Annotated in this window: 53 protein-coding genes, 1 tRNA gene and 2 pseudogenes (1 of these 56 only partly in view); 24 read left to right on the forward strand and 32 right to left on the reverse strand. The window is 71.2% G+C overall.

What is annotated here, in order from left to right; genetic code table 11:
- Positions 1 to 970, reverse strand: a 970-nt coding sequence (gene gatB, locus DJ70_RS14640) for an Asp-tRNA(Asn)/Glu-tRNA(Gln) amidotransferase subunit GatB (RefSeq protein WP_094534270.1), incomplete at its 3' end; no start/stop codon positions are given.
- Between the two features lie 164 nt (positions 971 to 1,134).
- Here gatB and DJ70_RS14645 point away from each other — a divergent pair.
- From DJ70_RS14645 to mtnP, 6 genes are all read left to right on the forward strand, one after another.
- Positions 1,135 to 1,830, forward strand: a complete 696-nt coding sequence (locus DJ70_RS14645; protein WP_094534272.1) for a phosphoribosyltransferase — start codon at positions 1,135 to 1,137, stop codon at positions 1,828 to 1,830.
- 3 nt (positions 1,831 to 1,833) lie between these two features.
- Positions 1,834 to 2,517 carry an HD domain-containing protein gene (locus tag DJ70_RS14650; RefSeq protein WP_094534273.1) on the forward strand — a complete coding sequence of 228 codons (684 nt, stop codon included), beginning with the start codon at positions 1,834 to 1,836 and terminating at the stop codon, positions 2,515 to 2,517.
- Between the two features lie 51 nt (positions 2,518 to 2,568).
- Positions 2,569 to 3,966, forward strand: a complete 1,398-nt coding sequence (locus tag DJ70_RS14655) for an FAD-dependent oxidoreductase (RefSeq protein WP_094534275.1) — start codon at positions 2,569 to 2,571, stop codon at positions 3,964 to 3,966.
- A 96-nt stretch (positions 3,967 to 4,062) separates the two neighbouring features.
- Positions 4,063 to 4,206 carry a hypothetical protein gene (locus tag DJ70_RS17530; RefSeq protein WP_179234072.1) on the forward strand — a complete coding sequence of 48 codons (144 nt, stop codon included), beginning with the start codon at positions 4,063 to 4,065 and terminating at the stop codon, positions 4,204 to 4,206.
- Entirely contained in the window at positions 4,206 to 5,201 is a 996-nt protein-coding gene (locus tag DJ70_RS14660; RefSeq protein ID WP_094534277.1) for a YeiH family protein, read from the forward strand. Before DJ70_RS17530 ends, DJ70_RS14660 begins: the two co-directional genes overlap by 1 nt.
- Positions 5,202 to 5,298: 97 nt before the next feature.
- Positions 5,299 to 6,177 (forward strand): S-methyl-5'-thioadenosine phosphorylase, encoded by an 879-nt coding sequence (mtnP, locus tag DJ70_RS14665; protein ID WP_094534279.1) that lies wholly within the window; start codon positions 5,299 to 5,301, stop codon positions 6,175 to 6,177.
- A 93-nt stretch (positions 6,178 to 6,270) separates the two neighbouring features.
- Here the strand turns inward: mtnP and DJ70_RS14670 are convergent.
- From DJ70_RS14670 to DJ70_RS14685, 4 genes and pseudogenes are all read right to left on the reverse strand, one after another.
- Positions 6,271 to 7,514, reverse strand: a pseudogene (locus tag DJ70_RS14670) (glycosyltransferase).
- A gap of 82 nt (positions 7,515 to 7,596) precedes the next feature.
- A complete protein-coding gene (locus DJ70_RS14675) occupies positions 7,597 to 8,595 on the reverse strand; it encodes a segregation and condensation protein A (RefSeq protein ID WP_094534281.1) in 999 nt (332 codons plus the stop codon).
- Positions 8,588 to 12,175 (reverse strand): chromosome segregation protein SMC, encoded by a 3,588-nt coding sequence (gene smc, locus DJ70_RS14680; protein WP_094534283.1) that lies wholly within the window; start codon positions 12,173 to 12,175, stop codon positions 8,588 to 8,590. Before smc ends, DJ70_RS14675 begins: the two co-directional genes overlap by 8 nt.
- Positions 12,176 to 12,195: 20 nt before the next feature.
- The gene (locus tag DJ70_RS14685; protein ID WP_094534285.1) at positions 12,196 to 12,651 is read right to left on the reverse strand and encodes a DUF7518 family protein; all 456 of its coding nucleotides are present in this window, start codon (positions 12,649 to 12,651) and stop codon (positions 12,196 to 12,198) included.
- Positions 12,652 to 12,897: 246 nt separating this feature from the next.
- Between DJ70_RS14685 and DJ70_RS14690 the strand changes: the two genes are divergently transcribed.
- The 3 genes from DJ70_RS14690 (at position 12,898) to ftsZ (ending at position 15,088) form a co-directional block, all read left to right on the forward strand.
- Positions 12,898 to 13,476, forward strand: a complete 579-nt coding sequence (locus DJ70_RS14690) for a double zinc ribbon domain-containing protein (RefSeq protein WP_094534287.1) — start codon at positions 12,898 to 12,900, stop codon at positions 13,474 to 13,476.
- 219 nt (positions 13,477 to 13,695) lie between these two features.
- Entirely contained in the window at positions 13,696 to 13,875 is a 180-nt protein-coding gene (locus DJ70_RS14695; RefSeq protein ID WP_066411425.1) for a ribbon-helix-helix domain-containing protein, read from the forward strand.
- Positions 13,876 to 13,879: 4 nt separating this feature from the next.
- Positions 13,880 to 15,088: a cell division protein FtsZ gene (gene ftsZ / locus DJ70_RS14700; RefSeq protein WP_094534289.1), complete on the forward strand. Its 1,209-nt coding sequence runs from the start codon at positions 13,880 to 13,882 to the stop codon at positions 15,086 to 15,088.
- A 55-nt stretch (positions 15,089 to 15,143) separates the two neighbouring features.
- Here ftsZ and ncsA read toward each other — a convergent pair whose 3' ends face one another.
- Positions 15,144 to 16,139, reverse strand: a complete 996-nt coding sequence (gene ncsA / locus DJ70_RS14705; RefSeq protein WP_094534291.1) for a tRNA 2-thiolation protein NcsA — start codon at positions 16,137 to 16,139, stop codon at positions 15,144 to 15,146.
- A 67-nt stretch (positions 16,140 to 16,206) separates the two neighbouring features.
- Positions 16,207 to 16,917, reverse strand: a complete 711-nt coding sequence (locus tag DJ70_RS14710) for an alpha/beta hydrolase (protein ID WP_094534293.1) — start codon at positions 16,915 to 16,917, stop codon at positions 16,207 to 16,209.
- Positions 16,918 to 17,037: 120 nt separating this feature from the next.
- On the opposite strand from DJ70_RS14710, the gene DJ70_RS14715 reads away from it, so the two are divergent.
- The gene (locus DJ70_RS14715) at positions 17,038 to 17,556 is read left to right on the forward strand and encodes a DUF4442 domain-containing protein (protein WP_094534295.1); all 519 of its coding nucleotides are present in this window, start codon (positions 17,038 to 17,040) and stop codon (positions 17,554 to 17,556) included.
- A gap of 24 nt (positions 17,557 to 17,580) precedes the next feature.
- Here the strand turns inward: DJ70_RS14715 and DJ70_RS14720 are convergent, their stop codons facing one another.
- From DJ70_RS14720 to DJ70_RS14735, 4 genes are all read right to left on the reverse strand, one after another.
- A complete protein-coding gene (locus tag DJ70_RS14720; RefSeq protein WP_094534297.1) occupies positions 17,581 to 18,363 on the reverse strand; it encodes a response regulator in 783 nt (260 codons plus the stop codon).
- A gap of 97 nt (positions 18,364 to 18,460) precedes the next feature.
- Positions 18,461 to 19,414, reverse strand: coding sequence for an alpha/beta fold hydrolase (locus DJ70_RS14725; protein WP_094534299.1), 954 nt, complete (start codon positions 19,412 to 19,414; stop codon positions 18,461 to 18,463).
- A 31-nt stretch (positions 19,415 to 19,445) separates the two neighbouring features.
- Complete coding sequence (gene meaB / locus DJ70_RS14730) at positions 19,446 to 20,669, reverse strand: methylmalonyl Co-A mutase-associated GTPase MeaB (RefSeq protein WP_094534301.1); 1,224 nt, start codon at positions 20,667 to 20,669, stop codon at positions 19,446 to 19,448.
- On the reverse strand, positions 20,670 to 21,089 hold the full coding sequence (locus DJ70_RS14735; protein ID WP_094534303.1) for a cobalamin B12-binding domain-containing protein: 420 nt from the start codon (positions 21,087 to 21,089) through the stop codon (positions 20,670 to 20,672).
- Between the two features lie 142 nt (positions 21,090 to 21,231).
- Here DJ70_RS14735 and DJ70_RS14740 point away from each other — a divergent pair, with 142 nt between their 5' ends.
- Positions 21,232 to 22,005: a 23S rRNA (uridine(2552)-2'-O)-methyltransferase gene (locus tag DJ70_RS14740; RefSeq protein ID WP_094534305.1), complete on the forward strand. Its 774-nt coding sequence runs from the start codon at positions 21,232 to 21,234 to the stop codon at positions 22,003 to 22,005.
- A gap of 4 nt (positions 22,006 to 22,009) precedes the next feature.
- Here DJ70_RS14740 and DJ70_RS14745 read toward each other — a convergent pair whose 3' ends face one another.
- From DJ70_RS14745 to thsB, 4 genes are all read right to left on the reverse strand, one after another.
- Positions 22,010 to 22,516, reverse strand: coding sequence for a dihydrofolate reductase (locus DJ70_RS14745; RefSeq protein WP_094534307.1), 507 nt, complete (start codon positions 22,514 to 22,516; stop codon positions 22,010 to 22,012).
- Positions 22,517 to 22,612: 96 nt separating this feature from the next.
- Positions 22,613 to 23,629, reverse strand: a complete 1,017-nt coding sequence (locus DJ70_RS14750) for an ornithine cyclodeaminase family protein (protein WP_094534309.1) — start codon at positions 23,627 to 23,629, stop codon at positions 22,613 to 22,615.
- Between the two features lie 107 nt (positions 23,630 to 23,736).
- The gene (locus DJ70_RS14755) at positions 23,737 to 25,197 is read right to left on the reverse strand and encodes an ATP-binding response regulator (RefSeq protein ID WP_094534311.1); all 1,461 of its coding nucleotides are present in this window, start codon (positions 25,195 to 25,197) and stop codon (positions 23,737 to 23,739) included.
- A gap of 243 nt (positions 25,198 to 25,440) precedes the next feature.
- A complete protein-coding gene (thsB, locus tag DJ70_RS14760; protein WP_094534387.1) occupies positions 25,441 to 27,090 on the reverse strand; it encodes a thermosome subunit beta in 1,650 nt (549 codons plus the stop codon).
- Positions 27,091 to 27,348: 258 nt separating this feature from the next.
- Here thsB and DJ70_RS14765 point away from each other — a divergent pair, with 258 nt between their 5' ends.
- Positions 27,349 to 29,877 carry an extracellular solute-binding protein gene (locus tag DJ70_RS14765; RefSeq protein WP_094534313.1) on the forward strand — a complete coding sequence of 843 codons (2,529 nt, stop codon included), beginning with the start codon at positions 27,349 to 27,351 and terminating at the stop codon, positions 29,875 to 29,877.
- 29 nt (positions 29,878 to 29,906) lie between these two features.
- Here the strand turns inward: DJ70_RS14765 and DJ70_RS17535 are convergent, their stop codons facing one another.
- The 4 genes from DJ70_RS17535 to DJ70_RS14780 all read right to left on the reverse strand — a co-directional run bounded on the left by DJ70_RS17535 (position 29,907) and on the right by DJ70_RS14780 (position 31,043).
- Positions 29,907 to 30,077 carry a hypothetical protein gene (locus DJ70_RS17535; protein WP_179234073.1) on the reverse strand — a complete coding sequence of 57 codons (171 nt, stop codon included), beginning with the start codon at positions 30,075 to 30,077 and terminating at the stop codon, positions 29,907 to 29,909.
- Positions 30,078 to 30,263: 186 nt separating this feature from the next.
- Positions 30,264 to 30,345: transfer RNA gene (locus DJ70_RS14770), tRNA-Ser, on the reverse strand.
- A gap of 27 nt (positions 30,346 to 30,372) precedes the next feature.
- Positions 30,373 to 30,660: a hypothetical protein gene (locus DJ70_RS14775; RefSeq protein ID WP_094534315.1), complete on the reverse strand. Its 288-nt coding sequence runs from the start codon at positions 30,658 to 30,660 to the stop codon at positions 30,373 to 30,375.
- Between the two features lie 2 nt (positions 30,661 to 30,662).
- A complete protein-coding gene (locus DJ70_RS14780) occupies positions 30,663 to 31,043 on the reverse strand; it encodes a Rid family detoxifying hydrolase (RefSeq protein ID WP_094534317.1) in 381 nt (126 codons plus the stop codon).
- Positions 31,044 to 31,136: 93 nt separating this feature from the next.
- Here DJ70_RS14780 and DJ70_RS14785 point away from each other — a divergent pair, with 93 nt between their 5' ends.
- A complete protein-coding gene (locus DJ70_RS14785; protein ID WP_094534319.1) occupies positions 31,137 to 31,541 on the forward strand; it encodes a DUF7577 domain-containing protein in 405 nt (134 codons plus the stop codon).
- A 29-nt stretch (positions 31,542 to 31,570) separates the two neighbouring features.
- On the opposite strand, the gene DJ70_RS14790 is transcribed toward DJ70_RS14785, so the two are convergent.
- The 3 genes from DJ70_RS14790 to DJ70_RS14800 all read right to left on the reverse strand — a co-directional run bounded on the left by DJ70_RS14790 (position 31,571) and on the right by DJ70_RS14800 (position 33,299).
- Complete coding sequence (locus DJ70_RS14790; RefSeq protein ID WP_094534321.1) at positions 31,571 to 31,882, reverse strand: MTH1187 family thiamine-binding protein; 312 nt, start codon at positions 31,880 to 31,882, stop codon at positions 31,571 to 31,573.
- Between the two features lie 77 nt (positions 31,883 to 31,959).
- Positions 31,960 to 32,895, reverse strand: coding sequence for an alpha/beta hydrolase (locus tag DJ70_RS14795; protein ID WP_094534323.1), 936 nt, complete (start codon positions 32,893 to 32,895; stop codon positions 31,960 to 31,962).
- Complete coding sequence (locus DJ70_RS14800; RefSeq protein ID WP_094534325.1) at positions 32,892 to 33,299, reverse strand: hypothetical protein; 408 nt, start codon at positions 33,297 to 33,299, stop codon at positions 32,892 to 32,894. The genes DJ70_RS14795 and DJ70_RS14800 overlap by 4 nt, the downstream gene beginning before the upstream one ends.
- A gap of 334 nt (positions 33,300 to 33,633) precedes the next feature.
- On the opposite strand from DJ70_RS14800, the gene DJ70_RS14805 reads away from it, so the two are divergent.
- Both DJ70_RS14805 and DJ70_RS14810 read left to right on the forward strand, forming a co-directional pair.
- Positions 33,634 to 34,767 carry a DUF4013 domain-containing protein gene (locus tag DJ70_RS14805; protein WP_094534327.1) on the forward strand — a complete coding sequence of 378 codons (1,134 nt, stop codon included), beginning with the start codon at positions 33,634 to 33,636 and terminating at the stop codon, positions 34,765 to 34,767.
- A gap of 100 nt (positions 34,768 to 34,867) precedes the next feature.
- The gene (locus DJ70_RS14810) at positions 34,868 to 35,935 is read left to right on the forward strand and encodes an mRNA surveillance protein pelota (protein ID WP_094534329.1); all 1,068 of its coding nucleotides are present in this window, start codon (positions 34,868 to 34,870) and stop codon (positions 35,933 to 35,935) included.
- A 22-nt stretch (positions 35,936 to 35,957) separates the two neighbouring features.
- Here the strand turns inward: DJ70_RS14810 and DJ70_RS14815 are convergent, their stop codons facing one another.
- The 3 genes from DJ70_RS14815 to DJ70_RS14825 all read right to left on the reverse strand — a co-directional run bounded on the left by DJ70_RS14815 (position 35,958) and on the right by DJ70_RS14825 (position 37,833).
- Positions 35,958 to 36,956, reverse strand: a complete 999-nt coding sequence (locus DJ70_RS14815; protein WP_094534331.1) for an ornithine cyclodeaminase family protein — start codon at positions 36,954 to 36,956, stop codon at positions 35,958 to 35,960.
- Between the two features lie 47 nt (positions 36,957 to 37,003).
- Positions 37,004 to 37,255, reverse strand: a complete 252-nt coding sequence (locus DJ70_RS14820) for a hypothetical protein (RefSeq protein ID WP_094534333.1) — start codon at positions 37,253 to 37,255, stop codon at positions 37,004 to 37,006.
- A 215-nt stretch (positions 37,256 to 37,470) separates the two neighbouring features.
- Positions 37,471 to 37,833: a DUF5518 domain-containing protein gene (locus DJ70_RS14825; RefSeq protein WP_094534335.1), complete on the reverse strand. Its 363-nt coding sequence runs from the start codon at positions 37,831 to 37,833 to the stop codon at positions 37,471 to 37,473.
- Positions 37,834 to 37,981: 148 nt separating this feature from the next.
- Between DJ70_RS14825 and DJ70_RS14830 the strand changes: the two genes are divergently transcribed.
- From DJ70_RS14830 to DJ70_RS14850, 5 genes are all read left to right on the forward strand, one after another.
- Entirely contained in the window at positions 37,982 to 40,435 is a 2,454-nt protein-coding gene (locus DJ70_RS14830; protein ID WP_094534337.1) for a heavy metal translocating P-type ATPase, read from the forward strand.
- Positions 40,436 to 40,496: 61 nt separating this feature from the next.
- Positions 40,497 to 41,492 carry a hypothetical protein gene (locus tag DJ70_RS14835; RefSeq protein ID WP_094534339.1) on the forward strand — a complete coding sequence of 332 codons (996 nt, stop codon included), beginning with the start codon at positions 40,497 to 40,499 and terminating at the stop codon, positions 41,490 to 41,492.
- 67 nt (positions 41,493 to 41,559) lie between these two features.
- Complete coding sequence (locus tag DJ70_RS14840; RefSeq protein WP_094534341.1) at positions 41,560 to 41,859, forward strand: hypothetical protein; 300 nt, start codon at positions 41,560 to 41,562, stop codon at positions 41,857 to 41,859.
- Positions 41,860 to 41,925: 66 nt separating this feature from the next.
- A complete protein-coding gene (locus DJ70_RS14845) occupies positions 41,926 to 43,434 on the forward strand; it encodes an amidase (protein WP_094534343.1) in 1,509 nt (502 codons plus the stop codon).
- Positions 43,435 to 43,546: 112 nt separating this feature from the next.
- Positions 43,547 to 43,744 (forward strand): hypothetical protein, encoded by a 198-nt coding sequence (locus tag DJ70_RS14850; RefSeq protein WP_094534344.1) that lies wholly within the window; start codon positions 43,547 to 43,549, stop codon positions 43,742 to 43,744.
- 43 nt (positions 43,745 to 43,787) lie between these two features.
- Here the strand turns inward: DJ70_RS14850 and DJ70_RS14855 are convergent, their stop codons facing one another.
- On the reverse strand, positions 43,788 to 44,855 hold the full coding sequence (locus DJ70_RS14855; protein WP_094534346.1) for a type II glyceraldehyde-3-phosphate dehydrogenase: 1,068 nt from the start codon (positions 44,853 to 44,855) through the stop codon (positions 43,788 to 43,790).
- 263 nt (positions 44,856 to 45,118) lie between these two features.
- On the opposite strand from DJ70_RS14855, the gene DJ70_RS14860 reads away from it, so the two are divergent.
- Complete coding sequence (locus tag DJ70_RS14860; RefSeq protein ID WP_094534348.1) at positions 45,119 to 46,069, forward strand: aminopeptidase; 951 nt, start codon at positions 45,119 to 45,121, stop codon at positions 46,067 to 46,069.
- A 14-nt stretch (positions 46,070 to 46,083) separates the two neighbouring features.
- Here the strand turns inward: DJ70_RS14860 and DJ70_RS14865 are convergent, their stop codons facing one another.
- Positions 46,084 to 47,040 carry an HVO_0234 family beta-propeller protein gene (locus DJ70_RS14865; protein ID WP_094534350.1) on the reverse strand — a complete coding sequence of 319 codons (957 nt, stop codon included), beginning with the start codon at positions 47,038 to 47,040 and terminating at the stop codon, positions 46,084 to 46,086.
- Positions 47,041 to 47,172: 132 nt separating this feature from the next.
- On the opposite strand from DJ70_RS14865, the gene DJ70_RS14870 reads away from it, so the two are divergent.
- Positions 47,173 to 48,156 carry a nucleoside recognition protein gene (locus DJ70_RS14870; protein WP_094534352.1) on the forward strand — a complete coding sequence of 328 codons (984 nt, stop codon included), beginning with the start codon at positions 47,173 to 47,175 and terminating at the stop codon, positions 48,154 to 48,156.
- Between the two features lie 57 nt (positions 48,157 to 48,213).
- Here the strand turns inward: DJ70_RS14870 and DJ70_RS14875 are convergent, their stop codons facing one another.
- Together DJ70_RS14875 and katG are read right to left on the reverse strand one after the other, a co-directional pair.
- Complete coding sequence (locus DJ70_RS14875; protein ID WP_094534354.1) at positions 48,214 to 49,500, reverse strand: MFS transporter; 1,287 nt, start codon at positions 49,498 to 49,500, stop codon at positions 48,214 to 48,216.
- An 83-nt stretch (positions 49,501 to 49,583) separates the two neighbouring features.
- Positions 49,584 to 51,725 carry a catalase/peroxidase HPI gene (gene katG, locus DJ70_RS14880; protein WP_094534356.1) on the reverse strand — a complete coding sequence of 714 codons (2,142 nt, stop codon included), beginning with the start codon at positions 51,723 to 51,725 and terminating at the stop codon, positions 49,584 to 49,586.
- A 357-nt stretch (positions 51,726 to 52,082) separates the two neighbouring features.
- Here katG and DJ70_RS14885 point away from each other — a divergent pair, with 357 nt between their 5' ends.
- A complete protein-coding gene (locus tag DJ70_RS14885; protein ID WP_094534357.1) occupies positions 52,083 to 53,393 on the forward strand; it encodes a phosphoribosylamine--glycine ligase in 1,311 nt (436 codons plus the stop codon).
- A gap of 50 nt (positions 53,394 to 53,443) precedes the next feature.
- On the opposite strand, the pseudogene DJ70_RS17975 reads toward DJ70_RS14885, so the two are convergent.
- Positions 53,444 to 53,605: pseudogene (locus DJ70_RS17975) on the reverse strand (cupin domain-containing protein); the annotation flags it as partial.
- A 319-nt stretch (positions 53,606 to 53,924) separates the two neighbouring features.
- Here DJ70_RS17975 and DJ70_RS14895 point away from each other — a divergent pair.
- Positions 53,925 to 54,158, forward strand: a complete 234-nt coding sequence (locus DJ70_RS14895) for a DUF2249 domain-containing protein (RefSeq protein WP_094534359.1) — start codon at positions 53,925 to 53,927, stop codon at positions 54,156 to 54,158.
- Between the two features lie 62 nt (positions 54,159 to 54,220).
- Here DJ70_RS14895 and DJ70_RS14900 read toward each other — a convergent pair whose 3' ends face one another.
- Positions 54,221 to 54,484: a hypothetical protein gene (locus tag DJ70_RS14900; RefSeq protein WP_094534361.1), complete on the reverse strand. Its 264-nt coding sequence runs from the start codon at positions 54,482 to 54,484 to the stop codon at positions 54,221 to 54,223.
- Positions 54,477 to 54,618 carry the 3' portion of a DUF2249 domain-containing protein gene (locus DJ70_RS14905; protein WP_094534363.1) on the reverse strand. 131 nt of this gene lie beyond the right edge of the window, so the window shows 142 of its 273 coding nt (coding positions 132-273); its start codon lies beyond the right edge, outside the window; it ends in the stop codon at positions 54,477 to 54,479. The genes DJ70_RS14900 and DJ70_RS14905 overlap by 8 nt, the downstream gene beginning before the upstream one ends.

A 54,618-nucleotide genomic window follows, 5' to 3' on the forward strand; every position in this document is an offset into this window, starting at 1 on the left:
GCTCGCGGCGGGCGTCGGGGAGTTCGGGGATCGGGATCGACTCCTTCCAGTCGGCCACCTCCAGCGCGGGGAGGTCCGCCTCCCGGAAGTAGCGGTAGTCCTTCTCGGCCTCCTTCGAGCGCATCGAGACGGTGACGCCGCGCGCCTCGTCCCAGTGGCGCGTCTCCTGTTCGATCTCGCGGCCGCGACGGAGGACGTTGCGCTGGCGGGTGATCTCGTAGGCGAGCGCCCGCTCCGCGCCCTTGTGGCTCGAGATGTTCTTCACCTCGGCGCGGTTGGCGTCGGCGAGGACCTCCTCGGGGACGGCGCCGTCCTCCTCCAGTTCGTCCGCGTCGACGAGCGAGACGTTGGCGTCGACGCGGAGGCTCCCGTCCCGCGTCGCGTCGAAGACGCCGAGGTACTCGAGGACCTCCTCGAGCTTCGCGAGGAACGCGCGCGTCTCGGCGGGTGACCGGAAGTCGGGCTCGGTGACGACCTCCATCAAGGGGGTCCCCGCGCGGTTGTAGTTCACGAGGGTGTGGGTCGCCGACTCGATCGAGCCGCCGGCGTGCTGGATGCTGCCCGGATCCTCCTCGAGGTGCGCGCGGGTGATCCCGATGGTGCGGCGCTCGCCGTCGACGGACACCTCCAGTTCGCCGTCGGCGCAGATCGGCGCGTCGTACTGGGTGAGCTGGAAGTTCTTCGGCAGGTCGGGGTAGTAGTAGTTCTTCCGGTGGAACGTGGTCGTCTCGGGGATGTCGGCGTCGAGCGCCTTCCCGATCTTCACCGCGCTCTCGACGGCGGCCTCGTTGAGGACCGGCAGCGCGCCCGGCAGCCCGAGACAGGTCGGGCAGGTGCGCGTGTTCGGCTCCTCGTCGTCGGCCGGCTCCGTCGAACAGCCACAGAAGACCTTGGTGTCGGTCTCGAGCTGGACGTGGACCTCCAGCCCGATCACGACCGCCCGCTCCTCGGTTGCGGCCCGTGTGCTCATTAGCGGGTCGTTGCGGGCGGGCCACCTAAATCGTGTCGGCACGGGCGGACGCGAGGGTTCGGCGGGATCGAGGGTTCTGCGGGAGCGAGACGTCGGGGTCGGCCGCGGCCGACCCCGGCGACGGTTCCGCAAACCCTTATGCTCGCGCGGGCGACTCCCGAGGTATGGGCGAGCTCCCGGACGACTTCGACTGTACCGTGACCAACTGGGAGTACATCTACGGGCTCTGTCGGAACGTCTCGAACGCGGTGAAGCGAGCCGACTTCGAGCCGGACGTCGTCGTCGCGCTCGCCCGAGGGGGCTGGTTCGCCGGCCGCTGTATCTGTGACTTCCTCGGACTCGACGACCTCACGAGCCTCAAGATGGAACACTACGTCGGCGCGGCCGACAAGTCGGACGAGCCGCAGATCCGCTACCCGATGCCGGAGGGCAGCGTCGAGGACAAGGACGTGTTGATCATCGACGACATCGCCGACACCGGCGGGTCGATCCGCCGCGCCGAGGAGTATGTCGAGGAGCGCGACGCCGGCACGGTCCGCACCGCGACGCTCCAGCTTCTCGGCACCTCCGAGTTCGACCCCGACTTCGTCGGCGAGCGGCTCGAGACGTGGACGTGGGTCGTCTACCCGTGGAACTTCATCGAGGACATGATCGACATCATCGCGGGCGCGATGGAGCGCGCCGACGCGACGACGTTCGACCGGGAGGCGGTCCGACACCATCTCGAGGCCGACCACGGGGTCGGCCGGATCGAGATGGAGGTCGCCCAACCCGGCCGGCTCGACGAGGTGCTCGCGGAGATGGAGCGCCGAGAGGTGATCGAGACGGTCGGCGAGGAGACCTGGACGCTCGCGGAGTGATCGATGGACGCGACCGACGACGGCGGCGACGCTCCCGACCCTGACGCCCTCGACGTCCTCCTCGACGCGTACGCGCTGAAAGACGAGGGGCGGACCGGCTGGCAGCTCCGCGGCGTCGACGACCCGGAGTCGGTCGCCGCACACTCCTGGGGCGTGGCGTATCTCGTATTGGCGCTCGGCGACCGCTTTCGCGACGACCTGCCCGGCGTCGACCTCGACCGGGCGCTCCGGCTCGCCGTCGTCCACGACGTCGCCGAGGCGGAGACGGGCGACGTGGCGACGCGGGCGGACTCGACGGCGGACCGGGTCGACCGCGAGGAGAAGGCGGCGACCGAGCGCGCCGCGATGGCCGACCTCGCCGGGCCGCTCCCCGACCGCGTCCGCGAGGCGTGGGAGGCGTACGAGGCGCGCGAGACGCCGGAGGCGGTGCTCGTCAAGGAGTGTGACCTCCTCGACACCTGCCTCCAGGCGATCGTCTACGAGCGCGACGGCCGGTACGACCCCGCGGACGGCGAGCCGGACGCGTTCGCGGAGTACGACGCCCTCGAGGAGTTCTTCGCGACGACGGCGCCGCGACTGCGGACGGCGACCGGCCGGACGCTGTTCGAACGGCTCAGGGAGCGATACCGGACGGTTCGGCGTCGCTCCGACGGGTCGGGCCCGGACGGTCCCCCCGGAGCGGAATAGCAAGTCAGTTAACGTCGAACCCGGTACTCTCCGTGAGACGGAGCCTCACGCATGTCCGACCACACCGACCTCATCGTCATCGGCGGGGGAATAAGCGGTGCATCGCTTCTGTACACGGTCTCGAAGTTCACCGACGTCGAGGACGTCACGCTGATCGAGAAGGAGCCCGAGATCGCGGCGGTGAACTCCCACCACACGAACAACTCCCAGACGCTCCACTTCGGCGACATCGAGACGAACTACACGCTCGAGAAGGCCGAGGAGGTCAAGGAGGGCGCGGAGCTGCTCGCCGGGTACCTCGAGAACGTCGACCCCGACCGCGAGATGCACAGCAAGCGCAGCAAGATGGTGCTCGCGGTCGGGAGCGAGGAGGTCGCGGAGCTCGAGGCCCGCTACCACGACGAGGGGTTCGGCGAGCTCTTCCCCAAGCTCGAGCCGATCGGCCGCGAGGAGATCGCGGAGATCGAGCCGAAGGTCGTCGAGGGGCGCGACCCCGACACCGAGCTCATGGCGCTCCAGACGCCCGACGGCTACGTCCTCGATTACGGCATGATCGCGGAGTCGTTCGTGGAGGCCGCCCGCGCCGAGGAGGGCGTCTCGGTCCACCTCGGAACCACGGTGACGACCGTCGACGAGGGCGGCGACGGCTTCACGGTCGAGACCGACGACGGCGACTTCGCGGCCGACGCGGTCGCCGTCGCCGCCGGGTCACACAGCCTCCAGTTCGCCCAGGAGATGGGGTACGGCGAGGACATGTCGCTGCTTCCCGTCGCGGGGAGCTTCTTCCTCGCCGACGACCTGCTGAACGGGAAGGTGTACACCCTCCAGATGAAGAAGCTGCCCTTCGCGGCGGTCCACGGCGACGCCGACGTCCACGACGGGAGCGTCACGCGCTTCGGCCCGACCGCGAAGCTCGTCCCGGCGCTCGAGCGCGGGGAGCTCTCGACGGTGGGTGACTTCGCCGACGTCTTCGGCTTCACCCCGTCCTCGTTCCTGAGCTACGCGAACATCCTCGCCGATAAGATCCTGTTCCCGTACGTGGTCCGGAACCTGGTGTACGACCTGCCGGTCGTGGGGAAACGGCAGTTCCTCCCGCACGTCCGGAAGGTCGTCCCGAGCGTCGACGTCGAGGACATCGACCGCGCGAAGGGGTACGGCGGGGTCCGCCCGCAGATCGTCGACACCGACGCCAAGACGCTCGACATGGGCGAAGCGAAGATCCACGGCGACGGGATCCTGTTCAACATCACGCCCTCGCCGGGGGCGTCGACGGCGCTGAAGAACGCGATGGTCGACACGCGAACCGTCCTCGAGTTCCTCGATACGGACTACTCCTTCGACGAGGAGGCCTTCCGCGCGGAGACGATCGACAACTTCCCGCGGCTCGACGAGGGGGCCGACGCGGCCGCCTCGGGCGAGGGTTCGACCGCCGTCGAGGCGGACGACTGAACGGGACCGCCCGACCGAGTTCGTCGCGGAGCGATCTCCCGGCGAACGCGTCGCGGAGCGACACGCGTAAGGCACCGCCGCGTGGATCCGGGTCACATGACCGACGATGACGACGCGGAGCGAGACGCCGTCGCCGGCACCCGTCTCGCCCGTCGCTGGCGGGCTCTCGACCGCGGCTGGCAGGCGCTGTGTCTGGGGCTCGCGATCGTTTTCGTCCATCTCGTGATCTATCCGGTCTAATGACGATCCTCGACGACCTTCGGCCGTACGTTCCCGGACTGGCGCTGCTCGGCGGCGGCGCGCTGTTCGCGACGCTGCTCGGCGGGGCGGTGTCGGGGCTCCAGCCGCTCGTCGTCGCGGTCGCCGCCGGCGTCGTCGCCGCGAACACCGTCGGCACGCCGGCCGCCGCCGAACCGGGCGTCGCCCTCCACAAGCTCGCCCTGGAGACCGGGATCGTCCTGCTCGGCGCGGCGATCGCGATCGAGGAGCTGGCCGCGGCCGGGCCCACGGTCCTCGGCCTCGTGGTCGTCGCCGTCGCCGGCGGACTCCTGCTCTCGGAGGCGGTCGCGCGCGGCCTCTTCCGGATCGGGGGAACGACCCCGTCGCTTCTGGCGGCCGGCGCGAGCGTCTGCGGCGTCTCCGCCGTCGTCGCCGTCGGCCGGGTGCTCGAGGCGCGCGGGGCGGCGCTCACCTTCGCGGCCGCGACGGTGCTCCTCTTCGACGCGGTCACGCTCGTGGCGTTTCCCCTCGCGGGCGAGTGGCTCGGGCTCACCGCCCGCCAGTTCGGCGTGTGGGCGGGGGTGAGCATGTTCTCCACCGGGCCGGTCGCGGCCGCGGGGTTCGCCCACTCGACCGAGGCGGGCCAGTGGGCGACGGTGACGAAGCTCGCGCGCAACTCGCTTCTGGGCGGCGTCGCCGTCGCCTACTCGGTCGCGTACGCGGCGCGCTCCGCGACGGACCCGGAGGCCCGCGAGCTGTGGGCGGAGTTCCCGAAGTTCCTGCTCGGCTTCCTGCTCGTCGCCGCGATCGCCAACGGCGGGCTGCTCTCGTCCGCCGCGATCGACTCGATCACCGCCGTCTCCGACGGGCTCTTTCTCGTCGCGTTCGTCGGGCTCGGGCTGTCGATCCGGGTCCGCGAGCTCCGGTCGGTCGGCCTCGCGCCGGTCGGCGTCGTCCTCGTCCACCTGCTCGTCGTGAGCGCGCTGGCGCTCGTGGCGGTGCGGACGCTCCTCTGAGCGGCACGGCCGCGGACCGTGGGTCGGTGGCCGGACCGCGGGCCGCGCGGTCGGTCCGTTTCAGGTCCTATAAGTGGCGAGCGGGCCGATCCCGGATATGAGCACGATCGGCTTCATCGGCGGCAGCGGGATCTACGAGGCGCTTCCCCTGAACGACGTGCGTGAGGTCGAGTACGACACGCCGTACGGCGAGCCGAGCGACGCGGTCACGATCGGCGAGTTCGCCGACACGGGCCGGGAGGTCGCGTTCCTCCCGCGGCACGGCTCGAACCACGGCGTCTCGCCCACCGACCTCCCGTACCGCGCGAACATGTACGCCCTGAAGCGGGCGGGCGTGACCCACGTCTTCGCGTCGAACGCGGTCGGCAGCCTCAAGGAGGAACTCGAGCCCGGCACGCTCGTCGTCCCCGACCAGATCTACGACCGGACCAAGCGACGCGACCTCTCCTTTTACGGCGACGGCGTCGTCGTCCACCAGCCGTTCGCGGACCCGTACAGCCCCGAACTCGTCGACCACCTGACCGCGGCCGCCGAGTCGGCCGTCGGCGGCGACGGCGACGACGCCCCGCCCGTCGTGAAGGGCGGCACCTACGTCTGTATCGAGGGGCCGCAGTACTCCACGCGCGCGGAGTCGGAGTTCTACAAGAGCCAAGGCTGGGACCTCGTCGGCATGACCGCGATCCCGGAGGCGAAGCTGGCCCGCGAGGCCGAGATCGCGTACGCGACGATCGCGGGCGTCACCGACTACGACGTCTGGAAGGCGGACAGCGAGGTGACGCTCGAGGAGGTGCTCGAGAACGCCGAGCGGAACCAGGCGGCGATCAAGGCCGCCGTCGAGGAGGCGGTCCGGACGCTCCCGGAGGACCACACGTGCGAGGCACACACCGCGCTCGAGGGCACGGTCAACACGCCGACGGAGGCGATCCCCGAGGCGACCAGAGACCGCGTCGAGCCGCTGCTCGGCGAGTACCTGTAACCCGTCCACGCGACACCCTCCGGTCGGCACGCGGTGCGGTGCCGTGCGGTCGGCGACGGGAGCGTGCGTCGCCGGGGCTGACGTCCCTCCCGGTCAGTCGTCGAACACGTTGAACGTGAACTCCTCGTCGGAGTCGCGGGTCAGCCGCTCGGCGCCGTCGTGGCCGCTCAACGCGCCCTCGTCCATCGTCTCGTGGACGGACTCGACCGTCTCGGGCGTCACCTTCTCCGTCACCTCGAACGTCGTCACCGGGGAGACGAGCCCCCACAGCGCGCCGACCGAGTGCGCGAGGAAGGCGACGGGCGTCAAGAGGAGATACAGCGGCCACGTGAGCGGGTGTTTGTCGTACGCCGCCGCGCCGACGAGCGTGTAGACGAAGAGGACCCCGAACAGCGCGATCGACGCCGTCCGGTACCACTCCATCCCCGGCGCCGTGCCGGGGAAGACGGCGGCGGCGAACACGAGAACCGGGACCAGCGGGGAGAGCGACCACGCGATGACTCGGGTGTAGTAGACGGGGCGGTACCTGAGCGGGAGCAACCCGCCGTCCGCGCGCGTGCCCGAGATCCACCGGCGGCGCTGCTTGGCCATCGCCCGCAGCGACGGGGCGCCTGGTTGCGGAACCGCACGTCGAGCACGGCGAAGGAGACGCCCACCTCGTCCGCGGCCCGCCAGATGAAGTTCGTGTCCTCGGTGATCGTCGCGGCGTCCCACGTGATCGACTGCTCGAGCGAGCGGCGGACCGCCACGCCGCCGCCCCACGCGTACAGCGGGTAGCGAAGCCGGTGGAACGCGAACTGCTCGTACTGGTAGCCGACGCGGAAGATCTCGCTCAGGTACGCGATCCGCGAGCCCGTGTACAGCGGCTTCTCCGTGAACTGGACCACGTCGGCGTCGGGCAGCCCCTCGAAGCCGGCCATGATCGTGTCCTCGTCGAGGTAGAGCACGTACTCGCGCTCGCAGGGGACGTTCCGGCGCGCCCACTCGACCGCCCGTCCCTTGTTCGTCGCCACACACTCGAACTCCTCGGGGACGACGTGGACCGCGGCGCCGTCGACGTCGATCGGCGCCTCGGCGATCACCCGCACGTCGTCGAGCCCGTCCGGGACCGCGTTCACGTTCGCCTGGACCACCGGCTCCGCGTCGATCGTCAGTATCCGGACCTGGACGTCCTCGTACCCCCACGCCACCTCCTCGGGGTCGACGCGGCCGCCTCGGGCGAGTACCGTCGCCTCGAGGATCCACCAGACCGCCGACAGCCCGTACAACGCCAGGGCGATCCACAGCGCGACGACCACGGCGGCGAGCGCGGGATCGGTCGCGACGAACTCCCTCACGACGTCACCTGTATTCGGGTCGATAATGAGCGTGTCGGCGGGAACCCGCGATCGGGCCGACGGGATCCGGGGCGACGCCGGTTCAGTCCGCGAGCGCCTCGCTCTCGCCCGCGGCCGCCGCGGGGTCGCCGATCCAGAGGTCGCCGAACAGGTCGTCCTGGCGGAGTCGGACGCTTCCCCGGTGGGCCATGAACAACAGCGCGAGGAACGTCATGAACGGCCGGCCGCCCGCCGACTCCACCTCGGCGAACAACACCTCCGCGCGCCCGCCCTCGAAGTGCGGGCGGAGGGCGGCCTCCACCTCCCCTATCACCTCCTCGATGTCCTCGTCGTGGGTGCGGTCGGTCGCCTCCCCGGCGGTCGGCTCGCCGTCACGGCGGAACTCGTCGCCGGCGTGGTAATCCAGCGTCTGGGTCCCCCGGCCGTAGCCGCTCGGCGACTCCGAGGTGTCGTACTCGCGGGACTCCTTCCACCAGGAGTCGCGCTCGGCCTCGCGCAGCTCGCGGACCAGCTCGTCGAGCGTCTCCGGCGACCCGCGGGTGTTCTTGCGGTCGAGCCGGCGGTCCATCTCCGCCTCCAGCCGATCGACGGGGTCGAACTCCGGGTCCGCGGGGTCGGCGGCGCCGCCCTGCATCGCCAGCTCCCACGGCTCCGGCTCCTCCCCGTCGTCCTCGTCGTCCTCGGCGAGCATTCCGTCGCTCTTCATCCGCAGCAGGACGCTCGCGTAGAACAGCGCGCGGCCCGTCGTCCGGAGGTCCGTCTCGTCGAGCCTCTCGAGGAAGGCGTCGGTCACCCGGACGATGTCGATGTCCCACGGCTCGATCTCGCCCTCCTCCGCGAGCTGGACGAGCAGCTCGACGGGTTCGACCTCGTCCTCGTCCTCGTCCGTGTCGGCGGAGGCCGCGGAAGCGACGTCGGCGGCCGCGGCGGAACCGGCGTCGGCCGCACCGTCGGCCGAGGGGACGTCGCCCTCGTCGCCCTCGTCGCCGAACGTCGGCGTCGCGCCGTCGCGGTCGCTCGTCAGGTCCAGATCGGGGACGCCGCCGCCCGCCCCGGCGTCGGCCGAGCCGTCGTCAGTCATCCGCGCTCACCTCCGTCTCCTCGTCGCCGTCCCCGCCGAACCGCATCCCGGTCACGGCGGAGAGGTTGTCGCCCTGCATCGTGACGCCGATGGCGCGGTCCGAGCGCTCCAAAAGCGCCGAGCGGTGCCCGACCACGACGAACTGGGCGTCGGCGGCCAGCTCCTCTATCATCTCGCCGACCCGCTCGGCGTTGACCGCGTCGAGGAAGGCGTCGATCTCGTCGAGCGCGTAGAACGGGGCGGGGTTGTGCCGCTGGACCGCGAAGATGAAGGAGAGCGCGGTCAGCGACTTCTCCCCGCCGCTCATCGCCTCGAGCCGCTGGACCGGCTTGTCCGCCGGCTGGGCCTTCATCGTCAACCCCTCCTCGAAGGGGTCCTCGGGGTTCTCCAGGAGGAGCTCGCCGCTGCCCGCCGACAGCCGCGAGAAGATGTCCCGGAAGTGGTCGTTTATCGACTCGAACGTCTCCATGAACGTCGCCTTCTTCTCGGCCTCGTACCCCTCGATCCGCTCCGTGATCGCGTCGCGCTCCTCGGCCAGCACGTCCCGCCGCTCCTGAAGCGTCTCGAGCTCGGCTTCGACCTCCTCGTACTCGTCTATCGCGAGCATGTTGACCGGCTCCAGCGCCTCCATCTCGGCTTCCACCTCCTCGATCCGCGACTCGACCTCGTCGATGTCGGGGACCGCCTCGGGGTCGTACTCGCCGACCTGCGACTCCAGCTCGTCGATCTCCCACTCCAGGCGGTCCCGCCGGTCCGTGAGATCGGAGAGCTCGGACTCCGCGTCGGCGACGAGCGAGCGCTGCTCGTCGCGCTTCCGGGTCGCCTCCCGGATCTCCTTGCGGAGGTCCTCGCGGTCCGCCTTCAGGTCCGCGATCTCCGCCTCCAGCTCCGCTATCGACTCCCGTTTGGCCTCCAGCGTCTCCTCCTTCTCGGCGATGGTCTCCTCGTGGTCGGCGATCGCCTCCTCGGCCTCGCTCTTCCTGTTCTGGGCCTCCTCGACCGTGTCGTGGAGGTCGTCGACGGCCTCCTCGGCGTACTCCTTCTCGAGCTCCAGCTCGTTCTGCCGGGCGTCGAGGTCGTCCATCCGGTCCTCGAGGTCGGCGATCTCCTCGCGGATCCCGTCTGCCTCCTCGGAGAGCTCCGGAATCTTCGAGTCGGCGAGTTCGGCCTCGATCTCCTCGACGTCGGCCTCCAGCCGGTCGACGTCCGCGTCCAACGCGTCGATCGTCTCGTCGATCCCGTTCATCTCCTCGTCGACCGACTCCCGTTCCGCGCGGAGCTCCTCGAGCTTCGTCTCCAGCTCCTCGATCCGGGCCTCGGTCTCCGCGAGTTCCTCCTCGGCGCGTTCGACGTCACCCTCCAGCGACCGGACGCGGTCCGCGGCGTCCGCCTTCCGCTCGCGGGCGTCCTCGATGTCGGCGTCCAGCCCGTCGATCGCGGACTCCAGCTCGCGCCGCTCGTCCTCCAACTCGCCGATCGCCTCGGCGAGCCGCTCGAGCTTGCCGCCGCCGGACTTCGTGAACGCGTACCGGGAGCCGCCGCCGGATCCCCCCGTCATCGCGCCCGACTTCTCGACGAGGTCGCCGTCGAGCGTGACCATCCGGTAGTCGCCCATCAGATCGCGGGCGGTCGCCATGTCCTCGACGACGAGCGTCGAGCCGAGCACGTACGAGAATATCGACTCGTACCGCGCGTCGTACTCGACGAGGTTCCGTGCGAAGTCGACGACGCCCGGCATCGAGGGTTTTCGGGGGAGACCGCGGTCGTCCATCTTCGTGATGGGCAGGAACGTCGCTCGTCCCGCGTTCCGCCGTTTGAGGTAGTCGATACACGTCGAGCCGACGCCGTCGTCGTCGACGACGACGTTCGCGAGCCGCCCGCCGGCCGCGGTCTCACACGCCTCGGCGTACTCCGCCTCGACGGAGCCGAGCTCGCCCACCGCGCCGTGGACGCCGTCGATGCCGCCGTTCTTCACTTCGGTCACCGCCCGCGGCCAGGAGGTGTCGCCCCGCTCGCTCGCGGCGGCCTCCAGCTTCGCGTACTCGTTCTGCTTCTCGCGGAGGTCGTCCTCGACCGCCTCCAGCTCCTCCTTCCGTTCGGCCTTCTCGGCGAAGAGGTCGGCGACGACGTCCTCGATCTTCGACTCGTTCTTCTCGGCCTTGTCGAGCTCGCCGCGGAGCTCGGAGATCCGGGCTTTCAGGTCGGGGACCTCCTCGCGGGCCGCATCGAGGTCGGCGCGGGTCTCCTCGACCGCGTTCGAGCGCCGGCGGGCCTCGTCGAGCAGCCGGTCCTTCTCGCGCTGGTGGCGGTTCTTCTCCTCGCGGAGGGACTCGAGCCGCTCCTTCTTGTCGGCGAGCTCGTCCTTCAGCTCGTCGAACTCGGTGTCCGCCCCCTCGATCTCGGCTTCCACCTCCGCGAGCGCCGACCGCTTCGTCGCGAGCTCCGATTTGAGCGACGCCTTCTCGACTTTCGTCTCCCGGATCTCCGACTCGAGGTCGGCTATCGTCTCCTGTTTGCGGTCGATCTGGACGAACGCGTTCCGCCGTTCCGTCTCGGCGTCGTCGGCGCGCTCCTCGGCCGCCTCGATCTTCCCCTCGAGCCGGGAGATCTCGCCTTTGATCTCCTCGATCTCCGACCGGATGGCGATCTGTTCGTCCTCGCCTTTGGTCTCGATCTCGTGGTTGAGGTCGGCCAGGTCCTCCTCGAGGCGGGTGACCGTCCCCCGTCTGGTGTCGAGTTCGACGCGGAGCTCCTCGAGTTCCGCCTCGGCGGCCTCGATCTCCGCTTCGACCTCGGCGAACGAGTCGCGTTTGTCCTCGAGCTCCGAGGCCTTCCGGTAGCCGCGGTACTGTTCGACCTCCTCGCGGAGCGACCGGTACTCGAGAGCGGTCTCGCGTTCCTCGGAGAGCCGGTCGAGCCGATCCTCCTTCTCCTCGATCCGGAGGTCGGCCTCCCCGATGCGGTCTTTCACCGTGTCGAGCTCCTCGAAGGCGGCCTCCTTCTTCTCGTCGAACTCCGCGACGCCCGCGATCTCGTCGAGTATCCCCCGGCGCTGGTAGGGGGTCATGTTGATGATCTCGGTCACGTCGCCCTGCATGACGACGTTGTAGCCCTCCGGCGTGACGCCGGCGGCCGCGAGCAGGTCGCGAACGTCGGAGAGGTTCACGGAGCGCCCGTTGAGGTAGTAGTACGAGTAGTAGTTCTCCTCGGTCTCCTTCACCCGCCGTTTGATCGTGATCTCCGAGACGTCGCCGACGTTCTCGGAGCCGGCCGCCGAGACGACCTGCGAGCGGTCGAGCGTCCCGTCCTCGTTGGACAACACGACCGTGACGGACGCCTCCTTCGGGCCGCCGGCGCTCTCGCCGTCGTCGTGGCCGGGGTTGTAGATGAGGTCGGTGAGCTTCTTGGCTCTGATCCCGCGGGTGCGCGCCAGGCCGAGCGCGAAGAGGACCCCGTCGATGATGTTCGACTTCCCGGAGCCGTTCGGTCCAGTGACGACCGTGAAGTCCTCGTAGAAGGGGATCCTCGTGGTCCGCCCGAAGCTCTTGAACCCGTCCAGGACTACTTCTGTGATGTGCATGGCGGGATACGACGCCCGGCTTACGCGACGATGATGTCGCTGTCGTCGGACTCCCCGTCCTCGGCGTCGCCCCCGTCCGCGTCGGCGGACCCGCCGTCTCCCGCGGCCGCCTCGGGTACGGGCTCCTCGCCGTTCACGGCGGGCGAGTCGGCGGTCGCGCCCTCGGACTCGTCGCCGCCCGGTCCGTCCGCGTTCGACGGGCCGCCGGTGCGCTCGACGACCTCGACGTGGTCGTCGGAGTGCGTTCGGCGCTCCGCCCCGGCCGGGGTCGACGCGTCGGACGCGTCCGAGGGTTCCTCCGCGGACGGCGACGCCTCGGGCGCGGCGGCGTCCGTCTCCGCGTCGACCGTGACCTCCTGGGCGTCCTCGAGCTGCCGGACGCGCTCCTTCATCTCGACGAGCTCCTCGGTGAGCCCGTTGACCGCCGCCTGCAGCTCCGCGACCTGCCGTTCGAGGTCCTCGACGCGATTGCTCATGTGCTCACGTATGCCCGCGCGAAGCGTATAAACCTGTGTCAGACACACGTGTGACCACATCACACGGCGATGGATCGGAACGGGATCGAGGCCGGGTCGACGGCTCGCTCGAGCCGTCCGACGGACCGGCGAACCGGGGGCGTTCCGCGCGTCCCGAGATCCGCGGACGGCGGCGGGACGACGCCCGTCAGTCGTCCGTCGGACGCGGAGGAAGATACTTGTACCAGCCATCGCAATCGATAGCCGATGAGCAAGATCACCTTCCGGGCCGGCGACGACCTCGTCGAGCGGCTGGAAGCGTGTGAGGCCTCGAAAAGCGAGGTGATGCGCGAGGCGCTTCGGGCACATCTCGACGGCCCGACGGAGGGATCCGACGGCGGCGTGGACACGGCGCTCTCCGACCGGATCGACGACCTGATCGCCGACCGGATCGACGCGGCGTTGGACGACCGCCTGGGATCCGCGGACCGCCGGCACCGCGAAGACGCGTATACGCCGTCTACACCCGGCGAGATCAACGTAAACGTCACGCTCGACGCCCCTGGTGGGGACGACGACGACGTGCGTGTGACAGGGGAGACGGAACCGGAGACAGAGGGGGACGCGCGTAAGACACGCGCCGATCGCGCGGTGCAAACGGTCGAAAACGTCTGCGGCGGATGTGGCGAAAACGTCCCGGAAAGGCATGTATACTGCCCGAACTGTGGCGAGAAGCAGTCGCATCGTGCCTTCTGTGAGTGCGGCGACGAGGTCCGCACGGACTGGGCGTTCTGTCCCGGCTGCGGCCGTCGAACCCCCGCTGCGGACGTGTTGAACGACCGCTGATCGGCGAAAACGGGCGTTTGAGTGCTGTATACGGACGTTCACTCGTCTGTCTTACGACCGTCGTTAATTTTATAAGGGTAGCCTCGGTGACTACAATCGCGTAAGACGACCGTCTTACAGCCGGCGTCCGACGAGGGAACGTCCCCGCGGTCGGGCGGTTTCGGGCTGTAAGACGCACGGCGTGTGTCGTGGGCGTCGTCTTACCGGGGGAATACAACAATGGAGCGTGTGACACTACGGATCCCGAAACAGCAGATCGACGAGGTCGAACAGATGGTCGAGACGGGTGAGTTCCCGAACCGGAGCGAGGCGATCCGGTCGGCCGTCCGCGACATGTTGAGCGAACAGGACGGCGAGCGCGAGGAGCGCGGCCGCAACCGCAGCTGGGCCAAGGTGTAGATCGATGCAGGATCTCGTCCAGGACGCCCTCGACAACGCGGAAGCGGAGAAGCGAGAGATGGACGCCAACATGGACGACGACGAGTTCGGGGACCCCCGGATCGTCATCGTCGGTGCCGGCGGCGCCGGCAACAACACCGTCAACCGCCTATACAACATCGGCGTCGACGGCGCCGACACCGTCGCGATCAACACGGACAAACAGCACCTCAAGATGATCGAGGCCGACACCAAGATCCTCGTGGGCAAGTCGCTCACGCAGGGGCTGGGTGCCGGCGGCGACCCCAAGATGGGCGAGCGTGCGACCGAGATGGCCCAGGGGACGATCAAGGAGGTGCTCGGCGACGCCGACCTCGTCTTCGTCACGGCCGGGATGGGCGGCGGCACCGGCACGGGCGCGGCCCCCGTCGTCTCGAAGATCGCCAAAGAGCAGGGCGCGATCGTCGTCGGGATGGTCTCGACGCCGTTCAACGTCGAGCGCGCCCGCACGGTGAAAGCCGAGGAGGGGTTGGAGAGCCTCCGCAACGAGGCCGACTCGATCATCGTCCTCGACAACAACCGCCTGCTCGATTACGTCCCGAACCTGCCGATCGGCAAGGCGTTCTCCGTGATGGACCAGATCATCGCGGAGACGGTGAAGGGGATCTCCGAGACGATCACCCAGCCGAGCCTCATCAACCTGGACTACGCCGACATGTCCACCATCATGAACCAGGGCGGCGTGGCCGTCATGCTCGTCGGCGAGACCCAGGACAAGAACAAGACGCAGGAGGTGGTCAACGACGCGATGAACCATCCCCTCCTCGACGTCGACTACCGCGGCGCCTCCGGCGGGCTCGTCCACATCACGGGCGGCCCCGACCTCACGCTGAAGGAGGCCGAGGGGATCGCGAACAACATCACCGAGCGGCTGGAGGCCAGCGCCAACGTCATCTGGGGCGCTCGCATCCAGGACGAGTACAAGGGGAAGGTCCGCGTCATGGCGATCATGACGGGCGTCCAGAGCGCGCAGGTGCTCGGCCCGTCGACCCAGAAGCAGGCCGACAAGTCCCGCGCGGCGGTCGACACCGACGACCTCGGCGACTCCCGGTCGCGGGCGGCCGAGGCGACGAACGGCGTTCAGGGATCCGGCGGCTCCGAGCGTGCCGCCTGGGAGTCCGACGGCGGCACCGAGCCCGTGGAGAAGAACAACGGCCTCGACGTCATCCGCTGAGGCGGCACTCCCGGAACGGTCCGTTCACCGCGTTTTTCGCTCGCTCGAGCCGGAGCTACGACGCCGCCTCGATCGACTCGAGCAGCCGGCACTTCCGACACACCTCGCGGCTGGTCGTCGAGCCGCACCGTGAACACTCGCGAAGCGACCGGCCGTCGCCGTCGTCGCGGTCGGTTCCGTCGTCGTCGTCGCGATATCGCTCGGCGGCGATCCCCGACAGCTCCTCGTAGCCGGCCATGATCGAGTGGCGCGTGCCGGGGTGGTTCTCCTCGAGGTCGTGGATCAGCGACTGGATCTCGCCGCGGTACGCCTCGGCGGCGTGGGGACACTCGGCCATGTGGACCGGGAGGTCGCGGACGTGACAGTAGAGGGCGATCTCCTTTTCAGGCACGTCCCGCAGCGGCTTGGCGCGCGGGACGAACGCGTCGGTCTCGCCACGCTCGTCGAAGGGGCCGAGCGAGGCGTCGAAGTGTTTCGCGACCTGCCGGACGTCGCCCTCGAGGACGTTCATCAGCGCGGTCTGTGCCTCGTCGTCGAGGTTGTGGCCGGTGAGCAGCTTGTCGGCGTCGAACTCCTCGGCGTATCGCTCGAGCACGTCCCGGCGGAACACGCCGCAGTACGCACACGGGGCCATGTCCTCCGGGTCCGTCTCGACCACGTCGTCCATGCGGACGCCGAACTCGTCGTCGTAGGAGACGACCTCGTGGCGGATCGAGCGGCCCTCGGCGAGCTCGACGCAGGCGTCGAGGCTCTCGTCGCGGTACCCCTCGATCCCCTCGTGGATCGTGAGCGCGAGCATCTCGACGCGCGGGTCCGCCCCGAACACGTCCTCGAGCACGTGGGTGAGGACCACGCTGTCCTTCCCGCCCGAGAGCCCGATCACCCACCGGTCCGGCTCGTCGGGAGTCGCGTCGGGGTCGAGCAGTCCGTCCTCCCGGATCCGACGCTTCACGCGCTTCTCCACCGAGCGACAGAGGTGCTCGCCACAGAGGTGCGCCCCCGAGTAGGCGGCGTGGTGGATCGCGTCGGTCCCGCACTTGTCACACTCCATCGGTGTCCGGTTGCGGACGCGCGGGGATACCGGTTTCGGGGCGGAGGAGGCGGCCGGACCGGCGGACTCACCGAACCCCCGCCGATCCCTCGCGAACGACCGCCCGAAGCGTCGGGGCGTGGGCCTCCCGCGACCGCGACGAGAAGAGCTCGTGGCCGCCGTCGTAGAGGACGGTGCGGTCCGCGGGGATCCGGTCTCCGACGCGCCGCGGGTCGACGATCGGGTCCGTCAGCGTACAGACCGCCACCGCGTCCGGATCCGGATCGATCCTCGCGAGGCCGGCCTGTGCCCGGCGGGCCTCCCGCAGGAACGTCGGGGCCGCGCGGTCCGGCCCCTCCCGTAGCTGTCGGTCCGTCGCGAGCTCGCCGAGCGCGTCGCGATCGGCAGTTCCGGCCGGGACGACCGATCTGCGCGTCGGGACCCGGCAGATCGCGTCGAGAAGCGGCCCGGTCGACTCCGGCGACATCCCCCACCACGGGCTGAGGTACGTCCGGGTCGCGGGCGCGTGGGACCCGCGGAGGTACGCGCCGATCAGCCCCCCGGTAGAGTGACCGACGAGCCGGTACTCGTCCAGGTCGGCGACGTGCTCGCGAACCGGAGCCAGATACTCCCGCTCGAACGAGGAGACGACCGTCGGGATCTCGATCGCGTGGACGTACGAGTCGGCCGCGAGCGTCTCCAGCAGCCAGCGCACGTTCTCGTGGTCCGGCCGGTTCCCCCAGCCGAGCAGGCAGACGAGGTCCGGATCCTCGGGGTCCCCGACGGTCTCGGTTCGCATACCGCCGGAACGGCCCCGCGGAACAAAAGCGTGACACCCACGTCGTTCGGGACCGACAACCTCCCGCGAGTTGGTCCGCGTTCCGACACGCGTTTGCCCCCGGCCGCGCGTCGATACGACGTGAGCGACTCCTCGACCGGGATCGACCGCGACCCGGAGCCGCGGCCGATCGATCCGGACCCCCCGGCCGAGAGCCTCCGAACCCGCCTGTGGCGGCACGCGTTCAACCTCCTTCCCGCCTACCGCGGGACCGGCGGCCGCGTCGACCACATCGGCGCGGCGTGGCGGTACGTCCGCGTGCGGATCCCGTTCAACTGGCGGACGCGGAACGGCCTCGGCGTGACCTTCGGGGGGAGCCTCTACGGCGCGCTCGATCCGGTGTACATGACCATGCTCAGGCGGGTCCTCGGCGACGGGTTCACCGTCTGGGACAAGTCGGCCGCGATCGAGTTCATCGAACCCGGCCGCGGGACGCTGTACGCGGAGTTCGAGCTCGCGCCCGACGAGGCCGACGCGATCCGGGAGGCGCTCGCGTCCGGGGAGTCGACGGACCGCGAGTACGCGGTCTCGCTCGTCGACGAGGCGGGGACCGTCCACGCGACCTGTCGGAAGACGCTGTACGTGCGCCGCGACGAGTGAGCCGGGAGCGAGAGCGTCTCCGGCTCAGTCGTCGGCGGTGACGCCCGACCCGCCGCGCTCCGACACCGAGATGAGGAGGCGTCCGTCGCTCGTCGTGCTCACCATCTTCGACTCGGGGAACGTGCTCCCGTCCGCCCGGAGCCCGATGCTCCGTCCGGTCCATCGGTCGCTCTCCATGACGGCCGGGAGCACGTCGGTCCGGATGTGTTCGACCTCCTCGGCGGGGTGGAGCCGCTGCCAGCGCTCGCCGACCAGGTCGTCGGGGTCGTAGCCGTACAGGTCGCCGTACTCCCGGCCGACGTACTCGAAGGTGCCGTCCGGCGCGACCGTACAGACGCCGTCGAACGAGATCGCCTCCCGGTCGACGCCGGCCTCGGTGCCGTCCCCGTCGAAGCCGCCGTCGTCGCCCGCGTTCCGGTCCGCGTCGACCGCGTGTTCGACCCGGCGGACGAGCGCCGTGTACGCCTCGCTGCCGCCGCGTTTCCCCACGTAGTCGGTGACGCCGACGCGGACCATCTCGGCCGCGATCTCGTCGGGCCCCGTCCCCGAGAACAGCAGGAACGGCAGCTCCGGACGCGTCTCGCGCGCCGCCGAGAGGAGCTGAACGCCGGTCCGGGCGGGCATGTCGTAGTCGGCGACGACGCAGTCGAACGCCTCCGCACGGATCCGGTCGAGCGCCGCGTTCGCGTCGGTCTCGACGGCGGTCTCGCAGTCGAGCCCGCAGCCTCGCTCGAGGTACGTCCCGACGAGCGCCGCGAGTCCGGGTTCGTCGTCGACACAGAGCACGCGAAACGGGTCATCGGTCATGTCCCGGTCTCCGCCGAGGCGACCTAAACCGCTTGCTCCCCGCTATTCAGTTCTGATAGCGACGGCGCACCCGGCCGGGAGGCGAGGGCGCGACCCGTCAGGCGGTCGCGCCCGCGACGAGGCTCTCGCGAACGGTCTCGAGGAAGCGGTTCGGGTGTTCGACGTGCGGCAACAGCGCGGCGCGATCGAAGACGACGAGCCGCGCGCCCGAGGCGTCCGCGAGATCGCGGCCGTCCGAGAGCGGGCTCACGTCGGCCTCGCGGCCCCACACGATCGTGGGGGGTACCTCGAGGTCGGCGAGCGCGGCCGCCAGGTCGACGTCGCTGTTGAGGTACCCCGACACGAACGACGCCGGCGCGAACCGCGCGTTCTCGACGTGGCTGGTCCGCCACTCGTAGTCGACCCACTCCTCGGCGGGGGCGTCGGGGTCGTAGTAGCCGTGGTCGGCGTTGAAGTACCGGATCGAGGGCTTCGAGGCGATCAGGTTGAAGGCCGCCGAACCGACGAGCGGCGACCGGAGCAGCTCCCGGAGCCAGGGCTTCGGCGGGCTCGGTCCGGCGACGGCCGTGGGACAGACGCCGACGAAGCCGCTCGCCTCGAGGTCACCCCTCGCGGAGTCGCCCGCGAGCGCCCCGGCCGCGTACGCCGCCGACAACGACGAGGCGACCACGGCGGGCTCGTCGAACTCGGCGAGGAAGTCCCCGACGAAGTCCTCGTACAGCGCCGCCGAGTACCGGAGCGGCGGACGGTCCGACCGCCCGTAGCCCGGCAGGTCGGGCGCGACGACGTGGTGGTCGGCGGTGAGGTCGCCGAAGACCTCGCGCCACTCCCCCGAGGAGCCGGCGGCGTTGATCCCGTGGAGGAGCACGAGGTCGGGATCCGCCGGGTCGCCGCCCTCGGTGTACGCGACGTCCATCCCGCGCCAGCGGAAGGTGCCGTCGTCGCCGACGAGCGGCGACTCCAGTTCGCCCTCGTAGCGGAGGCCGACGTTCGCCGCCGCCATCGCGCCGACGCCGAGGAGGGCCGTCCCGGCGAGGTTCCTGAGTCTCATGGAATCCCGTTGGTTCGCCGGCGACTTATATTCACGTGGAGTCGTCGCCGGGCTCGTTCGGCTTCCCCGGCCACCCGTCGGCCGGGTCGTCGCGGTCCTCGAGACACGCCGCGATCGGGTCGACGATCCCGGCCGCGACGCCGTACGGATCCGCCTCCTTCCGTCGGACGTGGTCCGCGAGCGCCTCGATCCCGCCCCGGCGCTCGATCGCCTCGGTCGCGAGCGCGCCGACGTCCGCGCGCACCAGCGTCCGGATCTCCTCGGCGTACCGCCGCCGTCTGGTCCGAGTCAGCTCGCCGGACTCGCGGAGGTGGGCCGCGTGCGCGTCGAACGCGGCGATCAGCTCCTCGACGCCCTCGCCCGTCTCCGCGACGGTTCCCAACACTTCGGGGGTCCAGCCGGAGGCCTCGGCGTCCTCGCGGTCGACGGTCGCCTCCGGGGAGTCGGCACCCGCCGAGCCCTCGGCGTCCGGGACGCCGGGGCCGGGCGGGCCGTGATGGCCCGCGTCGGCTCCGGGGGTCGCGGTCGAGCCCTCCCGTCTGTGGACCATCTCCTCCAGCTCCGCGAGGGCGCGCTCCGCCCCGTCCACGTCGGCCTTGTTGACGACGAAGACGTCGCCGATCTCCAAGATCCCCGCCTTCAACGTCTGGACGTCGTCGCCGGAGCCGGGCTGGACCAGCACCGCGACGGTGTCCGCGGTGCGGACCACGTCCACCTCGTTCTGTCCGGCGCCCACCGTCTCGATGACGACCACGTCCTTCCCGAAGGCGTCGAGCGCCTTCACCGCGTCCGCGGTCGCCATCGAGAGCCCGCCCAGTTGGCCGCGCGCGCTCATCGACCGGAAGAACACGTCCATGTCGCCGACGTTCGAGGCCATCCGGATCCGGTCGCCGAGCACCGCGCCGCCGGAGTACGGCGAGGAGGGGTCGACGGCCACGACCCCGACGGTGTCCCCGCGGTCGCGGTAGGCGGCCGCGAGCTTGTCGACGAGCGTGGACTTGCCCGCGCCGGGCGCGCCCGTCACGCCGATCACGTCCGCCCCGCCCGTGTGGTCGTACAGCGCCGAGACGAGCCCGCGGTATCCGGGCTCCCGCTCCTCGATCCGGGTGATGACGCGGGCGAGCGCCCGATGCTCCCCGGAGAGGAGCCGCTCGAGGAGGGCGGCGTCGCCGTCGCGGAGCGCGACCGTTCGGTCGGGAGCGTCGGCTCCGTCCCCGGTCGAGCCCGCCCCCTGGTTCGCGTCGGGCCCCTCCATCTACTCGCGGTCCGGGACGTTGTTCCGGACGAACTCGATCGTCTCCGCCATCGGCGTCCCCGGCCCGAACACCTCCGCGACGCCGAGGTCCTTCAGCTCCGCCACGTCGTCCTCGGGGACGATCCCGCCGACGAGGACCAGGGTGTCCTCGAACGCGCCGTACTCTTCGAGCCCGTCTATCACCTTCGGCACGAGGGTGTTGTGCGCCCCCGAGAGGATCGAGATGCCGAGGACGTCGACGTCCTCCTGGACCGCGGCCTGGACGATCTCCTCGGGCGCCCGGTGGAGCCCCGAGTAGACCACCTCGAAGCCGGCGTCGCGGAACGCCCGCGCGATCACGTGTGCGCCCCGGTCGTGGCCGTCGAGTCCGACCTTCGCGACCAGACACCGCACGGTCCGCTCTCTCCCTTCGACGCTCATACCCGCACCTGGCACGCGTGACCGTTTGACTCTAACGGCCCGCCGGGGTCGGCCGCGTCCGCGATCCCCGGCCGATTCGCCGGATCCCGCCGAGCGCTCCCGAACGACGCCGATAAACCGTCCGCGGGCCTACGGGGACCAAATGAGCGGCAAGGACGACTACTACAACCGGTCGAAACAGCAGGGGTATCGGAGCCGCGCCTCCTACAAGCTGAAACAGCTCGACGAGGACGCGGACCTCCTCTCGTCCGGCGACACCGTCGTCGACCTCGGCGCCGCGCCGGGCGGCTGGCTCCAGGTGGCCGCGGAGGCGGTCGGAGAGGCGGGCACCGTCGTCGGCGTCGACCTCCAGCGGATCGACGAGTTGGCGGACCACGACGTCGAGACGATCCGCGGCGACATGACGGAGGAGCGCACCCGCCACTACCTGCGCGAGGCGGTCGGGGAGGCGGGCGCCGACGTCGTCGTGAGCGACATGGCCCCGAACATGACCGGCGAGTACTCGCTGGATCACGCCCGGTCGGTCCACCTCGCACGCCAGGCGTTCGACGTGGCCGAGGAGCTGCTCGCGCCCGGCGGTGACTTCGTCGTGAAGGTGTTCCAGGGCGAGGACCTCGACGCGTTCCGCGACGAGGTCGCCGCGGAGTTCCAGTACGTCCGGACCGTCTCGCCGCCCGCCTCGCGCGACTCCTCCTCCGAGGTGTACCTCGTCGCCAAGGGGCTCACCGCCGCCCCCGTCGAGGAGGGCGACCGGATCGAGGTCACCGTCGAGGAGGTCGGCGACGAGGGCGACGGCATCGCGTACGTCGAGGGGTACTCGCTGTTCGTCGGCGACGCCGCCCCCGGCGAGACGCTCGCGGTCGCCGTCACCGACGTCAAGCCCCGGTTCGGCTTCGCCGAGCGGGTCGAGGAGTGACGCGTCAGTCGCTCGCCGGCCGCCTCCGCCACTCCCGCAGCGTGAACCGGTCGTGGTCGGTCTCCGAGCACACCTCCCACTCCGTTTCGTCCCACTCGGGGTATCGCGTGTCACCGTCGTAGCGTCCCTTCACGTGGCTGAGCGCCATCCCGTCGAGATACGGCTGGAACAGCCCGTAGATCGCTCCGCCGCCGAGAACGTAGACGGCGTCGTCCGCGAACTCCCCGCTCTCGACGATCCCGCGGGCCGCCTCGCGAGCCGTCTCGACCCCGTCGACGACGACCGCGCTCGGCACGTCCACCGCCTCGACGCTCCGGCTCACGACGATCTGGCGGCTGCCGGGCAGGTCGTCGCGCATCGAGTCGAAGGTGCGCCGCCCGAGGATGACGGGGGAGTCCGCGACCCGCTCTCGGTACTGGCGGACGTCGGCCTCGATGTGCGGCCAGGGGACCTCGCCGTCGTCGCCGATCACGCCGTTCTCCGCCACCGCCGCGACGCTGACGAGTCGCATACCCGTCGGTGGGACGCGACGGTATAAAATCACGCGGCCGGGGACGCGGCGTCGCGCCGGTCGGGACGCGGCGCGGGGTCGGCTCCGTGCGTCCGCCTACTCCGCGAGGCCGAGCAGGTCGAACGGGTAGCCGTTGTCGTTGTCGTCGGCCTCCTCGTAGACGACGCGGGCGGCCGCGACGTCCTGGATCGCGAGGCCGGTCGAGTCGAAGACGGTGACGCCGGTCACGCCGTCCTCGCCCGTCCCCCTGGCACCCGCCCGTCCCGCGCGGTTCCCGACGACGATCTCGCCGATCTCGCCGTAGACGTCGTCGTCGCCGAGGACGCCCGCGGCGTACGGGACGTTGATCTCGCCGGAGTGGGTACACTGCGCGTGGTCGTCGATGACGACCGTCGCGTCGAGAAGGAGATCGTCGGCCAGCTCGTGTTTGCCCTCGGCGTCGGCACCCATCGCGTTGACGTGGGTGTGCTCGCCCACGTCGTCGGGGCCGACGATCGGGTCCTCGACGGGGGTCACCGTCGAGAGCACGTCGCAGTGGCCCGCCTCCGAGATCGAGCCCGCGCGCACGTCGAAGCGGTCCTCGAAGGCGTCGATGAAGTTCGCCACGCGCTCCTCGTCGAGGTCGCTCACGACGACCTCCTCGATGTCGCGCACCGCGGCGATCGCCTCGAGCTGCGTGTACGCCTGGACGCCCGCGCCGACGATCCCCATCGAGCTCGCGTCCGGAACCGCGAGGTGGTCGGTCGCGACGGCGGCGGCCGCGCCGGTCCGCTTCATCGTGAGCTCGGTCCCGTCCATGATCGCGAGCGGGAAGGCGGTCTCCGGGTCCGAGTAGATCATCGTCCCCATCACGGTGGGGAGGTCGTGGTCGTCGGGGTTGTCCGTGTGGACGTTCACCCACTTGATCCCGGCGGCGTCCCAGTCCCCGGCGTCCATGTACGCCGGCATCGACCGGAAGTCCCCGTTGTACTCGGGCAGGTCGATGTACGACTTCGGCGGCATCTGGGCGTCGCCGCGCTCGTAGGCGGCGAACGCGCCCTCGACCGCCTCGATGACGCGATCCATCCGCGCGTTCTCGTCGACGTCGTCGCCGTTGAGGAGCAGCGTCTGCATGTCGCAACTCTTTCCGGAGGGGTACTTATGCGTGCTGAAGCAGTCCGAGGCCCCGAGGGAGTCGGTCGCGGCTGGGGAGCCGCGTGACCGGGGGCGGGCGTCCGCCGCTACGACTCGGGACCCGCCGGCTCCGGCCCGTCGCAGTCCGCCGGTTCGAGATCGGTGCCGGTGATCTCGAACCGGGCACCCCCGTCGGATCCCGTCACGACCTCGATCTCCCAGCCGTGTGCCGCGACGACCTGGTCGACGATCGCGAGCCCGAAGCCGCTGCCGTGCTCCGAGGTGGTGTGGCCCCGCTCGAAGACCGTCTCACGCTCCGACTCCGGGATCCCCGGCCCGTCGTCGGCGACGTAGAAGCCGTTCCGCCCATCGAGGACGCCCACGGTGACGGTCACCGACTCGCCGCCGTGGTCGAGGGCGTTACGCAGGAGGTTCTCGAGCGCCTCCCCGGTCCGGTCCGGATCACACCGGAGCGTCCCGGACCCGACGATCTCGAGGGTCGCCTCCGGCAGGAGGAGGTTCTCGCTCGCGGATCGAACCAGCGACTCGAACGGGACCGCCGATCGCTCGTCGATCGCCGCCCCCCGCTTCGCGAGCGTGAGCAGGTCGTCGATGAGCTCGTCCATCCTCGCGAGCGCCCGAGCGGTGGTCTCGAGGCGGGGATCGTCCCGTTCCTCCCTCGCGAGGTCGACGTTCCCGTCGGCGACGTTCAGGGGGTTCCGCAGGTCGTGCGCGACCGTCGACGCGAACTGCTCCAGCTGCTCGTTCTTCTCGACGAGGCTCGCCTCGTAGTACTTCCGGTCGGTGACGTCCCGGCTGAACCCGCTGATGAAGTCGACGTCGCCCCGCTCGTCCGTGACGGGGATGCACCGCGACTCGACCCACGACTGGAGCTCCGCGGACGTGTTCACGCGGTACTCGATCCGGACGTGGTCTCCCGCCGAGGCGCGCCCCATCGCCCGCTCGACGCGGTCGACGTCCTCGTCGTTTATCCGGTCGAGGAACGACCGCGGCTCCGCCCGGAGCGCCTCGACCGGCTGGCCGAAGACGGACTCGTACGCGGAGTTGATGAAGTGGAGCTCCCGCCAGTCCGCCGAGAAGATCCACAGCGCGTCGTCGGTCGCCTCGGCGACCGACCGGAGCTGTCTGGACGTCCGGTCGATCCGTCGTTGGGTTCGCTCGTGCTCGACCGCGGAGAGCACCTTTCGCGCCAGAAGCGGGGAGGGATCGCCGATCGCCCGGTGGATGACGTAGTCGGTGACGCCGGCGGAGATGGCCTCGCTCGCGACCTCCTCGTCGCCCGTCTCGGTGAAGAGGACGAACGGGATCTCCTCGCCGTCCCGCCGGATCGACCGGAGGTACTCGACGCCGGTCCGGTCCGGCATGTGGTGGTCGCTCACGATACAGTCCACGTCGCTCCGCGACCGGATCCGCTCGGCCGCGTCGACCGACTCGGCGGTCCGCACGTCGAGACGGTCGTTCTCGCGCTCCAGCCGCCGGGAGACGAGATCGCGGAGGTCGGCGTCGTCGTTGACGTAGAGTACGGAGACGGCGGTCGCCCCAGTCATTGCGCCGAGTCGTCGTCGTCGGCACAAGACGTTTGGGGGCCGATTATCACGACGCGGAGCGCCCTCGACCGACGGAACCCGCCGGGTCGGCGGACGGCTCGGCGCGGTCGGCGGTGTGACGATCGGCGGCGCGGCTGTCGACGTCACGACGGTCGGGAAAAAACGCCGGCGCGGGGGTCGGGAAGCGGTGGTCGTCGGCGGTGCGGCGGTCGACGGGGTCGCGTGGGCGCTACCTGCCGAAGCTTACATCGCGCCGCCCATGCCGCCCATGCCGCCCATACCGCCCATGCCGCCGGCGCCGCCCTCGTCGTCGTCGCCGGAGGTGGAGAGGTCGCCGGCCGCGATGATGTCGTCGATCTTGAGCACGAGGTTCGCGGCCTCGGCGGCGGAGGCGATCGCCTGCTCCTTGGCGTGGGCCGTCTCGACGACGCCCGCCTCGAAGGTGTCCTCGACCTCGCCGGTGAAGACGTTGAGGCCGGCGTTCGCGTCGCCCGACTCGTGGGCCGCGCGGAGGTCGACCAGCAGGTCGATGGAGTCGAGCCCGGCGTTCTCGGCGAGGACGCGGGGGATCAGCTCTAGGGCGTCGGCGAACGCCTCGACGGCGAGCTGCTCGCGTCCGGAGACGGAGTCCGCGTAGTCGCGGAGCCGGCTCGCGATCTCGACCTCGATCGCGCCGCCGCCGGGGAGCGTGCGGCCGTCGGAGACGGTCGTCGCGACCACGTCGATCGCGTCGTTGATGCCGCGCTCGAGCTCGTCGACGACGTGCTCCGTGGAGCCGTACAGCAGCAGCGTCGCGCCGTGGGGGTCCTCGCCCTCGACGTAGAACAGCTCCTCGTCGGCGTCACGGGTGACGGAGCCGACCGCGACGTCCTCGCTCGACAGCGAGTCGAGGTCGGTGACGATCGCCGCGTCGAGGACGTTCTTGAGGAACTTCATGTCGGACTTCTTCGTCCGACGGACCGCGAGGATACCCTCCTTCGCGAGGTAGTGCTGGGCGAGGTCGTCGATCCCCTTCTGACAGAAGACGACGTCCGCGCCGCTCTCGACGATCTGGTCGACCTTCTCGCGGAGCTGCTCCTCCTCCTGGTCGAGGAACTTCTGGAGCTGATCGGGCGAGTCGACGTTGACGGAGGTGTCGACGTCGGCCTCCTCGACCTCGATGGCCTCGTTGAGGAGGAGCACGCTCGCCTCCTCGAAGTCGGTGGGCATGTCGTCGTGGACCGGGTCCTTGTCGACGACCGCGCCGGAGAGCAGCCGGGACTCGCCGGCCGAGCGACCCGTCCGCGTCTCGATGTTCAGGTTCGCCAGATCGACCACGTTCGAGCCGTCCTCGGCCTCGACGGTGACCTCCTGGATCGCGCGGACGACGAGGTCCGCGAGGACGTCCTTCTCGAGCTCCGCGCCCTTGCCCGTCATCGACGTCTCGGCGACGTTCTTCAGCGTCTCCGTGTCGTCGGCGTCGACCGGGGTGGCGACCTCGTCGACCTGCTCGCGGGCGTACTCGCTCGCGAGGTTGAAGCCCTTGATCACGGCGGTGGGGTGGATGTCCTGCTCGAGGAGGTCCTCGGCGTTCTTGAGGAGCTCGCCCGCGATGGCGACCGCGCTCGTCGTGCCGTCGCCGGCCTCGTCCTCCTGGGTCTCGGCGACCTCGACGATCATCTCGGCGGTCGGGTTGTCGATGTCCATCGTCTGCAGGATGGTGACGCCGTCGTTCGTGATGGTGACGTCGCCCATCGAGTCGACGAGCATCTTGTCCATCCCTTTCGGCCCGAGCGTCGACCGTACGGACTCGGCGACGCCGCGCGCCGCGGAGATGTTGTACTCCTGTGCGTCCTTGTCCTTGACGCGCTGGGCGTCGTCGCCCATGATGATCATCGGCTGACCCTGCTGCATTCGCTGGCTCATACAGCGTTCGATTGTTTGTGATTCTATATAAACCTATCGCAAACGGCTCCGCCGCGCGCGTCGGCGGAGTCGCGGCCGCGGACGACGAAACCTGCCGACGGCACGCCCGTAAACCGAGAATAGTGTTGACTATTCTCATGGATTTTCCCCGACGGACGCGACCGGGAGCCGGCCGCTTTATAACTCCCGTATCACTCGTGAGATCGATGCCTACCCGTTATTAGGCGGCGCCGAAAACGACGGCGTATGGACCGGTTGGAGGGCCCCGTGGAGGGACGAAACGGGACGTGGTCGGTCGGCGACCGCGTCGACGAGACCCCCCGGTGGACGACGTATCGCGGGACGGACGAGGAGGGATCGCCGGTCGCGATCCGGACGCCGACCGGGACGGTCCCGAGCGACCGGTACGACCGGTTCGACTCGCTCGCCCGCCAGTGGGGGACCGTCGACGAGCGACGAACCGTCCGCGGCCTGCTCGACTGGGGGACCGACCCCGAGCCGTGGGTCGCCGTCGAGTACGTCCCCGACGAGCTCGAGGCGTGGGCCGCCGGAACCACTCTCGAGACCGCGCGGGCGTGCGACCCGCGGACGCGGGTCGAACTGCTCTTCGACGTCTGCGAGGTGCTCCGGACCTACTCCCGGTACGGCTCGACGCCCTGTCACCTCGCGCTCCACCCCGACTGTCTCTCCTTCCGGGCCGACGCCGACGGGCCGGTCGCGGTCGTCGACGACTGGGGACTCAGCCGGCTCGTCGAGGACCCCCCGACGACCCCGTACACCGCGCCCGAGCAGCTCGCGGGCGACCACGCCTCGAAGCGAACGGACGTCTACCGGATCGGCGCGCTCGCGGCCGCGGCGCTCGGCTCCGGCTCGCCCTTTCCCGGCGTCGACGCCGACGATCCGACGGCGCTGGCCGACGCGATCCGCGAGGGGATCGACGCCGACGCGCTCGGCGACGACTTCCCCGAGGGGGCCGTGCGACCGGTCGGCCGGGCGACCGAGGGCGATCCGGCCGACCGATTCGCGACGACGTACCCCCTCGGACGGGACCTCCTCGACGCCGTCCCGGTCGTCGACACGAGCGACCGCGAGGCCGACGCGCTCGCCGCGACCGTCGCGCCGACGCCCGAGGAACCGGACGCCGACGAGTCGGACGCGGGGACGGAGGCCGAGGGCGCGGCCGCGGCGGAACCCGCGGCCGCGACGGACGACGACGACGGCGGGGATCCGGACGGCGAGGCGGCCGGGACCGGAAGCGCCGAGAGCGGCGACGGGACGGGGGCCGCGGCGGAGCCCGCGGACGCGACTGCCTCCGGCTCCGACGGCGGCGGCTCCAGACGGTCGTTCCTCAAGTACGGGATCGGCGCGTTCGCGCTCGCCGGCGTCGGGGCGGGCGGGCTCGTCGCGATGGATCGGAACGAGCCGGCGCTTCGGGCCGTCGAGGACGGAACGGGGACGTCCGGCTCGGACTCCGGATCCGGGACCGATACCGGCACCGAATCGGAGACTCAGTCCGGACCGGAACCGGAAGCGGAGGCGGCGACCGAGGTCACTGGCGGGACCGTCACCGTCGACGCCCGGTACTCCCAGTGGCTACAGGACCTTCCGGAAGCGATCGACGAGTCGGACGTTCCCGACGCCGTCGACGTGGAGGTCCGTTCCGACGACGACGGCACCAGACCGATCGACGAGATCCTCTCCCGGATCGAGGCCGGCGAACCGAACCCGGACGTGTTCCTCGTCAGCGGCTGGGAGCTCGGGCGGGTCTTCTCGAGGGACGCGACCGAGCCGCTCTCGGCACACGCGGACACCCACCGGATCGGGGAGGTGATCGACGGGACGTTCCCCGCCCTCGACGTCGTCGCGCGGCACCCCGGAGACGGCGAGGCACACGCGCTGCCGTACTCGTTCATGCCGCAGGCGGTCGTCTACCGGCGGCCGCGGTTCCGGGAGGCCGGGATCGACGACGAGGGGTGGATGACCGAGCCGCCGACCTGGTCCGACTGGTCGCGGGCGGTCGCCACCGCCCGGCGGGACGCCGGGTTCGTCTGGAGCGGCCGGCCGCAGCGACTCCCCTCGACGTTCACCGGCGTGCTGGCCGGGTTCGGCGGGTCCTACTACGAGCGGGGGGAGACGGCGCCGGCGAACGACGCCACGGTGGCGATCGGGGACGGATCCGGCGTTCGCGCGGCGAACGTCCTCCACGACCTCGCGCTCGGCGGCGGCAGGGCCGACCCGCCCGTCGAGCAGACGTCCCCCGAGGCGGTGCTCGACTACGGCTTCGGCGAGGTGATGAACCGGTTCCTCGCCGGGGACGCCGTCGCCGCACTGCTCCCGCTCACCGTGGCGGTCGGCCGTTCGGGCGACGTGGACCCCGAGACGCTCGGCGTGATGCCGCTGCCCACGGGGTCGGCGGGGTCGCGGACGACGCTGTACGGCCAGTACGTCGCCGTCAACCCCAACACGGAGCTGCTCGGCGAGGCGCTCGCGGTCGCTCGGGGGTTCCGGTCGGCGGCCGTCGGATCGCTGCTCGTCGCGAACGGGCGGCTCCCCACGATGAACGGGGACCCGTTCTCCGTGGACGACGCGGCGTCGTCCCCGTACGCGCCACACGAGCCGGCGATCCGGTTCATGGCCGAGAACGGGATCCACGAGCCGCCGACGGCGACGTGGTTCGGAGAACGGTCGAGGATCGGCGAGGTGCTCCGTCGGGGGATCAGGGAGGACCCGAGGGGGGCACTCAGCGAGCTGACGTCGATCCTCGGCGAACAGTAGGAGGGCGGTCCGATCGAGTCGCCGGGGGGCTACTCGGCGGCCGGCTCGCCGGGCTCGTCGAGATACTCCGAGTCGACCGTCTCGAGCGTCGGCTCCGGCGGTTCGTCGTCGGCCTCGAGCTCCCGTCGGGCGAGGTGGTCTTCGAGCTGCTGGCGTTTCCCTCTCCCCTTCCGTTCGCGACCCGATTTCGTGTCTGGCATCGTCAACCGTGTCAACACTACCCACACACATGAAGGTTGTGTCCGTCCGTTGAAACACCGCGGCGCGGGAGCGGGCTCCGGAGCGGCGCCGGGAGGGGAGCAGGCCCGCGGTCGCGCGGGGGCACTCCCCTCAGTCTCGGTTTTCGACGAACGGCTCGCTCCGCTCGCCGTGTCGTTCGTGGAAAACGCCAGGAGAGGGATTTGAACCCCCGATCCCGGAAGGGAACACGCTTTCCAGGCGTGCGCCTTACCACTCGGCCATCCTGGCTCGTTCGGACGTAATCCGGTGGGACTGTTAAGTCCTTCTTTTCGCCCCCCGTCGAGCGATCCGGTGTTCCGCGACGTATGCCAGCGCGAGAGTGGCTCCGGCCACGGTCGCGGCCAGGCCGAACAGCCACGCGTATCCGAAGGGGAGCGAGCCGCCGACGAGGAGGTATCCCTGCGCGGCGACGAGGAACGCGAACCCGCCGATCGCTCCCCACAGCGCCGCCGAACGCAGCCGGTTCCGCCTCGTGGCGGGACGCCCCGGCGCGTCGCCGGCGGGCGCGCCGTCCCGATCACGCTCCTCGCCGCCCCCGCTCATCTCTACTCCACGCTCGCGACCGCCTCGATCTCGACGCCGACGCCCTTCGGGAGCGCGCCGGCCTGGACCGCCGATCGCGCCGGCGGCGCGCGGTCGAAGTAGTCGGCGTACACCTCGTTCATCTCCTCGAAGTCGTCGATGTCGCCGAGGAAGACCGTCGTCTTGAGCACGTCCTCCGGCTCCGCGCCCGCCTCCGCGAGGACCGCCAGCAGGTTGTCGAGCGCCTGCTCGGTCTGCTCGGCGATCGGGGCGTCCGCGAGGAGTTCTCCCTCCGGCGTCAGCGGGATCTGCCCGGCGGTGAACACGAGGTCGCCGTTCGTCGTCGCCTGGCTGTACGCGCCGACCGCCTCCGGGGCCGCGTTCGTGTGGATGATCTCCGACATGCGTCGACCCTTCGACGCGGATCACTAAGTGTGTCGGGGACGCGGCCGATCCGACCGCCGAGCATAATAGCGTCGAGTGGTAACGTACCACATATGTCGGTGGCACTGCTCGCCGCGCTGCTGGCGGGGATGCTCCTGATCAACGTGGCGGTCGCGTGGACGCTCGCCCGCCGGGAGCGCGGTCCCGGCGACGCGCCCGACGCGGAGGGGACGCCGGGGGACGACGATCACACCGGGTTCGACGCGGTGCTCGCCAAGCGGCGGACGCCGCCGACCGACGGCGACGACGCGCCGGCCGACGCGCGCTCGCCGCCCGCGGACCCGGCGATCGACGACCCGCCGCCGCTCGAGACCGACGAGGAGACGGTCGTCTGTGGGAACTGCGGCGCGAGGAACCGGTCGGGGTACCGCTACTGCCGCTGGTGCGTCCGGTCCGCCCTCGTCGACGACGGGCCGGGGCGCGGCGACGCCGCCGGGGCGGCGCGTCGGCCGCTGTGAGCCGGGCGCCGCGAGCCGGCCCGAGCCGATCAGCGTTCCCGCCTCGCCGCGCGTCCGAGGTGCTCCTCGACGGCCTCGACCTTCCGGTCGGCCGTCGTCTCGACGGTCCGCTTGTCGTCGATCTTCAGGAACGTCGAGACGCGGTCGCCGTCGACCGCCCGATGGGCGGCCCCGACGGCGTCGAGCAGCGTGTCGACGTCGTCGGCCTCGATGGTGGTCCCCATCGGGTTCGTCTCGTAGCTCACGTCGAAGTCGTCGAGGGCCGCCACCGCCTCGGCGACCTCCTCGGCCATGCTCCCTTCGATCACCGGCGCGACGCTCAACAGGGCGACGACGGTCATGCGTCGGCGTACGCGGTTCGGGGGCATAAATGGCACACCCGGCCGCTCCCGTCGGGGCCCGACGCGTTCCGGTTCCGCTACCCGTCGAGCGCGTCCCGGAGGAAGGAGAGCTGGTGGCCGACCGCCGGCTCGAAGTCGGCCCCGAACGGGGAGAAGTGGTCCGCGGGCATCGAGACGACCGTGCCGCGTCGGAGGTCCTCGGCCGCCTCCCGGACCGACTCGATCGGGACGACCGGGTCGTCGGTGCCCGCCAGAAGCAGCGTCGGCGCGTGGATCTCCGCGAGCCGCTCGCCCGGTCGGTAGCCGACGAGCCGCAGCAGCGACCGGGCCGGCGTCTCGTTCCGCCAGGTCGACTCCCGGTCGACGAGGTCGAGGTAGCCGCGCTTCGTTCCCGGCTCGGTGATCGCCGCGAGCTCGTCGGTCCCGCCGACGATCGGGACCGTCCGGCCGCGACCGAGCCGGTGGCCGAGCAGGTCGCGGAGACCCGCCAGCCCCGACCGGACGAGGTACCCGGCGCCGCGGGCCGAGGCGACGGCGCGCGCGTCGAGCAGGGGCGTCACCGCGATCACGGCGTCGACGTCCCGGCGCTCGGCCGCGAGCGTCAGGACGTGTCCCGCCGACAGCGACGCGCCCCAGAGGACCCGCTCCCGGCCGACCGCGTCGACGCGGTCGAGCCGGTCGAGCGCGCCCGCGTAGTCGGCGCGCTGTCGACCCGGATGGACCGACCGGGAACCGCCGTCGGAGTCGCCGAACCCGCGGTAGTCGAAACAGAACGCGGCGTAGCCGGCGTCGGCGAACCGCTCGGCGACCGCGGGGTAGCCGAAGCTCCGCTCCGCGCCGAGCCCCGGTGCCATGACGACGACCGGCGGACCGTCGTCGCCGCTCGGGAGGTACAGCGTCCCCCGACAGGTCTCCCCGTCGACGTCGAACGAGAGGTCGCGCGTCGAGAAGGACTCGCGGGGCGGCCGGGCGAGCCGCCGCTGGGCGCGGTTCACCGGGTCGCGTCGGGTCACGGCGTCCGGTCCTCCTCGATCTCTCCGTCGGCGTCGGCGTCGGCGTCGCCGCCGTCCCCGACGTGCGTGAGCGTTTCCAGGACGCGCGTCGAGAACTCGGTCTCGGTCAGATCGTCGGCGAGAAGCCCCTCGAACCAGGCGGGCTCGGCGGTCCACGTCCCGAGCGGGTCGCCCGGCGAGCGGATCACGGTCGCCTCGACCCGGACGGGATCCCACGCGTCCGCCTCCGCGCGGTCGATGAGGGCGTTCAGCGCCCGCCCGATCTCGCGGCGGTGGACCTCGCGGCCGGGGAAGGCGGTCATGTACGTCACCTCGAGAGGGTCGCCGGCGTCGATCGACTCGACGCTGATGCCGTAGCTTCGGAGGGCCGGTTCGACCCCGCTCGTCGGCTCGTCGTCGCTCATACCGGTGGGTCGGCCGGACGGGATAAATCGGTACCGGCGCGCCGCTCCGGGAGCGGTTCGAGCGGGGACGCGGTCGAGAACGCGAGCGGAAAGCCGCTGACGGGGGCCGTCGGCTGTGACGGCCGATATCGGCTCTGTCAGAGGCACACGATTGTCCCGCGCGGCCGGGAGGATCTACACCGGCACGGGGCATAAACGCTCGGTGAACGATCTTTCAGTCATCTGTTTTACAATCGAAGGGTGCCGGACGATCCGTCGCCCGCCGGGCGGGACGCGCCCGGTGCGTCCCCGCATCTCCGACATGATTTATACTCCCTCCGAGGGAACGATCGGTATGCTCCGGGCCGCGCTGGCGACGCCGCTTCGATCCGCGGACGCGGCCGGAACGCTGATCGTCGGGACGGTGCTGACGCTTCTCGCGTGGGTCCTCACGCCGCTTTGGGTGATCGGGACGCTCTCCGCGCCCGTCCTCGTCCTGGCCGCGCCGATCGCGCTCGCGCCGGCGTTCATCGGGCGGGGGTACCTCCTGCGGGTGGTCGCCGTCGGGATCGGGGCGGCCGACGAGGCCGGGACCGGCTCCCGGATCGGGTCCGCGGCGGACGCCTCCCCCGAGGCCCCGCCGTTCGTTCGATGGGGGCGGCTCTACCGCGACGGGGTCGCCTCCGCGCTGCTCACCGCCGCGTACCTCCTCCCGCTCGTCGTCGGACTGGCCGCGGTCGGGGTCGCCGGCGCGTTCGTCGAACTCGGTCGGGTGGATCCGGCGCCGGTCGCGGAGTCGGTCGCGGGAACGGACCCGGCGGGCGTCGCCGGCGTCGACGCGGCGGTGCCGCCCGCTGCGCCGGTGTACGGGATCGTCGGCGCCTTCGTCGCCGTGGTCTCGCTCGCGTACCTGGTCGCGTTCGCGTACGTCAGGCCGGCGGCGCTCTCCGCGCTCGCCGCCGAGGGTCGGCTCCGCGACGGGCTCCGGCCGGCCGCGGTCGGCAGCGTCGCGCTCTCGGGGGAGTACGCCGTCGCGTGGTCGCTGGCGATGGTCACGCTGCTCACCGGATACGTCCTCGCGGCGCCGTTCGTTCCGCTCCTCGTCGGGGTCGGCGGCGTGTTCGCGGTTCGGGTCGTCGTCCACACGCTGTACGGTCTCGGGGCGGGGGACGTGATCGAGCACGCGCGATCGTCGGTTCCGGCCGCCGACCCCGTCGCCGACGCGGAGGCGCCGGACGAGTCGGCGGCCGGGTCGCCCGCAACCGAGGTCCCGCCCGAGGCCGACCCGGCGGTCCAGACCGGACGGTCCGTCCCCGGAACCGCGGCCTCGGTGCCCGAGGCGGTCGGCGCCGTCGACCTCGACTCCCTCGTCGACGGCGGCGGTGACGGGAACGACGATCGCGACGGGACCGGCCCCGCCGCCGACCGCGACGAGGCGGGAGGCGGCGCCGACCGCGACGCGGCCGACGCGTTCGACTGGGGGCCGTGAGCGCCCGGCGACGCCCCCGTCGGGCCGGAGCCGCCGACCGCGGGGCCGCGCGACCGGGACGGAAGCCAAGAGTTGATACCCTCCCGATCGAACGCCGGGTATGCGCATCTCCGAGCGGGGCTACGGCGAGGAGGGCCGGGAACGGCTCACGCTCGTCCCCGAGAACGTCGATGACCTCTGGCACCTGTCGCACGTCCTCGAGCCGGGCGACCGCGTCGAGGGCGACACCACCCGCCGGATCCAGCGGGACGACGACCGGATGCGGGACACGGGGGGCCAGCGCGAACACCTCTTCGTGACCCTCGAGGTCGACGACGTCGAGTTCGCGCGCTTCGCCAACCGGCTGCGCGTCTCGGGGGTCATCGTCGCCTGCTCGCGGGAGGACCAGCTCAACGCCCACCACACGATCAACGTCGAGGAGCACGACGAGGTCACGGTGGAGAAGCACTTCAAGCCGGACCAGACGGAGCGGCTGGAGGCGGCGACGGAGGCCGCGGAGAACCCCGACGTCGCCATCGCGACCGTCGAGGAGGGCGCGGCGTACGTCCACACGGTCCAGCAGTACGGCACCGAGGAGTACGCCTCGTTCACGAAGCCGACGGGGAAAGGCGAGTTCTCCCGGCCGCGCGAGGAGCTGTTCGCCGAGCTCGGCGAGGCGCTCGCCCATCTCGACGCCGACGCCGTGATCCTCGCGGGGCCGGGGTTCACGAAGCAGGACGCCCGCGACTACATCGCCGAGGAGCACCGCGACCTGGCCGACCGGATCACCGTCGTCGACACTTCGGCGGCCGGCGACCGCGGCGTCCACGAGGTGCTCAAACGCGGCGCGGTCGACGAGGTCCAGAAGGAGACGCGGATCTCCCGCGAGGCGGCGCTCATCGACGAGCTCACGGAGAACATCGCGACGGGCGCGAAGGCCACCTACGGTCCCGAGGACGTGGCGGAGGCCGCGGAGTTCGGCGCGGTCGAGACGCTGCTCGTCGTCGACGACCGGCTCCGCACCGAGCGGCAGGGCGAGGGCGACTGGGCGATCGACGTCAACGAGGTGATCGAGTCGGTGGAGCGACGGGGCGGCGACGTGGTCGTCTTCTCCGCCGACTTCGCTCCCGGCGAACAGCTCTCGAACCTCGGCGGCATCGCCGCCGTCCTCCGGTACCGCCTCCAGTAGCGGGCGCGTGCGGCGCGGCTCCCTACCGTCCCGTCAACGCCTCGCTCGCGGGCGCGAACTCGATCGTCTGTCCTCGCCCCTTCTCGCTCGCCCGCTCGTAGAGCATGTGGGCGGCCGCGACCGTCTCGACGCCCGTCCCGCCGGAGTCGAAGACGGTCACCTCCTCGTCGCCCGTCCGTCCCGGATGGGTGCCGGCGACGACGTCGCCCAGTTCGGCTTCGATCCCGTCCTCGTCGACCAGTCCCGCCTCGAGCGCCGCGAGGAACGAGCCGGCGTCGCGCGTGGCGCGGTCGCGGAGGTCGGGGACGTACGTCGCGCGCGCGACCAACTCGGGCGGCAGCTCGTTCTTTCCGGGAGCGTACTGTCCCATCGCCGTGACGTGCGTGCCCGGATCCACGTCGGCGTCGTCGATCACCGGGTCGCTCGCGGTCGTCGCCGTGATCACGACGTCCGCGCCCGCCAGCGCCTCGCTCGCGCTCCCGACCGCCTCGACGGCCGCGTCGAGCCGGTCGTCGAACTCCGCCGCGAACGACTCGCGGTTCTCGGCCGTCGGCGAGAAGACGCGAACCGCCTCGAACCGGCGGACCGTCGCGGCCGTCCGGAGCTGGCCGCGCGCCTGCGAGCCGCTGCCGATCACCGCGACCTCGGTCGCGTCCTCGCGGGCGAGCGCGTCCACCGCCACCGCGCCCGCCGCGCCCGTCTTGAAGGGGTTCATCGACGCGCCGTCGAGGAGCGCCAGCGGCTCGCCCGACGCCGCGTCGAACACCGGCGTCATGAACCACGCGTCGCGCTCCCCGAAGCCGGCGGAGTAGGTGTACCCGCCCATCGCGCCCGTCTCCGGGAGGAGCGCGACGTAGGTCGTGAGCATCCCCGGCGGGTCGTCGCTGCCGAGCTTCGTTCGCGGTTCCGCCGGGGCGCCCTCGCCGATCTGGCGGTACCCCTCGCGGACGGCCGCGACGTAGTCCGCCGGCTCCGCGAGGTCGTCGACGTCGGCGCTCGTGAGAAACAGCGTGTCGGTCATGTCTCCCCCATCGGGCGGGGGTGACTAAACGGTACAGGACGCGGCGATCAGTCCGAGCCGGAGCCGGCGAGGGGCCCGGCGGCGGAGCGGGAGCCGGCGCCGCCGGCGGCGTCGGCGGTCCGAGCCGCGTCGTCGAGGGGAGCCCGCACGAACATCGCGTGGCCCATGAGCGCCACCGCGATGCCCGCGCCCACGGGAACGGCCGCCGTCAACGACAGCCCGACCAGGTTCAGGAAGGCGGTTACACCGATCAGGGCGGCCGGAATGAGTCCGAGGACGTAGTCGTAGTACCTACTCATGGTCCGTACGAATCTACGGACGCAGCCGGTATAATTCTTTGGTGTACCCACGAAGTAGTTTCCCTCGTGAAACGAGAGAACCACCTCATAACTTATGAGCGGCCGAACGGCCCGCCCCGCTTCCCGTCGCTCGCCGGTTCGATCCTCGCGGCGTCGCCGGCGATCGCCCCGCGGCGGGGGGCCGACCGCGAAGCGTTCGAGACTCCTCGCTCGGCTCACTCGCCGAGCACGCCGCCGACCGCGCCCGCGAGCGCGGAGTCGATCGCGAACAGGAACGTGAGGAGGAGTCCGACGACGAGGACGCCCGCGCCGCCGAGCAGCCCGCCGAGCGGACCGCCCGCCAGCCCGAGCAGTCCGCCGAACGCGGCGAGCAGCAGCGTGACGACGACCCCGCTCACGGAGCCGGCGAGCAGGCCGTGCCACGTCCCCGACAGCAGGCCGCCGCCGGCGACGTAGCCCGCGACGAACCCGCCGATCAGTCCGGCACCCACGTGGCCGACCACGGGCGCGAACGTCGCCAGCAACCCGGCGATCACGGTGACGACGAACCCGTAGCCGACGGCGCGCCAGTCGGTCATGCCCGCTCGTAGCCGACCCGGCGATAAATACTCGCCGTCGTTCGCCTTCCGTATTATTAAATATTTCCTGTATATTATGAACAAGTTATAAATATACGGCGAAATATGGCAGATGGATTAATAACCGTGGCTCGGCTAGGCGTCACCAATGAGCGAACGTAACGGAACGGCCGACGTCGACGGCGACGGCGCCGAGATCCGACTCACCGTCCCCGACATGGACTGCTCGTCCTGTGCGGGGAAGGTCGAGGGGGCGCTCGACCGCGCGGGCGTGCTCTCGGTCGACACGCGGCCGACAACCGGGATCGTCGTCGTCACCCACGACCCGGCGGTGCTCGACGCCGACGCGGTCGTCGCGGCGGTCGAGGGCGCGGGCTACGACGTCGCCGACGCGGACGCGGACACGGTCGCCGACGACCTCTGGCGGAGCCCACGGGCGATCGCGACCGCGGTCGGCGGCGCGTTCCTCGCGGTCGGGCTCGTCCTCGAGTGGCTCCTCCCCGGAGCGAACCCCGTCCTCGCCACCGTCGACGGGGGCGTCGGCGTCCTCGGTCCGTGGGAGGTCTCGGGCGCGTCGATCGCCTACCTGGTCGCGATCGCGGCCGCGGCCCCGCCGATCCTCCGGAACGGCTACTACTCGCTGCGGGGACTGAGCCTCGACATCGACCTCCTGATGTCGATCGGCGTGGTCGCCGCCCTCCTCATCGACCTCCCGTTCGAGGCGGCGACGCTCGCGGTGCTGTTCTCGACCGCGGAGCTGCTGGAGCGCTTCTCGATCGACCGCGCGCGCACCTCGCTGCGCGAGCTCATGGAGCTGTCCCCCGACGAGGCGGTCGTGATCCGTGACGGCGCGGAGGAGACCGTGCCGGCCGCGGCGGTCGCGGTCGGCGAACGACTGGCGGTCCGGCCCGGCGACCGCGTCCCCCTCGACGGCGTCGTCCGCGAGGGATCGGGGGCCGTCGACGAGTCGCCGATCACCGGCGAGTCGGTGCCCGCGGAGAAGGAGCCGGGCGACGAGGTGTACGCCGGCTCGATCAACGAGGCGGGCTACCTCGAGGTCGAGGCGACCGCGCCGGCCGGCGAGTCCACCATCGCGAAGGTGGTCGAGCTCGTCGAGGCCGCGGACGGCGAGGCGACCCGTGCCGAGCGGTTCGTCGATCGCTTCGCGGGCGTCTACACCCCGGTCGTCGTGCTCGCGGCGGTCGCGACGGTCGTCCTCGGCACCGTCGTCGTCGGCGGCCCCGCGGAGACGTGGTTCGTCCGCGGGCTCACCCTGCTCGTGATCGCGTGTCCGTGCGCGTTCGTCATCTCGACGCCAGTGAGCGTCGTCTCCGGCGTCACCGCCGCCGCGCGAAACGGCGTCCTGATCAAGGGCGGCGAACACCTGGAGGCCGCGGGCGACGTCGACGCCGTCGCCGTCGATAAGACGGGGACGCTCACGACCGGCGAGCTCGCGGTCACCGACGCCGTCCCGCTCGGCGGGACCGACGTCGACGACCTGCTCGCGTGCGCGAGCGCGCTCGAGCGGCGGAGCGAACACCCCGTCGCGGAGGCGATCGTGGCGTACGCCGCGGAGCGCGACGCCGTCGACGCCGGGAGGGGCGACGCCGACCGCGACGTGACCGGCTTCGAGGCGCTCGCCGGGAAGGGCGTTCGCGCGACGCTCGACGGCGAGATCCACTACGCCGGCAAGCCGTCGCTGTTCGAGGAGCTCGGATTCGACCTGGGTCACGCCCACGTCCGGACCGACGGGGGACGCCTCGAGCGGTTGGACGAAACCGGCGCGGTCGACGAAATCGGATCGTCGGACGGCACCGACCGGCTCGACGACCCCGAGCCCTGTGAGCACGGCGAGTACCTCGATCTCGCCGGCGAGACGATCCCCCAGCTCCAGGCCGCGGGCAAGACGGTCGTGCTCGTCGGCACCGAAGAGCGGCTGGAGGGCGTCATCGCGGTCGCGGACGCGGTCCGGCCGGAGGCGGCGTGGGCCGTCGACCGGCTCCACGCGCTCGGGATCGAGCGCGTCGTGATGCTCACCGGCGACAACGAGCGGACCGCCCGCGCGATCGGCGAGGCCGTGGGCGTCGACGAGGTGCGCGCCGAGCTGCTCCCGGAGGAGAAGGTCGAGGCCGTCCGTGAGATCGGCGCGGAGGGCGACGGCGGCGTGGCGATGGTCGGCGACGGGATCAACGACGCCCCCGCGCTGGCGGCCGCGGACGTGGGGATCGCGATGGGCGCGGCCGGCACCGACACCGCCCTCGAGACCGCGGACGTGGCGCTCATGGCCGACGACCTGACCCGACTGCCCTACGTGATCGACCTCTCGGCGCGGGCCGGGCGGACGATCCGGACGAACATCGGCGCGTCGCTCGCCGTGAAGGCCCTCCTCGCGGTCGGCGCGCCGTTCGGATACGTCACCGTCGCGATGGCGGTGATCGTCGGCGACATGGGAATGAGCCTCGGCGTGACCGGCAACGCGCTCCGGCTCGGCGGGATCGACCCCGCGGAGCCGACGGAGGCGAGCGAGTCGCCGGCGTCGACGAACCCGGCGGGGACGAGCGAGTCGCCGGAGCCGACCGCCTCGGCCGAAGCGGCGAAGTAGCCGGGAGACGAGTCCGGCCGCGGTCAGCTTTAACAGCGCGCCACGCGTACCGGCCGCCGGGATGCCCTCCGAGAGCCGCTCCGCCGAGGCGGTCGAGACGGCCGAGACGGCCGAGCGAACCGAGGCCGCCGCCGAATCGACGGGCGACGCGAACCCGCGGACGGCCGAGTCGGCGTCGGTCCCCGAGCCGATCGAGTGGGGTCCGGTACGCCACGATCGGCTCCGGTCGCTCGCGCTCGGCGTGAGTCTCGTCGTCGCCGTCGGCGTCCTCCTCGTCGTCGGGATCGTCGCCGTCGCCGCGGCGGACGCGGGGTGGACCGCGGCGACCGGCGGCGGGTTCGGCGGGGGCGGCGACCTGTGGGTGCTCGCCGTGCTGTTTCTCGTCGGCGGGCCGTTCTCGCTCCTGTACCTCCTGATCGCCTACGACCGGTCGACGGGGGAGACGCGGGAGCGGATCCGGTCTGCGGTCGGCGACTACTCCCTCTCGCGGGAGTCGATCCGGCCCGCGTGGGTGCTCGCTGGCGTGGTCCCGTTCGGCGCGCTCTGGGTGTGGGGCCCCTCGCCGGCCGAGATCGGGCTGTTCTACCTCTTCCCGCTGGTCTGGTTCCTGCCGGTCGTCGTCGTCGGCTCGAAGGGAACGTCGGTCCGGCTCGACCCCGCGGAGCGCGTCGTCGAGCGGACGGACCACACGCACGACCGGAGCCGGTCCGACGACCTCGAGTGCGTGATCCGGACCCGTCGGATCGACCTGCCGTGGACGACGCTGTTCCTGCTGGCGTACCGCGGGAACGCCTGGTATCGGTCGACGCCGTGGCTGTTCGTCCCGAGCGAGCGGGCCGACGCGGTCGAGCGGGCGCTCGAGGCGGTGCTCGACCGCTCTCCGGGACCCGACCGCGCGAGCCTGCCCGAACGGGTCACCCTCACGATCCTCGGGAGCAGCTCGCTCGTCGTCGGCCTCGCGATGTCGATCGCCGGGGCGGACGGCGGCGGGCTCGCGTTGGGGCTGCTCTCCGCGCCGTTCACCCTGCTGTTCCTGGCGCTCGCGGCCCGGCTGTGACGCCCGCGGACGCGGCGTGATCACCCCCACCGGACGACTCAAATAGCCGCACACCCTACCCGAGGACATGGACCGCAAGCGGCTGGAGCGGACGTTGGCCGAGGAGTTCGGGGGAACCGCCGCGGAGCGGCGCGCGGTAGCCAGGGCCGCCAACGACCTCGCCGACTCGGGCAAACCCTCCGCCGACCGCGGCCACGCGCTGAGCGTTCCCGGCGTCGTGCGGCACCTCTCGGACGCGCCGGACGGCTCGTCGCTCGTCGAGCGCTGGAACTGGTGGCTGGGCGCGCTGGAGACGGCCTACGGCGGCTACGACTACTTCACCGTCCGGTTCGTCGAGGACGACGAGGAGGCCGGACTCCGGCGGTAAGGCTGGGACGCCACGCTCGACTCCGGGGAAAGAGGCTATTTGGATGGGGGGTGTCTCCCCCGGTAGATGGACGACCGAACGATCGACGACTTCGACCTGCTGGAGACGACGGTCGGCGAGATTCACGCCGGCTTCGAGGCGGGGACGCTGACGGCCGAGGGACTCGCCGAGGCGTACCTCGACCGGATCGCGGCGCACGCCGACGACCTCAACGCGGTCCTGACGGTGAACGAGGCGGCGGTCGACCGCGCTCGGGAGCTCGACGACCGGTTCGCGGCCGACGGTCCCGTCGGGCCGCTCCACGGGATCCCGACGGCGATCAAGGACAACCACGACACCGCCGACATGCCGACGACGGCGGGGTCGGAGCTGTTCGCGGCGTTCGTTCCCGACGAGGACGCGTTCGTCGTCGAGCGGCTGCGGGAGGCCGGCGCGGTGATCCTCGCGAAGACGAACCTCCAGGAGCTCTCCTTCGGGGTCGACTCCGTGAGCTCGCTCGGCGGGGAGACGCGGAACCCGTACGCGCCCGACCGGCGACCCTCGGGCTCGAGCGGCGGGACCGCCGCGGCGATCGCGAGCAACCTCGCGGCGGTCGGCACCGGAACGGACACCTGCTCGTCGGTGCGCTCGCCGCCGGCGTTCACGAGCCTCGTCGGCCTCCGCCCCACGCGGGGGCTCGTGAGCCGTACGGGGCTCGTCCCGCTCTCGGCGACGCAGGACACCGCGGGGCCGATCACCCGGACCGTCGCCGACGCGGCGCGGACGCTCGAGGCGATGGTCGGCTACGACCCGGACGACCCGGTCACGGCGCTCGGCGTCGGCGAGGTGCCGGCGGAGGGGTACGCGGCGCACCTCGACGCCGACGGGCTCGAGGGCGCGCGGATCGGCGTCGCGCGCGACCTATTCGAGGTGTCCGACCCCGAGAACCCGGCGGCGGACACCGCGGAGGCGGTCGTCTCAGTCGTCGAGTCCGCGATGGACGAACTCGAGGCGGCGGGCGCGACCCTCGTCGACCCCGTCGAGGTCGTCGACGGCGACTTCCTGGACTCCGCGCGGGTCGTCAACAAGGAGTTCGAGCGCGACTTCGACGCGTACCTCGCCGCGCACGGGGACACGCCCGTCGACTCGCTGCGGGAACTGGCCGAGAGCGGGACGATGGCCCCGAGCGTCGCGGAGCGCGTCCTCGACGGCGGGATCCTCGGCGTCGCCGAGGGGGTAGACGACGACCCCGAGTACCATCGGGCGCTCGCGCGCCGGGAGACGATCCGGACCGAGACGGTGAACCGGCTCGTCGCAGAGGACCTCGACGCGCTGGTGTACCCCCCCTCGATGGCGCTGCCGGTCGCGATCCCCGATCACCAGCCGTTCTCGGAGATGCGGTGTGAGCTCTCGGCCCACACCGGGCTCCCCTCGATCGTGCTGCCCGCGGGGTTCGCCGATGCCGAGGGCGGCGAGGCGCTCCCGGTCGGGTTCGAGCTCCTCGGCCGGCCCTTCGCCGAACCGCGACTCCTCGAGCTCGGGTACGCCTACGAGCGGGCGGCGGAGCCCCGTCGTCCGCCGGAGCGGTTCGCGTAGGCGGCCGACCTCCCGATCCGACTTCCGCCCGCGAGCGCCCGTGAGCGTTTTACTTTCAGTTTCACTCCGCGGTTGGCTCGGTTATAGGGGCGTCGCGTACGAAGCCGTACGTATGAGCGTGTCATCGGAGGACCGGCCGCGGTACGCGTCGCCGACGCGCGTGGACGTCACGGAGTGTCGAACCGACCGCATCGCCGACCGGATCCGATCGAACCGGGTCGCCGGCGGCGAGGTCCACCTGGAGCGCCGCGGCGGGCGGACGTACCTCGTGGCGACGCCGACGGAAGGGACCGCGTCGCGGTCGCGGTAGGGGACCGGAACGAAGCGGGGAGGCGGAGAACCGAGCCCCGGCGTCAGTCGTCCGCGGCGATCGGGTTACGGGCGTCGTCGCCGGACGAGAGGAGGCTCTCCAACCCGACGCCGAGCGCCTCGTTCGTCCGCTCCACCGACTCGGCCGCGGGGAGGTCCGTGGTCAGCGCGCGGATCGCGTCGACGTTCTCGGGGACCACGTCCGCCTCCTGGTGGACGTTCTCGAAGAGGTACAGGTCGCGCCCGGAGACGTTGATCGACTCCTCCCAGACGCAGTTCTCCCAGAGGTCGCCGCGGGGCCGGCCGCGGTCCATCGCGTACTCCTTCAGTTTTCCGGCCCCGTCGATGCCGGCCGCCTCGGGAACGGTGAAGATCCGAGGTTCGTCGGCGAGCAGGTCGCGGACCGCCTCCGTCGTCGGCGCCTCGCCGAGCGTGACGTTGACGCTATGCGTGTGCATCGCGGTCACCGGGGCCTTCAGCGCGGCGGTGTCGACGGGGACGCCCGACAGGACGGTGTTCACGTCCGGACCGTGGTGGGAGGGGACGGTCATCGGGTCGGGTATCACGTCGTTTATCGGGCCGCGCCCGGTCTCGCTCGGGTCGCCGCCGCGGCGGACCAGCGTGACGCGGGCCTTCTCGACGCCGTAGGTCTCCTTCAGCGGCGCGAGCAGGCGGGCGAGCCCCGTGGTGTTACACGAGACGACGCGCAGGGTGTCGGCCCCCCGGCCGGCCTCGAAGTTCGTCCGGGCGTTGAAGGAGGCGTCGGCCACGTCGGCGTCCTCGCCGCCCTGGAAGATCGCGGGCGTGTCGTGTGCCGCGTACACCGAGCGGTTCCGTGCGCCGATCCCGGAGGGTGTACAGTCGACGACGACGTCGACGGCCTCGAGCAGGTCGGGGAGCGTGCCGGCGATCCCGACGCCCGCGGACTCGAACTCGCCCGCGCGGTCGGCGATCGCCGCGTAGAGGTCGTACCCGCGCCGGATCGCCGCCTCGGCCTCGTAGTTGGGCTTCGTCTTCGTGACGCCGACGAGTTCCATGTCGGGCTGGGCCGCGACCGCGTCCGCGACGCGTTTCCCGATCGTCCCGTAGCCGTTGACGCCCACGCGTATCATATCTTTACGTCCACCGCGACCTGTCATAATTGTTTCGAGGTTTTTCCATAGAAATTAACTACTCTATGAGTAACGACTCCGTTAATTCGCGCCACCGCGGTCTTACAACCTTATTACGTAAGGGAGTAATAATAGAGTAATCGGCCGCATGCGCGCTCGATAGACCGATACTCGCTCTCTTCCGAATCGAGCTCGCGGATCGACCCCGCGGATCGGCCGGAGGGATGGCAAGGACTAACGCCCGCGACGACCCACGACGTGACATGAGCGATCACCTCGCGGAGGCGGCCCGGACCGCCGTCGACCAGTGTCTGGACGTGAGCGCGGACGAGTCGGCGGTCGTCGTCACCGACGACGAGCGCGAGCCGATCGGGGAGGCGCTGTACGCGGCCGCGGCCGCGGCGACCGACGACGCGACGCTGCTGAAGTACCCGCCGAGCGACCAACACGGGACCGAGCCGCCCGCGCCGGTCGCGGCCGCGATGCGCGAAAGCGACGTCTTCCTCGCGCCCACGACGAAGAGCCTGAGCCACACCCGCGCCCGCGGCGCCGCCTGCGAGGCCGGCTCCCGCGGCGCGACGCTTCCGGGGATCACGGAGGACGTGTTCGTCACGGGGCTCGACGCCGACTACGCCGCCATCGACGCCGCCTGCGACCGCGTGCTCGACGCGGTCGCCGACGCCGAGGAGGTTCGGGTCACGTCGCCGGCGGGGACCGACATCACCTTCGGGATCGGCGACCGCGAGTGGCTCGCGGATACGGGGATGGTCCACGAGTCCGGCGACTTCTCGAACCTGCCGGCCGGCGAGGTGTTCGTCGCGCCGGAGACCGCCACCGGCACCTACGTCGTCGACGGGACGATGATGCCTCACGGGCTGCTCGAGGAGGGACGCGAACTCACGTTCGAGGTCGAAGACGGGCTGGTCACCGCGATCGACGACGACGCGATCCGTGCCGACGTCGAGGCCGCCGCCGAGGAGGTCGGCGACGCCGCCTACACCCTCGCCGAGCTCGGGATCGGCACCAACGTCGGCGTCGAGTCGCTCGTCGGGTCGGTTCTCCTCGACGAGAAGGCGGCGGGGACGGTCCACGTCGCGATCGGCGACAACGCCGGGATCGGCGGGGAGACCGACGCGCCGCTCCACCTCGACGGGATCCTCAGGGAGCCGACGGTCTACGCGGACGGCGAGGCGGTCACGCTACCGATCCCCTGAACGCGGTCGAAGGGTCACTCCGCGACCGCCAGCGCGACGCCGGCGACCCCCCGAACGCCGATCACCTGGTGTCGCCACCCGTCGCCCGCGTCGACACACAGCGTCCCGGCGTCGGTGACGGCGACGGAGAGCCCCGGCCCGTACCCGAGCGCGACCGGGCGCTCCTCGACCGGCAGGTCGGCGACGCGCCAGGCGTCGGCGTCCCAGCCCGCGTCGCTGGCGCTCCCGACCGTGTCGCCTCCCGCGTCCTCGCGGACGAGGAGGTCGCCGTCGACGACCGCGAGCGCGTGTCCGTCGCCGTCGGCGGCGACGGCGGTCGCGTCCCCGCCGCTCGCCGCCATCCACCCGTTCCCGAGCCAGTAGAGCCCGTCCGCCGTCGCGGCCAGGGGGACCCCCGCGCCCGCGACGTCGCGGGCGTCCGCGAGCCCGACGGACTCGAGCGCGGGACGGTCTCCGCCGGAGTTCGCCGTCCCGACGACCCGGTGAACCCCGTCGCCCGCGGCGATGAGCGGCCCGTCGACCGCGCGGGGATCGTCCACGTCGCCGATCCGGGTCGACGCGGCGCCGGCGGCGTCCCCGTCGACGCCGTCGACCCCGATCCGGCGGATCCCGCCCGCCGCGTCGGCCGCGAGGAACGCCCCGGCGTGGACGCCCACCGCGACCGCGGGACCGACGCCGGCGGCCGCGAACCCGTCGGGCTCGGCCGCCCCCGGCTCGTCGTCGCCGATCGGACCGACGAGGACGTCCCCGTCGGTCGCGACCGCCAGGAGGTCCGCGGCGTCCGGCCGCGCGAGGACCGCGACGTCGCGGGCGGGATCGCGGGTCGCCAGCTCGAACTCCCCGACCTTGTCGCCGGAGATGGCGACCCGGACGACGCCGGTCCCGGTCGCGACGTAGGCGTCCGTGCGGCCCGCGGAGCCCGCGTACACGCGCTTCTCCTCGATCGAGATGTCGTCCTCGGCGGGTGCCATCGGGGAGGGGTTCTCGACCGGGACACATAAGCCGCGCGGGCCGTTGCGAGGGGCGGACCCGCGGGTCCTCGGCGTGACCGTCCCCGCGTCCGTTCCGACGGCCATTTGCCGGACGGCGACGTACCGCCCCGCGTGAACTCGGTCGTCGTCGAACTCGCCGGGCTGCTCGCCGAGGTCCTCCCGCGGCTCGCGCGGATCGCCGCGTTCATCGCCGCCGGGGTGTTCGTCGCCAACGTCGCCGTCGCCTTCGGGCTGATCCGGTACGTGGCCGGCCTCTCGGGGTACCTCACGCGGCCCGCGAACCTCCCGGACGAGGTGGGTACCGCCATCCTCACGACGGCGGCGTCGACGACCGCCGGGTACGCCACGCTCGCCGAGTACCGCGAGTCGGGGCTGCTCGACGACCGCGCCACGCTCGTCGCCGTCGTCATCAACACGTTCTTCGGGTTCGTCCAGCACGTGTTCACCTACTACGTCCCCGTCCTGATCCCGATCCTCGGGGCGACGACGGGCGTCCTCTACGTCTCCGCGCGCGCCGGCATCGCGCTCGCGATCACGGTCACGGGCGTGTTCCTCGGCGGGATCCTCGTCTCCGAGCGCGACGTGGACCGGTCGGCGCTCGCCGAGGTCGACGCCGCCGGCCCCGACGCCGACGACCGGACCCGCGAGGAACGCGTCCGCGAGGCCGCCGAGAAGTCGTGGTCGACGCTCCGGCGGATCGTCCCCCGGCTGGCGGTCGTGTACACGCTCGTGATCGCGTTCGTGGCCACCTACGACGTGGAGTCGCTGACGGCGGTCGCGGAGCCGCTCACGGGCGCGGTCGGGCTCCCGAGCGCCGCGGTCCCCGTGATCGCGGTGTACACCCTCGATACGACCGCCGGCGCGGTCACCATCCAGCCGCTCCTCGACGGGACGTTCACGCCGCGAACCGCGGTCGCGACCCTGCTCATCGGCGGCATCCTCTCCTTCGCCGTCTCGACGTTCCGGCGCTCGATCCCGTTCCAGTACGGGATCTGGGGGGCGTCGTTCGGGACGAAGGTGATACTCGTCAACACGGCGTTGAAGCTCGTCTTCATCTCGCTCACCGTCGCGCTGCTCCTCGTTCCGCCGTGGTGAGAGCGTGGGCCGTCGCCGACGCCGCTACTGACGCCGATGACGCCGACGACCGGCGGGTCACTCCCCCGCCGCGGCCGCCGCCGCCCCGTCCCGGATCCCGTCGCGGTAGCGGGCCACGATGACGACCGTCGCGACCGCGGCGAGCACGGCGAAGGCCCCGACGAGCGTGAACGTCCCGCGGTAGCCGGTCGACTCGATGAGCGCGCCGAACAGCGGCGGCGCGACCGTGTTCCCGATCATGATCCCGATCGTCACGACCGCGAAGTTCCGTCCGATGTCGCCGCGCGCCGACAGCAGGTCGGCGAGCTTGTCGCGGGCGGGGAGGCCGATGCTCCCGAGGCTCCCGGCGAGGATCCCGATCCCGACCGCGACGAGCGGCGGAGCGAGCTCCGACGCCAGCGCGAAGACGGCGACGCCGACGAGCAGGTACGCGACCGCGAGGATCGGGCCCGGCCGGAACCGGTCGGCCAACACCCCGCCGGCGAGTATCAGGGCCGCGCCGGCGACGAACATCGCCGTGAGCGAGAGGCTCGCGATCCCGGAGGCGACGCCGTACCCGTCCTCCAGGAACACCACGAGGTACGAGGAGACGCCCCAGAACGCCGTCGACGCGAGCAGCGCGACCACGCCGAGCCCGAGGATCGGCCGCGACGCGCCGAGCGCGCGGAGCTCCTCGCGGATCCGGGCGAGCCGGGAGGTCGCCCCCGTGCGCGCGTCGTCGGCGTCGGGGTTCGGCCGCGTCACCTCGTCGCTCACGTGTCTGGCGAGCACGTAGCAGGCGATCGTGCCGTAGACGGCCCCGACGGCGGCGATGAGCCCGAAGGCGTGTCGCCACGTCGCGCCGGGCAGCGACGTGACCCCGAGGATGACCACGGGCGGGGCGGCGAACCCGAGGTTCCCGGCGAAGCCGTGCGCGCTGTAGGCCTTCCCGCGGAGGTCGGCGCTGCTGGCGTCCGAGAGCAGCGGGAAGTGTGCCGGGTGGTGGCCGGCGATGCCAGCGCCCAGCACCGCCTGCCCGACGAGGAGGACCTCGAAGGTGGGCGCGACCGCGAGGATCCCCGCGCCGAGCGCGCCGAGCCCGAGACAGCACGCGAGCGTGACGACGCGGTCGTAGTTGTCGGAGAGGTAGCCGTACGGCAGCTGGAGGGCAGTGTTGACGAACGCCTGGACGCCCATCGCGACGCCCAGCGCCGCGAGCCCCACGTCGAAGTCGGCGGCGAGCGTCGCCAGGATCGGCGGGAACAACACGAGATACAGGTGGTTCACGACGTGTGACCCGCTCACGAGTCCGACCACGAGGGCCGTCTCACGGGGCACGGAATCGAACCCGAGGCGGTCGAACATCTACCGATCCATCGCGAGATCCGGAGAAAACGGTACCTCAATCGGCCGGCGTTGCCGAGGAGTGGTCCGTCGGCTACGAGTCCTCAGCGGCCGAAGCGGTCGAGCGTCATGACCTTGCTCCACGCGTCGACGAAGTCCCGGACGAACTTCTCCTCGCCGTCCTCGGCGCCGTAGACCTCCGCGACGGCACGGAGGCGAGCGTTCGACCCGAAGATCAGGTCGAGCCGCGTCGCCGTCCAGTCGACCTCGCCGGTCTCGGGGTCGCGGAGCTCGAAGACCGCCTCGTCGTCGTCGACGGGTTCCCAGTCGCGGTCGAAGTCGAGCAGGTTGACGAAGAAGTCGTTCGTCAGCGTCCCCGGCTCGTCGGTGAACACGCCGCGGTCGGAGCCGTCGTAGTTCGCGTCGAGGACGCGCATGCCGCCGACGAGGACCGTCAGCTCGGGGACGGTCAGCCGCAGCAGCTCGGCCCTGTCGACCATCTCGTGTTCCGGCTCGCGGGGCAGGTCCTCGCCGAGGTAGTTACGGGCGGCGTCGACTGCCGGCTCGAGCGCCTCGAAGGACTCCGCGTCCGTCTCCTCCCGCGTGGCGTCGACGCGCCCCGGCTCGAACGGGACGTCGACGTCGTGGCCGGCGGCCGCGGCGGCCTCCTCGACCGCGAGGGTGCCGCCGAGGACGATCAGATCGGCGAGCGACACCCGCACGTCGTCGTCGCGCGAGTCGTTGAACTCGGCCTGGATCCCCTCGTAGGTCTCCAGGACGGACGCCAGCTGGTCGGGGTGGTTGACCTCCCAGCTCCGCTGGGGCTCGAGGCGGACCCGCGCGCCGTTCGCGCCGCCGCGCTTGTCGCTGTGGCGGAACGTGGACGCGGACGCCCACGCGGTCTCGACCCGCTCGGAGACCGAGAGGTCGGACTCCGAGATCAGCTCCTCGAGGTCGGCGATCCCGGCCTCGCCGACGACGTCGTAGTCGGCGTCGGGAAGCGGGTCCTGCCAGAGCATCGTCTCCTCGGGGACCTCGGGGCCGAGGAACCGCTCCGGCGGGCCCATGTCGCGGTGGATGAGCTTGTACCACGCCTTCGCGAACGCCTCGTGGAACTCGTCGGGGTCGTCGCGGAACTCCTCCAAGACCGCCCGGAAGTCGTCGTCGTGTTTCAACGCGACGTCCGTCGTCAGCATCATCACGTCCTCCTTGTCCGCGGGGTCGGCGACGCCGGGGGCGGCGCCGTCGAGCTCGTCGTTCTTCGTGGTCCACTGCCACGCGCCGCCGGGGCCCTTCTCCGGCTCCCACTCGTAGCTGAGCAGGTTGTTGACGTAGCTCAGGTCCCACGAGGTCGGCGTTGCGTTCCACGGTCCCTCGATCCCGCTCGTGATCGTGTCGGGACCCTTCCCCTCGCCGAACTCGTTGTCCCAGCCGAGTCCCTGGAGGTCGATCGGGGCGTCCTCGGGCTCCGGACCGAGGTTGTCGCCGGAGTCGGCGCCGTGGACCTTGCCGAAGGTGTGGCCGCCGGCGATGAGCGCGACGGTCTCCGTGTCGTCCATCGCCATGTGGCTGAAGGTGTCGCGGATGTTCGCCGCGGACCCCTCCAAGTCCGGCTCGCCGTTCGGGCCCTCGGGGTTCACGTAGATGAGGCCCATGACGGTGTTCCCGAGCGCGTCGTCGAGGCGTCCGTCCTCCTCGAAGCGCTCCGCCGAGGTCGACTCCCACTCGTCCTCCGGACCCCAGTCGACGGCGTCGTCGGGCGTGAAGTCGTCCTCGCGGCCGCCCGCGAAGCCGAACGTCTCGAAGCCCATCGACTCGAGGGCGACGTTCCCGGCGAGAACGATCAGGTCGGCCCACGAGAGCTTGCGACCGTACGTCCGTTTGACCGGCCAGAGCAGCCGCCGCGCCTTGTCGAGGTTGACGTTGTCCGGCCAGCTGTTGATCGGCGGGAGTCGCTGCCGTCCGCCGGCCGCGCCGCCGCGGCCGTCGTGCGTTCGGTACGTCCCGGCGCTGTGCCAGGCCATCCGGATGAAGAGCGGCCCGTAGTGTCCGTAGTCGGCCGGCCACCACTCCTGCGACGTCGTCATTACCTCCTCGATGTCCGCCTTCACCGCGTCGAGGTCGAGCTCCTCGAACGCCTCGGCGTAATCGAACTCCTCGTCGAACGGGCCGGGGTTGCCGGCGTGTTCGTCGAGGAGGTCCAGGTCCAGCTGGTTCGGCCACCAATCGGTGTTGTCTCTTGGCATTATGATCGTGGTTGCGTCGTTCGCGTTCGTACACCGGACGCGCCCGTACGAGGGCTCGGGTCGTCGAGGACGCTCCCGCAGCCGCTCGGGCCGTCGAAGACGGGTTCCGGACCCGCGCCGGAGCGAGAACGCCCGGCGTGGCGAGATCGGAGGTGCCCGTCCCGGAGGCGGGGTCGGCACGCGTTCGGCGTCACCGTCTCTTTCTCGACCTCCGATAAAAGGCTGGCCACTCGCCGCCGTGGAGTGTACGAATCGAAACTCTCGTTTCGTGTTCGCAAACAATATTTCGATCCGACGGGACACGGGAAACCGACCGCCGGCGGCACACACTAAAGGGTCCGCCGCGAGACGGGCGTCATGGACGCCAAGCGTTTCCTGTTCGTCTCGGCCGACGCCGCACTGATCACCGACCTCGCGTGGCAGGTCCACCGCGAGGGCCACGACGTGAAGTACTACGTCGAGGCCGAAAGCGATCGAGAGATCGGCGACGGCTTCGTCCCGAAGACGGACGACTGGCGCGCGGAGGTCGAGTGGGCGGACGTGGTCGTCTTCGACGACATCTGGGTGGGGTCGGACGTCGGCACGGGCGAACTCGCCCAGGAACTCCGTGAGGACGGAACGGCCGTCGTCGGCGGGACGCCGAACACCGACCGCCTCGAGGAGGATCGCGGGTACGCGATGGAGGTCCTCGAAGCGCACGGCGTCAACACCGTCGACCATCACGTCTTCACCGACTTCGACGCCGGCATCCGACACGTCCAGGCGCACCCCGTCCCGTACGTGATCAAGCCGCTCGGCGAGGTCCAGAACGTCAAGCGACTCCTCTACGTCGGCAGTGAGGACGACGGAAGCGACGTCGTCGACGTCCTTCGCGCCTACAAGAAGGCGTGGGGCCACCGGATGAAGGGCTTCCAGCTTCAGCGGAAGGTCGAGGGCGTCGAGATCGCCATCTGCGGGTTTTTCAACGGGAACGCGTTCATCGAGCAGGTGAACTTCAACTTCGAGCACAAGAAACTGTTTCCGGGAAACATCGGTCCATCGACCGGCGAGATGGGGACCTCGATGTTCTGGGCTGGCCAGAACGAACTCTTCAACGAGACCCTCGGGAAGATCGAAGGGTGGCTCGCCGAGGAGGGGTACGTCGGGAGCATCGACATCAACTGTATCGTCAACGAGAACGGGATCTACCCGCTGGAGTTCACGCCGCGGTTCGGGTACCCGACGATCGCGTTACAGGAAGAGTCGATCGAGTCGTCCACCGGGGAGTTCTTCCACGACCTCGCGCACGGCAACGAGCCCGAGGTAGCGGTTCACAACGGGTACCAGATCGGTGTGCGGATCGTCCTGCCGCCATTCCCGTTCGATGACGAGAAGACGTACGACGAGAACTCTCGGAACGCGGCCGTCGTCTTCGAGACCGAGAGCCGCGAGGGGATCCATCTCGAGGACGCGAAGCGGGTCGACGGCCAGTGGCGCGTCGCGGGCGACAACGGAATGCCGATCGTCGTGACCGGCAAGGGAGAGACGATGCAAGCAGCACGGGAGCAGGCGTACGACCGGATCGGCGGGATCGTGATGCCCAACATGTACTACCGGGACGACATCGGCGAGCGCTGGATCGACGGCGAGGGCGACCGCCTCCTGGCGTGGGGGTACCTCGGTCCGTAGGCGGGACGTCCGCCGTGACGTGGGGGGATATCCGCCGGAACACGGCCCGCTCAGCCGTCGGCCCGCTCCGCGAGGACGACGAGCGCGATCGCCGCCTCGACCGCCCGCGGCGAGACCTCCCGCGAGCCGTCGAACCGGGCGACGTCGCCGGCGCTCAGCTCGTGCTCCTCGCCGCCGACTCGCAGTTCGACGACCCCGTCGACCACGTAGAGGAGGACCCGCCTGTCGGGATGGGTGTGCGCGGGAACCGACTCGCCCGCCTCGAGCCGGAGACGGACCGTCTTCGGCTCGAGGCGGGGAAGACGGCGGCGTGTGGCGTCCCGTCGAGCTCCGCGAGGGACTCGACGGTCGTCACTCCGACCCCTCCCGGTCGGCCGGAGCGGTTCTCGACCGTCCCACGCGCGGCGGTCGGCGTCGCGAGTCCGCGGTTCGGTTCGTCACGGCCGACCGGAGGGGCGGCGACGAGGAGTCAGTGATCCCGAACCGGTTCGGCTCAAGGCCGATACGCCCGGTCGCCCTCACGGCGATCGCATGCCGACGCTCGACGTCCGCGAGATCCCGCCGATGAACCGCCACGATCGGATCCACGAGGTGTTCGGGGCCATGGAGCCCGGAGAGGCCCTGACGATCGTCAACGACCACGAGCCGAAGCCGCTGTACTACGAGATGGCCGCCGAGGTACCCTCCTTCGACGAGGACGGATACGAGGTGCGCCGGGAGGCGGAAGACGAGTTCGTCGCGACGTTCCCGAAGGTCGACGCGTAGCGACCGGCGGCGCGGCCGCCGGGTCTCGCTCCGGCCGGCGCGACGGGCGTCGCCCCGCGACGCTACGCGGTCTCGAGTTCGAGGAGCATCCCCACCGTCCGGCCCGTCTCCCGGTTCCTCCGTCCGGACTCCGCGAGCGCGGCCGTCGGTCCCGCGATCAGCTCGTCGACCAGGCTCGCCGCGAGCGCGCGAACGGTCTCCCGCTGCTCGGCGGTGAGCGTCCCGCGCGACTCGAGCGCGGAGATCGCCGCCTCGCGCTCGCGCCGTTCGATCCGGGCCGCCCGCCGCCGGAGTCGACGGAGCCGGTCGCGGTCGGTCTCAGGCATGGCGTATCTCGACGTACCACACCTCGGAGCCGTTCTCCCGGTCCGCCGTCGCCTCGCGTTCGAACCCGCGGCGGTCGAGGACGGCGTACAGCGGTTCGGGCTCGAAGCCGTTCACCAGCAGGAGCGACTCGTCG

This window comes from Halorubrum halodurans (assembly GCF_002252985.1).
GTDB lineage: Archaea > Halobacteriota > Halobacteria > Halobacteriales > Haloferacaceae > Halorubrum > Halorubrum halodurans.

Bases quoted from the DNA above. Each gene is read 5' to 3' on its own strand.
- DJ70_RS14720 (WP_094534297.1), bottom strand. From the start codon at position 18,363: ATGACCGATGACCCGTTTCGCGTGCTCTGTGTCGACGACGAACCCGGA.
- DJ70_RS14835 (WP_094534339.1), top strand. From the start codon at position 40,497: ATGCCCTCCGAGAGCCGCTCCGCCGAGGCGGTCGAGACGGCCGAGACG.
- DJ70_RS14885 (WP_094534357.1), top strand. From the start codon at position 52,083: ATGGACGCCAAGCGTTTCCTGTTCGTCTCGGCCGACGCCGCACTGATC.
- DJ70_RS14875 (WP_094534354.1), bottom strand. From the start codon at position 49,500: ATGTTCGACCGCCTCGGGTTCGATTCCGTGCCCCGTGAGACGGCCCTC.
- DJ70_RS14675 (WP_094534281.1), bottom strand. From the start codon at position 8,595: ATGACTGACGACGGCTCGGCCGACGCCGGGGCGGGCGGCGGCGTCCCC.
- DJ70_RS17535 (WP_179234073.1), bottom strand. From the start codon at position 30,077: ATGCCAGACACGAAATCGGGTCGCGAACGGAAGGGGAGAGGGAAACGC.
- DJ70_RS14825 (WP_094534335.1), bottom strand. From the start codon at position 37,833: ATGACCGACTGGCGCGCCGTCGGCTACGGGTTCGTCGTCACCGTGATC.
- DJ70_RS14765 (WP_094534313.1), top strand. From the start codon at position 27,349: ATGGACCGGTTGGAGGGCCCCGTGGAGGGACGAAACGGGACGTGGTCG.
- DJ70_RS14895 (WP_094534359.1), top strand. From the start codon at position 53,925: ATGCCGACGCTCGACGTCCGCGAGATCCCGCCGATGAACCGCCACGAT.
- DJ70_RS14805 (WP_094534327.1), top strand. From the start codon at position 33,634: ATGCTCCGGGCCGCGCTGGCGACGCCGCTTCGATCCGCGGACGCGGCC.
- DJ70_RS14725 (WP_094534299.1), bottom strand. From the start codon at position 19,414: ATGAGACTCAGGAACCTCGCCGGGACGGCCCTCCTCGGCGTCGGCGCG.
- DJ70_RS14690 (WP_094534287.1), top strand. From the start codon at position 12,898: ATGAGCAAGATCACCTTCCGGGCCGGCGACGACCTCGTCGAGCGGCTG.
- DJ70_RS14830 (WP_094534337.1), top strand. From the start codon at position 37,982: ATGAGCGAACGTAACGGAACGGCCGACGTCGACGGCGACGGCGCCGAG.
- DJ70_RS14865 (WP_094534350.1), bottom strand. From the start codon at position 47,040: ATGGCACCCGCCGAGGACGACATCTCGATCGAGGAGAAGCGCGTGTAC.
- DJ70_RS14860 (WP_094534348.1), top strand. From the start codon at position 45,119: ATGAGCGATCACCTCGCGGAGGCGGCCCGGACCGCCGTCGACCAGTGT.
- DJ70_RS14785 (WP_094534319.1), top strand. From the start codon at position 31,137: ATGTCGGTGGCACTGCTCGCCGCGCTGCTGGCGGGGATGCTCCTGATC.
- DJ70_RS14790 (WP_094534321.1), bottom strand. From the start codon at position 31,882: ATGACCGTCGTCGCCCTGTTGAGCGTCGCGCCGGTGATCGAAGGGAGC.
- DJ70_RS14780 (WP_094534317.1), bottom strand. From the start codon at position 31,043: ATGTCGGAGATCATCCACACGAACGCGGCCCCGGAGGCGGTCGGCGCG.
- DJ70_RS14685 (WP_094534285.1), bottom strand. From the start codon at position 12,651: ATGAGCAATCGCGTCGAGGACCTCGAACGGCAGGTCGCGGAGCTGCAG.
- DJ70_RS14850 (WP_094534344.1), top strand. From the start codon at position 43,547: ATGAGCGTGTCATCGGAGGACCGGCCGCGGTACGCGTCGCCGACGCGC.
- DJ70_RS14645 (WP_094534272.1), top strand. From the start codon at position 1,135: ATGGGCGAGCTCCCGGACGACTTCGACTGTACCGTGACCAACTGGGAG.
- katG (WP_094534356.1), bottom strand. From the start codon at position 51,725: ATGCCAAGAGACAACACCGATTGGTGGCCGAACCAGCTGGACCTGGAC.
- DJ70_RS14840 (WP_094534341.1), top strand. From the start codon at position 41,560: ATGGACCGCAAGCGGCTGGAGCGGACGTTGGCCGAGGAGTTCGGGGGA.
- ftsZ (WP_094534289.1), top strand. From the start codon at position 13,880: ATGCAGGATCTCGTCCAGGACGCCCTCGACAACGCGGAAGCGGAGAAG.
- ncsA (WP_094534291.1), bottom strand. From the start codon at position 16,139: ATGGAGTGTGACAAGTGCGGGACCGACGCGATCCACCACGCCGCCTAC.
- DJ70_RS14695 (WP_066411425.1), top strand. From the start codon at position 13,696: ATGGAGCGTGTGACACTACGGATCCCGAAACAGCAGATCGACGAGGTC.
- thsB (WP_094534387.1), bottom strand. From the start codon at position 27,090: ATGCAGCAGGGTCAGCCGATGATCATCATGGGCGACGACGCCCAGCGC.
- DJ70_RS14710 (WP_094534293.1), bottom strand. From the start codon at position 16,917: ATGCGAACCGAGACCGTCGGGGACCCCGAGGATCCGGACCTCGTCTGC.
- DJ70_RS14900 (WP_094534361.1), bottom strand. From the start codon at position 54,484: ATGCCTGAGACCGACCGCGACCGGCTCCGTCGACTCCGGCGGCGGGCG.
- meaB (WP_094534301.1), bottom strand. From the start codon at position 20,669: ATGGAGGGGCCCGACGCGAACCAGGGGGCGGGCTCGACCGGGGACGGA.
- DJ70_RS14735 (WP_094534303.1), bottom strand. From the start codon at position 21,089: ATGAGCGTCGAAGGGAGAGAGCGGACCGTGCGGTGTCTGGTCGCGAAG.
- DJ70_RS14740 (WP_094534305.1), top strand. From the start codon at position 21,232: ATGAGCGGCAAGGACGACTACTACAACCGGTCGAAACAGCAGGGGTAT.
- DJ70_RS14800 (WP_094534325.1), bottom strand. From the start codon at position 33,299: ATGAGCGACGACGAGCCGACGAGCGGGGTCGAACCGGCCCTCCGAAGC.
- DJ70_RS17530 (WP_179234072.1), top strand. From the start codon at position 4,063: ATGACCGACGATGACGACGCGGAGCGAGACGCCGTCGCCGGCACCCGT.
- DJ70_RS14750 (WP_094534309.1), bottom strand. From the start codon at position 23,629: ATGCAGACGCTGCTCCTCAACGGCGACGACGTCGACGAGAACGCGCGG.
- DJ70_RS14655 (WP_094534275.1), top strand. From the start codon at position 2,569: ATGTCCGACCACACCGACCTCATCGTCATCGGCGGGGGAATAAGCGGT.
- smc (WP_094534283.1), bottom strand. From the start codon at position 12,175: ATGCACATCACAGAAGTAGTCCTGGACGGGTTCAAGAGCTTCGGGCGG.
- DJ70_RS14660 (WP_094534277.1), top strand. From the start codon at position 4,206: ATGACGATCCTCGACGACCTTCGGCCGTACGTTCCCGGACTGGCGCTG.
- DJ70_RS14810 (WP_094534329.1), top strand. From the start codon at position 34,868: ATGCGCATCTCCGAGCGGGGCTACGGCGAGGAGGGCCGGGAACGGCTC.
- DJ70_RS14745 (WP_094534307.1), bottom strand. From the start codon at position 22,516: ATGCGACTCGTCAGCGTCGCGGCGGTGGCGGAGAACGGCGTGATCGGC.
- DJ70_RS14820 (WP_094534333.1), bottom strand. From the start codon at position 37,255: ATGAGTAGGTACTACGACTACGTCCTCGGACTCATTCCGGCCGCCCTG.
- DJ70_RS14815 (WP_094534331.1), bottom strand. From the start codon at position 36,956: ATGACCGACACGCTGTTTCTCACGAGCGCCGACGTCGACGACCTCGCG.
- DJ70_RS14650 (WP_094534273.1), top strand. From the start codon at position 1,834: ATGGACGCGACCGACGACGGCGGCGACGCTCCCGACCCTGACGCCCTC.
- DJ70_RS14775 (WP_094534315.1), bottom strand. From the start codon at position 30,660: ATGAGCGGGGGCGGCGAGGAGCGTGATCGGGACGGCGCGCCCGCCGGC.
- DJ70_RS14855 (WP_094534346.1), bottom strand. From the start codon at position 44,855: ATGATACGCGTGGGCGTCAACGGCTACGGGACGATCGGGAAACGCGTC.
- mtnP (WP_094534279.1), top strand. From the start codon at position 5,299: ATGAGCACGATCGGCTTCATCGGCGGCAGCGGGATCTACGAGGCGCTT.
- DJ70_RS14755 (WP_094534311.1), bottom strand. From the start codon at position 25,197: ATGACTGGGGCGACCGCCGTCTCCGTACTCTACGTCAACGACGACGCC.
- DJ70_RS14845 (WP_094534343.1), top strand. From the start codon at position 41,926: ATGGACGACCGAACGATCGACGACTTCGACCTGCTGGAGACGACGGTC.